Raw genomic sequence first — 54884 nt, forward strand, 5'->3', positions numbered from 1 at the left:
GCGCCTCCACGTCGAGCGAGCGGGACTCCTTCCGACGCCGCGCGCCACGCGGGGCGTCGGGGACGGAGACGATGTACGGCCTCGGCGCGAAGCGGTCCGACGACAACCGGCCGCAGGGGCAGGTGCTGCTGCCGACGCCAACCCGAGCGCGGTCACCCTGCTGCCCACGCCGTCGGTCGCCGACGTCGAGGGAGGACGCAAGGCGCGCTCGGGCGCACGGTCTGACGAGTTGCTGCTCAACGGGATCGCCTCGGAGCAGCGGTTCGGTGACTACTCCGCCGCCGTCGAGCGCTGGGAAGCCATCCTCGGACGGCCCGCCCCCTCGCCTACGGAGCCCACCGGGAAGGGTGGAGCGGAGCGGCTGTCGCCCCGGTTCGTCGAGTGGATGATGGGCCTCCCCGACGGCTGGGTCACCGACACAGACACGACCCGCAACGAGCAGTTGAAGGCGCTCGGAAACGGGGTCGTGCCACAGCAGGCAGAGGCCGCGCTGCGCCACCTGCTCACGGTCCGCGCGGAGGCTCTGGCGGTGGCCGCATGACCGGGCCCCTTCGCCACTTGCGTGCCCTCGAGGTGCTCGCCGCGACGGGCGGCTGCTGGCACGACGCGTGCGCCCTGATGGCCAACCTGGAGCGGCACGCCCGCCGGTACCTCGAGCGGCACGACCGACACGACATCGCGGTCCGGTTCGACCGCAACACCACCACCCCCTGCGACTGCCCCAAGGAGCCAGCATGACCACGAACCTTCGACCACAGACCCTGACCCGCCCGAGCTCCGCGTCGACGTCGACGGGGTTGGAGCCTGGGGAGCGGTGGGATGAGCGGGCCGCCTGCAAGGACTGGCCGACGGAGATGTTCTTCCCGGAGGGCCGGGTCCCGACCAGCTGGTACGACCCGGCGCGGGCCCTGTGCGACGCGTGCCCGGTGTGGGAGACGTGCCTGAACGCAGCGATGCGGGAGGAGACGGGGAACTACCGGTTCGGGATGCGGGGCGGCCTCACTCCCAAGCAGCGGCAGGCACTCGTCACCGGCACCATCACGTTCGGCGACGACGCAAGCGAGGTCGCGGCGTGAACGCGGACAACCTCATCGCCGGTGGCGAGAAGGGCCGGCGGACCCAGACCGCCCGAGCGACCGAACGCAAGGAAGCGCGCCTCGAGGACCTGGAGTTCATGGCGGCGACGGGTGAGACGTGGGAGGGCGCGATCCGACGTCAGGGCGTGAGCGAGACCGCGTTGGAGCGGTTCCTCGCCCGGTGTGATCGCTGGGACGTCCGCGCCCGCCTGGTCGCGAACGGGGAGCGGTCGCACCTGCGGACCTACCGACTGGTGGTGGCGGCATGAGCGCCCTCACGTTCACGGTCCGCGGGATCCCAGCCCCGAAGGGATCGCTTCGCCACGTCGGGCACGGTCGGATGATCGAGCAGATCACGGCCACGAAGCCGTGGATGGACAAGGTCCGTGACGCCGCCCTGGACTCCGCGCAGCTCGCGGGGTGGGTCGCGCCGGCCGCGGTGTCGGTCGACGTCCTGATCGTCGTGCCTCGTCCGAAGACGGTGCGCCGGTCGTACCCGATCACCCGGTCGTCGGGGGACCTGGACAAGCACTGCCGGGCCGTCCTGGACGCCCTGTCGGAGGACCGGCGCCACGGCCGCGCGGGCGTGCTCCCGGACGACTCGACGGTGATCGACCTGTCTGCGTCGAAGAGGTACCCCAGCGTCGGCCTTTCGGTGGGTGCCGTCATCACCATCCGGGAGGCGTCATGACCCCGCAGCGCATCCAGCTCCGCCGCACGAAGGGCTGGCGCAAGCCTGAGGGCGCGATCGTCGTCGCCCGGCCGTCGCGGTGGGGCAACCGGTTCGTCGTCGGTTCCGAGTACGAGGACAACTCTGGACGGCGGTTCGTCCGCACAGCCGAGGATGCCGTGCGCGACTACCGCAGGTGGCTCACGCGCTCGGGCATGGTCGACGCGATCCTCGCCCGGAAGCACCTGCCCGAGCTGCGCGGCCACGACCTTGCCTGCTGGTGCAAGCCCGGCGACCCGTGCCACGCCGACGTCCTGCTCGAGCTCGCGAACGGAGATCTGACATGACGGGCCTGTCGGCGGCGGCGCACGCCACGATCGCCAGCGACCTCGCCGCCTGGGAGACCACCCAGAACGACCCCGACGAGGGCTGGGACGTCCCAGACCCTGACCCCATCGACCACATCACCGACGAGGAGGACGCCTGATGGCGTGGGGCAAGATCGACGACAAGCTCCACTCGCACGTGAAGTGGCGGCGCGCCTCGAAGGGCGCCCGGGCGCTGTGGGCGACGGCCCTGTCGTGGTGCTGTGAGCACCCGACGGACGGGTTCGTGCCGGCCGACATGCTCCGTGCCCTGGACGGGACGAAGGGCGAGGCCGAGAGGCTCGTCGAGGTCGGCCTGTGGGAGAAGGCGGACGGCGGGTATCGGTTCCACCAGTGGTCGGAGCGCAACCCGGACTCGGCGTCGACGAAGGCGAAGCAGGCCGCGGAGTCTGAGGCCGGGTCGTTCGGGAACCACCGCCGTTGGCACGTGAAGCGGCGCTTCGTGGTCCCGGACTGCGAGTGGTGCCAGAAGGGCGACACCCCATCGGGTACCCGATCGGGTCACCCGATCGCTACCCGAATCGGGGGCGAATCCCCCGTACCCGTACCCGTACCCAATAGGGATAGAGAGACGGTTACCTCACCTCCCAGAGGCGACCGCGACGCCGCCCCGCCGCAGCTCGAGACGTCGATCCCGAGGCACGTCCTCCCGGCCTCGTGGGCCCCGACGACCTCGCACAAGGCTTACGCGCTCGAGAACGGGATCGACCTCAAGCACGAGGACCGGCAGTTCCGGGCGCACTGCAAGTCGAAGCGGGTCACGTCCCTGGACTGGGACGCCGAGTTCGACAAGTGGCTCGGGAACGCCGTCACCCGGCGCCGACCATCCGGGCCAGCCGACCGACCACGACCAGGCAGCAGCGTCTGGGACAAGCCAGCACGAGGAGACGAACCCGCATGACCGAGTACCTCAAGCTCGCGGAGGCCCCGCAGCTCGTCATCCACTACCCGACCTGCTCCACGTGCGACGTCGATCTCGAGACTGACGGTGACGGCTGGACGTGCCCGACCTGCGGCACCTCGTGGGACATGCGTGCCGACGACGGCGACACAGGTGAGCTCTACGAGTCCTGGTCCGGGGAGAAGCTCGACGGGCCCGCCGTGACCGAGGAGGAGGCGTCCGAGATCTCGCACCAGCGGCAACGCGAGGAGCGTGAGAAGTTCCTCGTGAGCCTCGGGATCCGGAAGCCTCGATGACCGACCACGAGCTCACCCCCGACGAGACCGCCACCGCGGAGACCGCCATCGTCGGCATCGCCATGCACGACCCCACCGTCATCGACGACACCCACCTGTCGGAACCCGACTTCCGCGACGCCCGCCTCGGCCACCTCTGGGACCTCATGCGCCACCTCCGCAAGGACCAGTCCCCCACCGACCCCGCCACCCTCCGCGCCCACCTCGGCCGACTCCCCGTCCGCATCGACCCCACCTGGATCGCCGACCTCTACGGCTCCGCCCCCACCACCGCCCTCGCCGACCACTACACCCGCATCGTCACCGACAAAGCCACCCTCCGACGCATCGACGCCGTCGCCACCCGCCTCCACCAACTCGTCCAAGCCGACACCCCCGCCGGCGAGCTCGTCGAGATCGCCCGCGCCGAGATCGACGCCACGTCGGTGGCCACTGCTGACACCGGGTTCCTCGCCGACGACATCGATACCACCATCGACAACCTCGACACCACCTCCACCCTCACCCCCACACCCTGGGCCGACCTCAACCACCTCATCGGCGGCTGGCGACCAGGCGGCCTCTACATCGTCGGAGCCCGACCAGGCGTCGGAAAATCCCTCGTCGCCCTCGGCGCAGCCATCGGCCTCGCCGGCCACGGCCAAGTCGCGTTCAACTCCCTCGAGATGACCCGCCAAGAAGTCCACGAACGCCTCTTCGCCGCCGTCGCACGCGTCGACATGGGACACCTCACCCGCCGCGAACTCACACCCACCGACTGGGACGCCATCGCCCGCCACCGCCAAGACATCGCCGACCTACCCATCAGCATCGACGACCGGTCCGCCGTCACCACCACCGACATCCGCTCCCACGCCCGCACCCTCACCCGCCGCGGACCCCTCGCCGCCATCATCGTCGACTACCTCCAGCTCATGACCACCGGCCGCGGCGACAAACGCCCCCGCCACGAAGTCGTCGCCGAAATGTCCCGCGACCTCAAGATCCTCGCCAAGGACCTCAACGTCCCGATCATCGCCCTCTCCCAACTCAACCGAGCATCCGAGGCCAGGACGGACCGGCGCCCCACCATGGCCGACCTCCGCGAATCCGGCTCCCTGGAACAGGACAGCGACGTCGTCCTCCTCCTCCACGTCGAAGAGAACGACCCCACCGAAATGCAGGTCGCCGTCGCGAAGAACCGGCAAGGCGCCACCGGTGCCCTCCAGCTCACCCGCCGCGGCCACTACGCGCGCCTCGACAACGCCACCTGGACACCCCATGCCGCCGCCTGACCCCATGCAAACGCATCAACCCACGTCACCCCACGGAGAACGCATGACCACGATCACGACCGCCGCCGAACTGGACGCGCTTCCCGTGGGGAGCGTGGTGCTGGACCGCAACGGTGTCGCCTGGCAGGACAACGGGCGCGCATGGGCGTCCGTCCTGCACCCAACGACGGACTGGCTGCTCGCGTACCTGCCCGCCACCCTCCTCACCCCCGACGAGCCGGTGGCGACGCGAGAGTGCCCGACGTGCCACGGGGACGGTGCGACCTACGAGCAGGTTCGCGTGGGCCGAGCTGCGACCCCGTTCGCCTGCTCGACGTGCGGAGGAGACGGCGAGGTGGCGACGACGGGATGCCGTCACGAGAAGTGTGCGGACCTCGCCGTGGACAAGTTCAGCCCGTGCAAGGTGGCGACGACGGTCGACCGGGAAGCGGCCAACAACGAGGCGCACCGCCGCTTCCCCGAGGGCACCGTGACGGACGCTCTAGAGCGCGCCCGGTTCATGTCCGGTGCCGAGTGGGTGCTCGCGTTGCTGCCCGCGACGGTCAAGCCCGACCGAGAAGCCCTCGCCCGCATCATCTGGGAGCGGCGCGGTGGCTGGCGGGCCTCGTGGGACGACCCGACGCTCTTCACCGAGGAGGTCAAGGAGACCTGGCGCGAGGAGGCCGACGCCATCCTTGCCGCGTGGGAGGGGAAGTCGGAGGCGGAGGTGCGTGAGGAGGTCGCGCGGGAGATCGAGTCATCCGTGGAGAACGTGGACCCGCGCTCGTCGCAGAGCATGGACATGCTCCGTGCCGCCCGCATCGCACGCGAGGGAGGGAGGATCGATGGCTGAGCCGTACACGCCCACCGAGGACGAGGTGCGCGCGACGTACGCCTACGACGAGAGCGCCCCGTACTTCCTCAACGCTGCCCTCGCTGCCGAGTTCGACCGCTTCCTCGCCCAGGTGCGGGCGGAGGCTCGGCGTGAGGGCGCGGTGGAGGCGCTGCGTGAGGCGGCTGACGAGACGCTCCGCATTGACCCGCACTGGGACTCGGCGCTCTGGCTCGCAGACAAGGTGTGGACCGACGGCGTCGGCGACCTGCGCACAGGCCAGTACGTCCCAGTTCCCGACTGGCTCCGTGACCGCGCCGACCGGATCGAGGCCGAGGGATGAGCTCCGCGGTCCCCGGTCGGCTAGGTCATCCTCTCGGACTACAGCGCCCCGGCGTGTCGGCCGAGTAGATCCTCCTCCACAGGCCCCAACGAACATCGATGCAGGTCAGGTGACCGCGCTCGTCACACCCCGGATGTTGTCCACCTCGCCGTGCACCGTTCGTCCACCGAAATCCCCCGTTCACCCCCACGTTTTCCACAGCCCCATCAACAGGGACGTTTGGCAGGGGAATGACACGCGCGTAGGTTCACGGACACCACGAACACCCGTTCGAGGGACGGGCTCTCACCAGCCCGGACACGCCGACGGCCCGCGCCTCATCCATCCGCCAAGAGGGAAAGCGCGGGCCGTCCGGAACCCCCAGAAGGAGGAGTGCCCATGTTCGCACACCACCCTCAGCCCGAGAAGCCTCCGACCAAGACCGAGCGCGCCCGCCGCGCCAACGGGACCGTCGCCTCGCTCCTCGGGCACCGCACCACCGAGGACCCGAAGCACCTGAACCGGCTGATCCGTCGGGCCGCCAAGGGTGCGAGCCTCGAGGAGTTGCTCGAGCTGGACCGTAACCGGTCGGCCTGACCAACACCCCCGTCTACCGTCCACCCGATCGGTAGCCACGACACAGGTTCGCCTCTACGCTTGTTCGCCCAGCACACGGAGGCGGACCTGTGTCGGAACCCTGCACCACCTGCGGTATCACCCACCCCGGGTGCCGAGCCCACAACCGGGCTGGCAACCCCTGCGGCAACCAACCCGTCGCCGGCGCCAACGTGTGCCGCATGCACGGCGCGGCATCACCGAGAGCCCGCGACGCCGCCCAGCGTCGCCTCGCCGAGCAAGAAGCAGCCCGACAGGTCGCCACCCTCGGGCTACCCGTCGACATCACCCCCACCGACGCCCTCCTCCAAGAAGTCCAGTGGACCGCCGGACACGTCCAGTGGCTCCGCGGCAAGGTCGCCGAACTCGAGGAACAGGACCTCGTGTGGGGGCAGACCAAGGTCAAGGAAGGCGGGGACGACCGCGGCACCACCGAGGAAGCCAAGCCCTCGATCTGGTACGTCCTCTACGAGGCGGAGCGCAAGCACCTCGTGACCGTGTGCACAGCAGCGTTGAAGGCCGGCGTCGAAGAGCGCAGGGTCCGTCTCGCCGAGCAGCAAGGCGACCTTGTCGCCCTCGCCATCACCCGGATCCTTGCCGCCCTCGACCTCACCCCCGACCAGCAAGCCAGGGTCCCCGAGGTCGTTCCGCGGGAGCTCCGCGTCATCGCCGGCGGTGCCGCATGACCGCGCCGACCATCACCAACGCCCGCGGGTCCCGCCTCATCGTCGTGTCCGACGCCTTCCCGCACGGGATCCACTGGTGCGCCGCCACCCTCGGCACACCACCCCTCGACGCTGCCGTCCTCGACCGGCCGGCAGCGACAGACCGCGAACAGGAGTGGCTCGACAGCGCGGTCATGACCCGGATCCGTCCCGGCGGCAGGATCTTCATTCCCCACCGTGCAACCGAACACGGGCCGCTCGACCGCAACGACCTCCTGTTCCTGTGTCAGCTGATCGGACGAGCCAGCGGGGACGACATCCGCGTCGTGCACATGCACGTCGCGGAACCTCCCGCCGCTCCGCCCATCGAGCCTCGCGTGTCCGTGGCGTCCCTGCGCCCTGCTAACCCGCACGCCCCGACGGCCGCGGAGCTCGCCGCCGCACGACCCGCCGACTTCATCACCGGCCCCGTCACGTTCACCCCCCGGAGGGGACCAGTGAGGTTCGAACGCGACCCGATCGGCAACCTCATCCTCATCCAAGACGGCGACCACACCCTCATCGCCGACGACTGCGGCGACCCCGTCTGCTCATGCGGGTACCGGCCCCGCGCCACCACCCAGCTACAGGCGGCTGGGCTCATCCGACAGCACATCCAAGAGCAGCCGACAACGGAGGTCAGGGGACTGTGAAGCACCGGCACACCAACCAGCAGTGCGGCCTCGACGACTGCGCCCGCGACATCCCCGACACCGCCTACGTCTGCGTCGAATGCGCCGAACGACTCCACCGGCTCCTGCTCCTCCTCCCCGACCAAGAGCGGCAGCGGGCCCGCGTCCTCACCTACCCGCACCTTCCCTTCGACGCGGATACCAACCCGTACCGGGAGACCGGCGACGTCCCCGTCCGTCACGGCCTCGCGGCCGACCTCGACGACGCCATCACCCGCCCCACCGTCGTCCACCCCGACCAGACCGACGCCACCTACGCCCAGACCGCCGCCACCACACCCCTCCCGTACGGGTACACGCCCTCCGAAGCGAAGTGGGTGCTCCTCGACACCCTCCGCAGGTGGGGCGACGACATCGCCCACCGGCGCGGCCTGTTCCGCCCCTTCGACACCCTCCAGGCTCTCGGGCCGTGGCTCGCCGCGCAGGTCGGGTGGCTCCGGCAGCAGCCCGACGGGCCCGCAGCCATCGACGAGATGACCGCCGGACTCCGCAACGCACTCCGCGTCATCGACCGGCCCGCAGACCGCAAGTACGCCGGCCCCTGCACCGCCACCATCACCGACCCCGACGGACTCGCGCGGGACTGCGACGGGGAGCTCTACGCCCGCCCAGGCGCCCACGCCATCCCCTGCCCCAGCTGTGGCGCCGAGTACGACGTAGCCGACCGGCGCGCCTGGCTCCTCGCACAGATCGACGACATGGCGTTCCCCGTGTCGGACCTCGCACGCGTCCTCAACGGGCTCGGTGTCCCAGTCACCTCGTCCCAGATCTACGGGCTCGTGCACCGCAAGACGCTGGTCCCCACGACGGAACGGGACGGCCGCAAGCTCTTCACCCCGCGTCACGTCATCGAACAGCTCCGACGCGTCAACGCCGCTCGTCGTTCCGTGAAGGTCCCCGCATGAGCCGGAACAGGTGCGCATGGTTCGGCTGCCAGCGCACACCTGACCCGCGGCTGGACATCCCGATGTGCATGGCGCACGCCGTCATCGCCGCCCAGTCCTTGAGCCGCTACGAGACCGCCCAGGACGATCGCACCCAGGCACGCGTGACCGCTGACGCCGAGGCTCTGGCGACCGCCACGGCGAAGGTGGAAGCCGGGGTGCGCCTCGACCCGGACGAGAGTGTCCCAGGCTGGGTGTACTACCTGCGGATCGACGACACCGTGAAGATCGGCTACGCCCGCGACGTCCGCCGGCGCATGTCCGACTACCCGCCCACGGCCGTCCTCCTCGCCGTCGAGCCGGGCACACGGAACACCGAGGCTGCACGGCACGAGCACTTCCGGGCGCACCTCGCGCACGGCCGCGAGTGGTTCACCCCGAACTCCGAGCTGGACGAGTGGATCGCGACGCTCTGCGCCGAGTACGGCGACCCCGCACGACACGCCTACCAGTACACCCAGCCGAACCGGCAGGTGGTCGCTGGGAAGCGCGCGCGACGCCGGGGCCGCGCCGTCGTCTGATCGGTGGCGGGACCGCTCCGCGAAGGATAGGTTGTGCTCAGATCGAACCGTTGTCGGAAGAGCCCGGTGAGCCACGCTCCTGGGCTCTTCCCATACCCAGACTCCGGTCTCCGCCGGCCGGACCCGAGGAAGGTGAGCGGCCCATGTCGCTCGCCTTCCTCGAACACGCAGCCCGCGCCTTCGAACCCAAGCCGCCCCCGAGGTGGCCGACACCAGCCGAGATGGCCGTCGACCTCGACCCGAAGTTCCACCGAACACCGGCCCTCGACGTCATCAACGCCGCGATCACCGAGGCGCTCACGACCCCGGACGCGCGGCTCATCATCTCGATGCCCCCGCAGGAGGGGAAGTCGACGCTGGCGACGAAGTGGGCGCCGACGTGGGTCCTCACCGACCGCCCCGATACCCGCATCATCATCGCGTCGTACGCCGCGACCGTGGCGCGGCGCATGGGGCGTCTGATCCGCGGCGAGATCGGCACCCACCAGGCCACCCTGGGCGTCGCCGTGGCGGACGATGTCGCCGCCCAGCACGAGTTCCAGATCGCCGACCACCTCGGCGGCGTCTACGCCGTCGGCATCGGCGGTGGTCTCACCTCCCGCCCCGCCGACGTCCTCATCATCGACGACCCCCTCAAGGACCGCATCGAAGCGGACTCCGAGGTGTACCGGGACCGCGCCTGGGACTGGTGGACCGACGTCGCGTCCGCCCGCCTCGCCCCCGGCGCGCCCGTCATCGTGATCCTCACGAGGTGGCACCACGACGACCTCGCTGGTCGCCTCCAGGCCGCCGAAGACGGGCACCTGTGGAAGGTCGTGAACATCCCCGCCCAGGCCGACCACCGGCCCGAGAACGGGGAGACCGACATCCTCGGCCGCCAGCCCGGCGAGTTCATGATCTCCGCCCGTGGCCGCACCACAGCACAGTGGGAACGCCGCAAGGTCCAGGCCGGGCCCCGCACCTGGGCAGCCCTCTACCAGGGGCACCCGTCACCTCTCGCCGGCGACCTGTTCCCCGAGACCTGGGCCCGATACGACCAGCCCCTCTGGATCGAGCGGCCCGACGGGGCACGGAGCGTCCCCGGTCTCGATACCCAGGACGCCGAGCTCGTCCAGTCGTGGGACTTCACGTTCAAGGACACGAAGTCCTCCGACTACGTCGTGGGGCAGGTGTGGCTCCGCATCGGCGTCAACGCGTACCTCCTCGACATGGTCCGCGCCCGACTCTCGTTCACCGCGTCGGTGGACGCGATGCTCGCCATGACCGCCCGGTGGCCCCAAGCCGTCGCGAAGCTCGTCGAGGACAAGGCCAACGGCCCGGCCATCATGTCGTCCCTCTCCTCACGCCTGGGCGGCATGATCCCCGTCGAACCACGCGGGTCGAAGTACGCCCGGGCCGCCGCGGTGTCCCCATTCGTCCACGCCCACAACGTCCACCTCCCCGAGCCGGCACTCCTCCCAAACGTCGACGAGCTCACCACCGAAGCCGCAGCGTTCCCCAACGGCGCCCACGACGACACCATCGACGCCATGTCTCAGGCCCTCGACCAGCTCCTCCTCGCCCCGCTGCTCGAGGACGACACGTGGACGTCAGACGACCTGGTGGACGACGACCCGCACTCCTACCTCGGCACCTACTGACACCGGACGGAGGTGACCCGTGGGTCGCATCCGCCAGTTCCTCGGCCTCGAAGAGTCCACCGTCGTTGCGTCCGCGGTCACCCGTGCCCAGGCCGCGGAGAACCAGCTCGAACTCCTCAACGAGTCCGTCGCCGACCTGGAGCTCATGCTCGAGGACCGCGGCTGGGAACGCCTCACCACGCAGGCCGACACGGAGTTCACGCGGGACGGTCTCGGCCGGGCCGCGAAGGTCGCCCGCGTCATGGCCGTCCAGAACCCCCTCATCAAGCGCGGCCTGGGGGTGCGGGCCGCGTACATCTGGGGGCAGGGCGTCCAGATCCAAGCCCGCGCCGGCCAGGACGACGGGCAGGACGTCAACGCCGTCGTGCAGGCGTTCCTCGACGACCCCGGCAACAAGGCCGCCCTGACCGGGGACCAAGCACACGAGACCCTTGAGCGGGCACTGGGCACGGACGGGAACGTGTTCCTCGCGTGCTTCACCTCGCCCCTCACCGGGCGCGTGCAGGTCCGCAGCATCCCGTTCGACGAGATCACCGACGTCATCGCGAACCCGGACGACAAGGACGACCCCTGGTACTACAAGCGGGTCTGGAACCAGACGACCGTCAGCCTCGACGGCCGCGTCACGACGTCGCAGCAGACCGCGTTCTACCCGTCGCTCCGGTACCGGCCCCTCGCCCGCCCGAAGACCGTCAACGGGGCACCCGTGTACTGGGACTCCCCCATCAAGCACGTGAAGGTCAACGAGCTCGACGGGTGGTCGTTCGGCATCGGCGACGCCTACGCGGCCCTCTCCTGGGCCCGCGCCTACCGTGACTTCCTCGCCGACTGGGCCACCCTCGTCAAGGCCCTGTCCCAGTTCGCGTGGAAGGCCACCTCGGCGAACGGGTCCAAGGCTGCCAGGCTCCGGCAGGCCATCGCACGGCGCCCCTCCACCGGTGGCCTGCCGGGCAACGACACCAACGCCGGCGCCACCGCCGTCATGGGCCCCGACGTCACCCTCGAAGCAATCCCGAAGACCGGCGCCACCATCGACTCCGAGTCGGGCCGCCCCCTCGCCGCGATGATCGCCGCCGCACTCGGCATCCCCGTCACCATGCTCCTCGCCGATCCCGGGCAGGTCGGGTCCCGCGCCACCGCGGAGACCCTCGACCGCCCGACACAGCTCGAGATGGGGATGCGGCGCGCCATGTGGGCGGACGTGTTCCGGCAGATCCTCGGATACGTGGTCGTGCAGGCGGTGAAGGCCCCCCGGGGGCCGCTCAGCGGCACGGTGACCCGTGACCCGGTGACCGGGCAGGAGACCGTGGCCCTGACGGGGGACGTGGACCAGACGATCGAGGTCGTGTGGCCGCCCCTGGACGAGACCCCGATGGTCACGATCGTGCAGGCGATCAAGACCGCGGACGACACGGGCAAGCTGCCGCCCATCGAGGTCACCAAGCTCCTGCTCCACGCCCTGGGTGTGGACGACGTCGACGAGATCATCGACGGGATGACCGACGCGGACGGGAACTGGATCGACCCCTACGCCACCGTCGGGCAAGCGGTCGGTAACGCGGCCACCGCGGCATTCCGGCGCGGCGAAGACCCCGCTGCTGCGGTGGCCTGACGTGGCCGTCAACGACAAGACCCTCCGCCTCATCCGCCGCATGCGCGCCAGCATCGACAAGCACGTCGACCAGGCCACCCGCGACCTCGTCGCCGCATGGGTCACCACCTGGGACGACCTCGTCGACCAGTGGCAGGTCGCCATCGACGACCTCCTCACCTACCAGGCCGCGAACGGTGCGTGGCCCCCGGCGTGGCGGATCGCGCGCCTCGACCGTGTCACCCGTGCCCTGCAGGCCACCCAGGCCGCGCTCGACGACCTGGCCGCCACGACCGGGACCACGATCCTCGGTGTCATCCCTGACCTCACCGCGGAGACGGTGGAGTGGGGGGACCGGATCCTCGACTCCCAGCTGCCTCCGGAGACGCAGCGGGGCGGGGTGTCCATCGAGTTCAACCGGGTAGACCCGGCGTCACTGCAGGCCATCGTGGAGCGCACCACCCAGCAGGTCACGGCCCTCACCCGGCCACTGTCCGCAGAGGCGACCGCGGCCATGAACCGGCACCTCGTTCGCGGTGTCGCACTCGGGGACAACCCGCGCACCGCCGCGGCCCACATGCTCCGCGACATCGAAGGCGGGTTCAACGGTGGCCTCACCCGGGCACTCACCATCGCCCGCACGGAGATGCTCGACGCCCACCGTGCCGCGGACCTCGCACACCGGAACGCGAACACCGACACCCTCACCGGGTGGACGTGGCTTGCGACTCTCGACCGCCGCACCTGCCCGTCGTGCCTGGCAATGAACGGGCAGACGTTCCCTCCCGGTACCCCAGGCCCGAACGACCACCAGAACGGCCGCTGCATCGCGGTCCCCACCGTGAAGTCGTGGCGGGACCTCGGGTTCCATGGCATCACCGAGCCGGAGGACACGTTCCCGGACGCCCGGACGTGGTTCGACGGACTGTCGGACGAGGATCAGCGGGCCGTCATGGGGCCGCAACGCCTCGAACTCCTCAAGTCCGGCGACGTGACCTGGGACGACCTGACCACCACGAAGAGCACGCCCGGGTGGAGGACGTCGCAGGTCGTCACCCCCGTTTCAGCCCTTCTGACCGCCGCCTGACGGCCGGTTCGCACGCTCCCACGACGTCGCACCACACCGGGTGCACTCGTACTCGAGCATCGACTCTCCGGGGATCAGGTCGTACGCGACGAGCTGCCACACGTGCTCCGGGCAGTCCCGGTCGTCGTCCTGCGTCACAACGGACCCTCGTCGACCAAGCGGGCGACGTTCGCAGGGCCGTCGCCCAGTTCCACGACCTCATCCGTGATCTCGTACCGCGCCCGTGGGCCACCCAGGAAGTGCTGCTCCTGGAACAGCAGGTGCCTCCCCACCGCCTCGCCGTTGGCAGGCCAGACCTTGCCATCTCGCGCGCCACCTCGGAGGACCACCCGGTCCACGCCGTTGTCAGCCATCCCACCAGCATCCCAGGAGGTCGCCGTGACGGTCACCCTCACCGAGTCCCGGCCCCTCACCGAGGCCGCAACCCCCGCCGACGGGCCCGCCCGGCTCCTCGTCAAGATCATCTCGCCCGGCTGGGGATCGTCCGGGTACTACTCCACCGAGGCGCTCCAGGCTGCCGCCGGTCCCGAGATCTTCCCGGCCGGGACGCAGATGTTCCTCGACCACCCCACCGCCACCGAGCAGTGGGAGCGCCCCGAGCGCACCGTCAAGGACCTCGCCGCAGTCACCACCGAGGACGCCCGCTGGGACCCCAGCATCGGTGCCCTCGTCGCCGAGGCTCGCGTGTTCGCGCCGTGGCGCCAGCCCATCGCCGACATGGCCGACGCGATCGGCGTCAGCATCCGGGCCGCCGCCGAGGTCGAACAGGGCGAAGCCGAAGGCCGGCGCGGAACGATCATCACCGCCCTCACCGAGGGCTACTCGATCGACTTCGTGACCAAGGCGGGACGTGGGGGCGCGATCCTCGCAGTCCGCGAAGCCGACGTCGCCGAGGCCCGGAACGTCGGGCAGTGGATGGAAGCCCGGATCCACCAGGGCTTCACGAACATCGCCGACGACATGTTCGCCGACGGGCGCCTCACCCGTGAAGAGCGCATCGCCCTGTCGTCCGCGATCGGGGACGCCCTGACCGCGTTCGTGCAGTCCGTCGACACCAACGCCCCGCAGCTGTACACGCGGGACCTGTGGGACGACCCCGACGACACCCCCCAGGTCGCAGAGACCAACCCGGCCACCGAGGCCGACCCCAGTGTCCCGACCAGTCCGGCCGGGCAGCCCACAGCCACCGAGTCCCTCAAGGAGGACACCATGGCACAGACCCAGATCGAGGAGAGCGAGCTCGCGACCCTCAGGACGGACGCCGGCCGGGCCACCGTGCTCGAGTCGGAGCGCGACGCGGCCATCCGTGAGCGTGACGAGGCCCGCACGGCTCTCGTCGAGGCCCAGGACGTCGCCGCCGCCCGCACGATCGTCGGCGAGGCCGACGTCGAGTTCGACGACCTGCAGACCGCGGGTCTCATCGCGGGTGCGCCCCGCATCGCCGAGTCGGGTCGCATCGACCTCGACGCGTTCCGCACCCAGGTGACCGAGCGGGCCGCGCGCCTCGCCGAGTCCCAGGGCGCCGGCCGCGTCCGCGGCGTCGGCCAGACCACCACCCCCGACACGGACGACCTGTCGGAGGCCGACCTGGACCGCGAGCTCGCGAAGCTCAACGGTCGCACCGTGAAGGAGGCCTGACATGGCCATCAACGAGGTCTTCCGCGACGCGGACCACCTGACCCTGCCCGTCGTCGCCAACACCATCTCGTCCGACCCGGTCCTTGTCGGCTCCCTCCCGGGTGTCGCCCAGACGGACCGCGACCCGGACGACGGCACCGCGACCGTGTGGCGCAAGGGCGCGTTCAACCTGCCCGTCGACGCCGCCGTCGCCATCGGTGACCCCGTGTACATCGACGCGGACGCCAAGACGACCCGCACCATGACGCTCACCGCGACCGCCACGGACAACGTGCTGTTCGGGTACGCGCTCACCGCCACCGCTGCCGCCGGTGTCGCCACCGTCGCGATCGCCCAGGTCTGAGAGGAGACCACGACATGAGCACCAGCACCCTCCCCCGCAACCGGCGGATCCTCGAGGCGCGCCGCCTGTTCGAGGCCGCGATGGCCGGTGACCTTCGGGCCCGCGCCGAGATCCAGGAGACCCTCACCACGTCCGACTTCCCGAACCTGCTCGGGTCGTCGTTCCAGCGCGAGCTCCTCACCGGCTACCAGGCCATCCAGCCGGTCTGGCAGCAGTTCGCCCGCCGGTCGACCGTCCGCGACTTCCGCAAGCAGACGCTCGTCGACATCCTCGGCGGCCGTGCGGGCCTCGACAAGGTCAAGCAGGCCACGGAGTACCCGGCCCGCAAGCTCACCGAGGGCAAGTACGACTTCCAGGTCGACAAGTACGGCGCCCGGATCCCGCTCACGTGGGAGATGCTCATCAACGACGACCTCGGCGCGTTCGAGGACCTCGCGGACCGTCTCGCCACCGCGGCGCGGGAGACGGAGGAGCGGCTCGCGGTCACGCCCCTGTTCAACGCGGCGAAGACCGGCCTTAACACGTCGTTCTTCACGGGCGTGGCAGCCCCGGGCACGGCCGCGCTCACCGCGGACTCGCTCGAGGCGGCGCTGCTGAACATCAGCACCCGCAAGGACTCCGACGGCCGCCCGGTCGTGATCCAGGGTGGCGTGCTCATGGTGCCCCCGGCGCTCGAGTTCACCGCCAAGCGGATCCTCAACGCGTCGGAGATCCGGACCACGACCGACAACACGACCTCGATCGAGCCGAACCTGCTCGCGGGGTCTCTGTCGCTGGTCGTGAACCCGTGGCTTCCGGTCGTCGCCGCGAGCGACACCCTCGTCAACAAGACGTGGTTCGTGCTCCCGAACCCGTCCGCGGCCCGCCCCGCCCTGACGGTCGGGTTCCTCCGCGGTCACGAGAACCCGGACCTCCGCGTGAAGGCGGACACCGGCAACTCTGTCGGCGGCGGCGCGATCTCGCCGGAGGACGGGTCGTTCGACGACGACACCATCCAGTACCGGGTCCGCCACGTCACCGGCGCCGCGGCGCTCATCAACACGGCCGCCTACGCGTCCGTGCCGGCGTCCTGACCCATCCCGAACGGTCCCGGCACCTGACCCCCAGGTGAACCCGGGCCACAACCCACGAGAGGAGGCGCACCATGGCCGTCGACTACACCACCGCCGCCGGACAGGTGCGCCTCCTCATCGCCGACGTCGGGGTCACCCAGATCCTCGACGACGCACAGATCACCGGGTACCTCGCGGCCTACGGCCTCACTCCGACGTCACCAGCGTCGGAGCGGGCCGGGATCCGGCGTGCCGCAGCGGACGCCCTCGACGCCATCGCGACCTCTGAGGCCCTGGTCTCGAAGGTCATCAAGACGCAGGACCTGTCCACGAATGGGGCGCAGGTCGCGGACGCCCTCCGCAACCACGCCGCCACCCTGCGAGACCAGGCCGCCACGGACGACGACGACGCGTCGTGGTTCGGGGTGGCGGAGTTCCAGCCCTACCCCGCAACAGGCGCGGAGGCCGCCGAGGCGCCCGTCTGGGGGTGGTGACCGTGCCGTTCGACACCACGACCGTCATCCCCCCCACATGGTCGGAGCACCACCGCCCCGTCACCGAGGGCGCCATGTCCGCGACCATCCGCCTCGAGAACCCCGGCGAGTCCGGATGGGACCCCGTGAACGGGTCCACACCCGGCACACCCACCGTCCTCTGGTCGGGTCTCGCAAGGGTGCAGCAGAACGACACCCAGTCCGGCCAGGCGGACGCCGTCGACCAGGACGTCGCGCTCACCACGTACCTCGTCGTCATCCCGAAGGACGCACCGCAGCCCACCGCGGACGTCACCTCCGTCGTTATCACCGGCAACGCCGAGAACGGTGACCCCGACCTCGTCGGCAAGAGGTTCACCGTCCGGTCCGTCGAAACCGGGTCCCTCACGTGGGAGCGGGACCTGACGTGCGAGCTCGACCAGACCAACCAGGAGGCGTCATGAGCGACCCCCTGATCACCTTCGACACCGCGGGGCTCACCGACCTCGCCGACCAGTACGGGAAGGCAGGCAAGGAGGCCACCCGCCTCGCGCGCCTCGTCGTCACCAAGACCGGCCAGGACGTGCAACGCGACGCCCGGATCGGGTGCCCCGTCGACACCGGGAACCTGCGAGCCTCCATCGGCATCGACCGGCCGACCCTGCTCGAGTCCGTGATCGGACCCACCGCGAACTACGGCCGGTTCGTCGAGTACGGGACCTCCCGCGCGGCACCCCAGCCGTACATGCGGCCCGCCCTTGAACGCAACACCGCGCCATTCGAACAGGCCATCGGGCAGATCCCACGGATGGTGCTCGGTGACTAGCCCAGCGGACCTCCACGACTCGCTCGTCGCGCTGCTCAAGACGATCGGCACGGTGAACGTGTTCGACGCGGACGTGCCCGACAAGCCGCCCGCGGACCCGTCGGGGAAGGTCTTCCCGTACGTCGTCGTGTGGCCGTCCGCTGGCTGGTACCCCGCCGACGAGGCCGACCCCCTGTGCGGGCAGCCGGACGGGTCCCTCGTGTGGCCGGTGCAGCTCACCGTGGCCGCCGGCAACCCCGCATGGGTGCTCCCTGCCGCCGTGGCCGTCCGCGCGAAGGTCGCGGGCGTCCACCTGACCAGCACCGCTGGCCCCCTCCGTGAGGACGCCGGGGCGGTCAACGTCCAGAAGGACACCGACACCAGCCCAACCCGCTGGTTCGTGCCGCTCCTGTACCGGGCCCAGACGGCCTGACCCACACCACCACCCAGCCCCCAGGCGTCGCCTGCGGGGCTCCTCGTCATGCCCAGGAGGCAGCCGTGCCGCTCATCGACGCGTACCGGAAGTCCGACGGCCGCAAGGTCCGGGTCCCCGCCCACTGGATCGGGCACCCCGACCCGGGCCTCGACCGGTTCTCCAAGACCCCCCGCCAGAAGGCGGCGGAGAAGGCCGCGAGCCAGAAGGCCCAGGCCCCCACCAACACCCCGGCTGCCGGGGACAAGAAGGAGTGATCCCCCATGCCGAAGACCCTCGCTGACGCCCGCATCCGCCTGTCCGTCATGACCGAGGCGCCCGCGAACCTCGAGGCGGCCACCGTCACCGAGCTCGCGGCCGGCGTCGACGTCAGCTGCCGCATCCTCAAGTCCGACTTCCGGCTCTCCGCGACCGCGTCCGACACGGTCCCGGACCAGGAGCTGTGCCAGGAGGGCAACGCCGTCACCTACGGCGCCTCCAACTACGAGGGGTCCGTGACCCCGTTCCGGTACCTCACCGAGGACGGGAAGGCGGACGCCACGAACGACGTCGCCTGGGACACGTTCAAGGAAAAGGGCACCGAGCTCTGGATCGCGAAGCGCGTCGGCCCCAAGTACGACGTCGCCTGGACCGCGGCCGACGAGTACGAGCTGTACCACGTCATCACCGACAACCCGCAGGACCCCTCGGACCTCACCGGGTACATCAAGAAGGTCGTGCCGCTCGGCGTCCAGGACGCCCACCTCAACGGTGTCGTGGCCGCCGGGGCCTGACCCCTCCTACCCCCGCCGGGCGCGTGAAGGTCACGGGTCCGCGCCCGGCGGGAACCACCCGTGACGACCCGTGACCACCAGAAGGAGAAGACCCGTGCCAAAGACCAACCCCGAAGCGTCCCTCGACGAGACCACCGCGCCCACGCCCACCTCGTTCGACGACACCCCCACCGACATCGAGGCGCCCGCGTTCGACCTCGACTCGTGGCTCTCCGGCGCCTCCGTCATGGCCGCGTCCGTCGACATCGTGCAGCAGGCGTCCCTCCTCGGCGAGTACGCCGCGTGGGAGCGGAAGTACGAGGCCGCGAAGGAGAACGGCGCAGCGGCGGGCGGAGAAGCGACGCTCGGCGACGAGTCGCCGCTCGCCGCGCTCGAGCGGGAGGGTGCCGCGCTGCGCCAGCGGATCGCCGCGTCCACGTCGACGTGGTTCGTGCGCGCCCTGTCCCTCGACGAGCAGCGCGGCATCATCGACGCGATCCCCGCTCCCGAAGAGCCGGCCACGTTCAGCGAGCCCACACCGCGCCTCGTCCCCCAGCCCACCGAGGCCCAGTCCAACGCCTACCTCAAGGCCACCGAGGCGTGGGAGCTCCGCCGGAACCGCTTCAACAAGGAGCACAAGGCGGAGCACGAGAAGTACGAAGAGGAGTCCTACGAGGCCGCGAAGGCGCGTCGCGCCGAGACGATCTCCCTTGCCGTCACCCGGATCGAGGTGAGCGGCCGCGTCATCGCGGAGGCCGGGGCGCACCGTGCGATCACCGCCGAACAGGCTGCCGCGCTCACCGCCCAGATCGGTGAGACCCAGGTCGGGCGCATCCAGGACGCCATCAACCTCGCGAACAGCACCGAGCCCGAGGTCCCCGCGGCTTTTTTGCCGACCAGCTCCAGCAACGACCGGAGCTGATCCGCGCACTCAAGACGGCCCGTGCGTGGGGTGCCCGCCCCACCGAGTTCCTCCACGAGTGGTCAGCGCGAGACCGGAACCTCGCGCTCGCGCTGACCCTCACCGAGGCCCTCACGGGGCCGAATGGGTTCCCCCTCGCCGAAGAGATGGACCCGAAGAACGACGGCTGGTTCGAACCCGTGGAAGCCGTGAACTACGCGACCGCCGCGAGGGACCGCTGGGTCAAGGACCACCCCGACGCAGAACCCGGGACCGTCGTGACGGTCGTCCTCACCCACCCTGACGACGACTGAGGAGGGCCCGTGGCCGACCAGACCGTGTCCGTCGCGCTCCAGGCGAACGTCGCCGGGTTCATCGCGTCCATGCACCAGGCGCAGCAGGCCGTCACCAGCCTCACCAACGCGGTCGCTGACGGCATGGGCGACAGTGCGTCCGCGTCCGACGAGGCTGCCGCCGCCGCCGCCCACGCGGCACAGCAGCACCAGGCCGCCATGGGGAAGATCACCAAGGCCGCCGGCATCGCTGGCGCGGCACTCGTCGGGTTCGCCGCCGTCTCCGTGAAGGCGTTCGCGGACTACGACGCGAAGATGACGCAGATCCAGTCCCTCACCAAGGCCCTCCCGGCCCAGATGAAGGCACTCGAGAAGTCGTCGATGTCGTTCGCGAAGGAGTTCGGCGTCTCCGCGTCTCAGGCTGCAGACGCGGAGACCGAGCTCGTCAAGGCTGGCGTGTCCGTCACGGACATCATCAACGGCGGGCTCAAGGGCGCCCTGACCCTGGCTTCGGCTGGGCAGCTGGACGTCGCGGACGCCACGGAGATCGCGGCGTCCACGATGACGCAGTTCGGCCTGGCTGGGTCCGACGTGTCCCACATCGCCGACCTCCTCGCCGCGGGGGCCGACAAGGCCCTCGGGTCAGTCGGCGACCTCGGCATGGCCCTCAAGCAGTCGGGCCTCGTCGCGTCTCAGACGGGCCTGACCCTCGAGGAGACGACCGGGGCCCTGTCCGCGTTCGCCTCTGCTGGCCTCATCGGGTCCGACGCCGGCACCAGCTTCAAGACGATGCTGCAGGCCCTCACCCCGCAGTCCACCCAGGCGGCCACCGCCATGGAGAAGATCGGGCTCAACGCCTACGACTCCCAGGGCAAGTTCATCGGCCTCGCCGCGGTCGCCGGGCAGCTGCAGGAGGGCCTCGGCAAGCTCACCCAGCAGCAGCAGGCCGCGACCCTGAAGGTCATCTTCGGGACCGACGCCGTCCGTGCCGCCGCCGTCCTCTACAAGAACGGCGCATCCGGCATCCAGCAGTGGACCGACGCCGTCGACGACCAGGGGTTCGCCGCCGAGCAGGCCTCCGGCAAGATGAACAACCTCAACGGGGACCTCACGACGCTGAAGGCGGCCGTGTCGAACGCGTTCGTCGGCATGGGGTCAGAAGCGGACGGGCCGCTGCGGACCGCGACCCAGCGGGTCACAGACCTGATCGACGCGTTCAACGACCTGTCCCCCGCAGTGAAGGGGTCCGTCACCCTCATCGCCGGGTCTGCCGGGTTCGCGCTACTCGCCGTCGCCGGCATCACGAAGGTCATCAAGACCGTCCGTGAGGCCCGGGCCGCGTTCCAGGCCCTCGCGCTCACCGGCCGCCAGACGGCCCTCGCGTTCGGCGCCATCGGCATCGTCATCACCGCCGCGACCGCTGGCCTCCTGTACTGGTCCAACCAGCAGGCGAAGGCCAAGCAGCAGGTCGACGACCTCACGGACTCCCTCGACCAGCAGACCGGCGCCTTCACCGCGAACACCCGGGCCGCGGTCTTCGACGCCCTCAAGAAGTCGGGCGCGATCGACGACGCGAAGAAGCTCAAGGTCAACCTCGACGACGTCACCGACGCCGCCCTCGGCCTTCCCGGGGCCATGCAGAAGGTCCAGGACAGCATCCAGATCGAACCTGGCGCGCAGGCCGGCAACCTCCTCAAGAGCGCAGGCGACCTCACGAAGGCCATCAGCGGCCAGAACAAGGACGTCGAGAAGGCCGTCCAGAACTGGAAGGACGCCGACGAAGCGCAGGGTGGCCTGAACCAGCAGACGAAGGACCTCGACACCCAGACGCAGGCCCTCACCCAGTCCATCCAGGCACAGTCCGCCGTCACGCAGGACGCGGACGCGGCCACCACCGACTGGGCGGACAACGTCGCGAAGTCGGGCCAGTCGTTCATCAACGTCGCGGACAACATCGACGACGCGAAGCTCTCCCTGCAGGGCTGGATCGACCAGATCAAGAAGCAGGGCAAGGACGAGGCCGAGTGGAACAAGAACCTCCTGAAGATCGCGACCGAGGGCGGTTCCCAGGAGCTCCTGACCCAGCTGTCGAAGCTGGGCCCCGAGGGCGCGTCGTACGTCAAGCAGCTCGCGGACGGGTCGAAGAAGAACATCACCGACCTGAACAAGACGTTCAAGGACGCGAACCAGTCGTCTGCGGATCTCACGGCCGGTCTCCGAGACCTGTACGCGACGAAGCCGGCGCCGATCAGCCTCACCGTCGACGACGACAACGCGCTCGCCACGATCAACGCCCTGTCGACGGCCGCGGCCACCGCTGACGCGACGATGACGGTTGACGCGGACGGCAAGCCGGCGACCAAGGAGCTCGACGGCATCACGACGAAGATCGACGAGTCCACGGGGACCATCACTCTCCTGGCCGGCGACGGCAAGGCCGTCACGACGCTGAACAACTACACGGCCAAGGTCGACCGGTCGACAGGCAAGGTCACGATCACGGGGACGGACGCAGAGGGCCGCAAGGTCGTCACGTCGTTCACGTCCTGGACAGACGCGCAGGGCGCGGCCGTGAAGGTCACCGCCGACACGTCGATGGCCGTCGGCGCCCTGAACACGCTGAAGGCTGCGTTCGGGCAGTCGACGTTCCACGTTGGGGTCAGCGCGATCCCCGGGAAGGCTGGCGGCGGAGACGTCACCGGGGGGACCCCCGGGAAGGACTCTGTCCTGTCGCTCCTCATGCCGGGCGAGCATGTCCTGACGACGTCCGACGTCGACAAGATGGGCGGACAGTCCGCCGTGTACCGGATGCGCGCCATGGCCCAGGCCGGGATGCTCCGGTTCGCGTCGGGCGGCGCCGTCCCGTCGAAGTGGCACGGGAAGTCGCTCGAGTACTGGGAGGACCGGTACGCGTCCGGGACGGACTACCTGCGGCTGAAGCAGGCGATCGCGAACGACAGGGCGTCCCTGCGGGAGAAGGAGAAGTACGGCCCGAAGGGCAAGGACGGCAAGCAGCACCAGGAGCGGTACGTCCTGCGCGGGATCGACCGCCGGGTCGCGAACTCTCAGCTGCGTGACGACGAGCAGGCCCTCCGCGACGCGGACACCGCCCGGGCGTTCGTGAAGCGGTACGGGTCGTTCGCCGCCGCGATCAAGAAGCGGGACACCGCCCAGGACAAGAAGGACGCCGCCTCCGAGGCCCAGAGGCAGGCGAAGGCGGACCTCGCGTCCGGGCGCACCGACACCATCCGTGACGCCCGCCGCGGCAACACCCAGGACGCGGTCACCGGGGGTCTCGACTCGGCCCTCGGTGTCGTCGACCAGCTCCGTGACCTCGCCAGCAACAAGTCGCTCACGGCGAAGCAGCGCAAGGCCATGAACGACGCCGCGGGGAACGCCGAGGCGCAGCTCACGTCCCTGTACAAGCAGGCCGACGGGATCGAGGCCAAGCTCGACAAGGCCAAGGACCACCTGGCCGACATGCAGCAGATCTCCGACGCTGCCGCGTCCACGCTCAAGGGGACGTTCAACCTGTCCGACGCCTACTCGGCGGCGGGCACGATGAAGACCGACAAGTACGGGAACACCTGGTACGACGAGTCGACGAAGGGCTACACGGGCGCCGCGATCAAGGCGACGGCCTCAGCTCAGGCTGCGACCGCTCAGCAGTTCGCGACGTCCCTGTCCAAGCTGCAGTCCAAGCTGGGCTCTTCGCCGGCGTCGTCCGCGATCGTCCAGCAGGCGCTGAGCATCTTCGCGTCCGACCCGGAGCAGGGTCTGCAGTTCGTGGACGCCCTGAACGGCATGTCGACGGCTGACCTGAACTCGGTGAAGGCGTCGTACAACACGATCGCCAGCGCCGGGGCGACGGCCGGCCAGGCGGCGTCTGCCGCGGACACCGCGGGCGGCCTGTCGGCGGCGAACAAGGCGGCGGACGACCTCGCGAAGTCGCTCGACGACGTGAACCAGCAGCTCGCCGGGATCGGGACGACGCTCACGAACGCGATGCTCAAGCCCTACGGCCTGAAGCTCGACGCCAAGGGCAACGTCGTGAAGCGTGCCCGGGGTGGCTGGGTCGGGGGATCCGGGGGCGAGGACAGCACCCACCTGCTGGCCGACCCGTCCGAGTTCGTCGTCAACAAGACCGCGGCGCGCGCGAACGCGCCGTGGCTCGAGGCGATCAACGCGGGCCGGACCCTCACGTCCGTCGGCGGCTTCGGTGGGGCCGGGCCCATCACGGTCACGCTCCCGGAGATCCGGGTGCAGAACCCGTTCACCGGGGAGTACCTCCTCGCGAAGGTCGAGACCGTCGCGGGTGGTGTCGTTCGCGCACACGAGGCCCGGCAGGACGCCGCGGCGCCCTACACGGGAGGCGGTGTCCGATGAGCCTCACGGCGACGTTCTACCCCGCGTCCAACCTCGTGCAGCTCGTCCTCGACGGCGCTGGGACCGGGTGGTCCACGGTCACGGCCGTGACGATCACCCGGTCCGTGGCCGGCGGGTCCCCGGTTCCCGTGCGTGGCGTCGAGCCACGCCCGGTCGTCGGCGGCGTGCTCGTGTGGTCCGACAACGAGGCACCCCAGGACGCCACCGTGACCTACGTCGCGACCGGCGTCGGGCCCGACAGCCCGGCCGCCCTGACGGCGACCGTCTCGACGACGGGAGCCGAGTGGGGGCTGTGGCTCAAGCCGCCCGGCCGCGCCGACCTCAACGCACGGCTGCACTTCCGCGACGCCGGGGACATGACCCAGGACGACGTCGGCGGGTCCTGGACCATCCCGGGCGGCGGCAGGGTCTCGGAGTCGTCCGGTCTCGCGCCGCTCACGACGACGATCACCGGCACCGTCCGGTCCGCCGGCGACCTTGCCGCGGTCCGGTCCGCGGTCGCCCAGACGCCCGGCCGGATCTTGCTCCTGCAGACCGGCAAGCCGGAGGAGCTTCCGTCGGGCTACTACCACGTGACCTCGATCTCGCAGTCGAACCCCGCGAACCTGCGCACGGACCTGTACCCGCGCCGGATCGTCACGCTGCAGGTCGAGGCCGTCGACATGCCCGCCGGTGACTCGACTGGGTTCGCGGGGACGACCTACGACGTCGTCGCGGCGTCGTTCGCGACGTACCAGGACCTGGCGAACCGGGTGCCGACGTACCTCGACCTGGCGATGGGGAGCTGGTAGACGTGTGGCCTGTCCCTGACGGGTACGACGAGGTCCTCACGAGCTCGCACGGGCTACAGGTGTTCGTGGACGTGTGGAAGGGCGGGCAGCGGGTCCGGTGGCCGAACGGTCAGGCGGTGTCGCTGCCGATCACGGGCGGCTCGATCACGGTGGACCGGACCCAGGCCACGCGCCGCGCCATCAACCTGACGGTGCCGCCGTTCCTGCGCGACAGCACATACACCAAGGTCCCCGCGCTCCCCCGCGTCCCGTCGGACGTCCTGGGTCACTACGGCACCGAGCTGCGGGTCACGCACGCGCTCGTCACCCCCGACGGCGCTCTCCTGCCGGTCCCGGTCGGGCGGTTCCGGATCGACGAGGCCGGCGGATCGGACCTGGGCCTCACCGAGGTCACCGTCACCGGGGTCTCCCGCGAGGCCTACGTCGTGGACGACATCTTCACGGCACCGCGGTCGTTCTCCGGCCCGTCGGCGATCGCGATCCTCCGGCAGCTCATCCTCGAGACGCTCCCGTCCGCGGAGGTCGCGGTGCTCACGCGCCGGGACCGTCGGGTCACGCCGACGACATGGGACGACCGGTGGACCGCGATCAGCGAGCTCGCCAAGTCGCTGTCCGTGCAGGTGTACGCGGACCCGATGGGCCGGTTCGTCATCACCGACCTGCCCACCCTGAGCACCGCGCCGGTGTGGCGGTTCCAGCCGCTGGCCGGCGGGTCCCTCCTCGACGCGTCCAGGACGTCGTCGCGCTCCGGGGTGTTCAACCGGGTCGCGGTGCAGGGCGCCACGCCCGATGGCGCGACGGCCGCGGTCGTCGGCGTCGCCCAGGACGACACGGTTGGGTCGCCGACCCGGTACGGGGACCCGGATGCCGGGCTCTACGGGAAGGCGCCGACGGTCATCTCGATGCCGTCGCTGACGACCCTGGCGGACTGCAAGCAGGCTGCGGCGACGCAGCTCGCGCTCTCCACGGGCGGCGCCGAGTCCCTGAACCTGTCCGCCCTGCCGCACGCGGGGCTCGAGGCGCTCGACGTCGTCGAGATTGTGACCGACCCGACATGGACCTACGCGACGGCAAGGAAGCACATGATCGACTCGTTCACCCTGCCGCTCACCGCGGCTGGGCAGTTCCCGGTCGCCACCCGGGACATCGGGGCGGTCTCGTGACCTCGCCGGCCGCGGTCCTGCGGCTCGCGAAGCGGGCCCAGCCGCCCCGGCCGCGGCTCGGGTTCGTGACGGCTGTCGACACGGGCGCGCAGCTCGTCACGGTCGCGTTCGAGGACGGCTCGACCACGAGCTCGCTGTCGTGGGCGAGCTCGGCCTACCCGGCCCCGGCCGTCGGGGACCGGGTCTCGGTCGTGCCGCACTCGACGGGCTGGGTCGTCATGTCGAAGGTCACCCCGCGCCCGCAGCTCATCGCCGACCAGCAGGTCGTCGTACCGATGGCCCACAACTGGCAGGGGTTCTACCACGAGTCCAACCCCGCGGCCGGGTGGAACTGGTACGACTACGCGAACATCACGGACAAGCACGAGGCCGCCGCGGCGTGGCAGGGCCGGGTGCCGCCCCAGCAGGGGGGCGCGGGGTACGTGCAGACCACCTGGGACGTGCGGGCGTCGATCCTGACCTGGGGCGCGCTCGCGTCCCTCGTGCCCTCGGGGGCGACGATCTCGCAGGTCCGCCTCACGCTCCGGGCCTCCTGGGTGCAGCAGGACGCCGCCCGGCCTGTCCTGTACGGGCACGCGTACACGCCCGCGTCCCCGCCGCGGGACGTCGTCTACGACACCAACAACAACGTGGTCACCCCGGGCGCACCACCGAGCTTCGTCGCCGGGTTCGGCCCGCTGCGGTTCCCCTCGATGGTCGCCGGCGACGCCCAGACCATCACGATCCCGTCGTCGTGGGTCACGGCACTGCTCGCGGGCACCATCACCGGTCTCGGCCTGTACTCGGCCACGAACGCCGACGGCGTGCTGTTCGCGAACGCGTCCCACCTGGCGAACGTCGTCGAGATCGACGGCGGGTACTCGGGCGACACCGTCTGGGACAGCGACGACAACCTGCAGATCACGATCACCTACTCGGGGGGCACCACATGACCGACCAGCCCGACGGCGCCGCGGCCGAGGCCGGCGAAGTCGTCCAGACCCCGACGGAGCCCACCCCCGTGGACAACACCACCCCGCCCGGCGACGTCCTGCGCGCGCTCGGGTTCGACCCGGCCGCCGTGCAGGCCGTGATCCTCACCCCCACGTCCGTCGTCGCGGTCGCGGCCGACTACCCGGACCCGCCCGAGGTGACCGACCCCACCCCGCCCGACGACAGCGGGACCCCGCCCGAGACCGAGGAGCCCACCGATGCCCCAGCCTGAGCCGATCCAGGGGTTCCCGAAGCCGCTGTTCACAGACTCTCCGAACGTCCCGACGAACCTCAGCGACATGTACGACTTCCTCCTGAGCCGCGCGATCCCGCGGTTCCCGCTCGGGACCTCCCAGCGCGACGCCGCGCTCCCCTCGCCCGTCGACGGCATGGAGTGCGTCACGGGCACCGGCACCGCGACCACCTTCTGGAAGCGGAAGAACGGCGCGTGGGTCGCGTCGACAGAGACGGTCACCGTGGCGGCCTCCGACTTCTTCGCCCCGGCCTCTGGCCTCACGATCGCTTCGGGGTCGGTAGAGGTCATCGGCGGGAAGTCGCTGTCGTGGCAGCTGCAGCTCACCAACTCCGGCGGACCGTCCCTGACCTCCGGGTCTCAGAGCGTCGTGCTCGGATCGGTCAAGGCGCCGTACATGCCGCGCACCTACTACGCCCCGTTCACAGGGTGGCCCGGCTCGGGGTTCGTCTCCGGGCTCGTGCAGGCCGGAACCGGCGAGACGCGGGCACGCTGGTCGGACGCTGCCCACTCGACGCCGACGTTCGTCATCGGCGGCGGGTGGCCGATCTGATGAGCCCAGAGACGGAGCCCGGCCCGTGGGAACTCATGCGGATGCTCCGCTCGATGGACGGCAAGCTCGACCGCCTCGTCACCCGCGAGTCGTTCGACGCAGAGACCCGCCGCGTCGACGACAAGTTCGCGGCGCAGGGCCAGGACATCGTCGACGAGCGCGTCGCCCGCGAGAAGGCGATCGCCGAGCTCACAGCCAGGCATGACCGGACCGCCGCGAACCTGCGATGGGTCGCTGCAGCCATCCTGCTACCGATCGCCCTGTTCATCGCGGGGCTCGTCTACGGCCGAGGGGCGTGACCATGCACCGGTTCACCCACTTCGTTCAGTGGTGCGTCATCGGCCTCCTCATGGCCGTGATCGGGGTCGGCCTCGCGATCCTCATCGGGGAGCAGCACGAGGCAACCGCCGCCCGCCAGGAGCAGGCTCAGCAGATCGCCGCCCTGCAGGACGCCGTCGGGCAGGCGAACGACAAGCTCGCCGCGAAGGGCGAGCAGCCCGTACCCGTGCCGACGGTGACGACGAACCCGAACACCGGGGCGACGACGGTCGTCCCGGGGCCTCCCGGAGCGATCGGCGCGACCGGAGCCACGGGTGCGCCGGGCCGGAACGCGACCGACGCCCAGGTGTCGGCCGCGGTCGTCCTGTACTGCTCGACGCACGCCGAGTGCCGCGGGGCCGACGGTGCACCTGGCGTGCCGGGACCCGCGGGCGCCGAGGGTCTCGCGGGCGCGACCGGGAGCGCGGGCGCCGACGGCGCCCCGGGCGCAGCCGGCGCCGACGGGAAGAACGCCACCGACACGCAGGTCGCCGCCGCCGTGGCCGCGTACTGCGACGCGCACGACCAGTGCCGCGGCCCCGCCGGCAAGGACGGGACGAACGGCAAGGACGGAGCGGACGGCGTCGACGGCGCGACCGGGCCGAAGGGCGACACCGGAGCAGCCGGCCCGGCCGGGCCCACCTGCCCCGACGGGTACGCCCCGACGTCGCTCTACGTCCAAACCCGCACCGACCCGATGCTGCCCACGACGCAGCACTGGGAGCAGTCGACCCTCTGCCTGCCCGCCGCAGGCTGACCCACCCCCACCCCACCACCCCGCCGTCGCCCGACGTCGGGGCCCTCGTCATACCCAGGAGGCACCCCGTGGTCGCCACGCAGAACGGCTACAAGTACATCGGCGGCACGTCGCAGCTCGCGACGATCAAGGCCGGCGCCCAGCACACTCAGGTCCGCAAGGGCGACACGGCGACCGTCCTCGGCTTCCTGGTCCGGGAGCTCAACGCCGCGTGCGAGCCCTGCAACACCCTGTTCGGGTGGCGCACCGCCGCCACGAACGCGAACGTCGGCGGCTCCCCCGACTCCAACCACATCTCCGGGACCGCGGTCGACTACAACGGCGGCCGGCACCCCAACGAGGCCGCGCACGGCGGCAAGCGGCTCGGCTCCGGCTGGTCGGCCTACGACACCAAGGCCATCCGCACACTCCTCGCCGCCCTCAACGGGGTCGTGCACTGGGGTGCGGACTACGCGCCCGGGTACCGGGACTACATGCACTTCGACGTCCGGGCCACGACGTCCGCGCTCGCCAAGGCCGCGAAGAAGATCCGCGGCGGCACCGTCCGCACCACCGCCGCCGTCAACGTCCGCAAGGGCGCGTCCACGTCCTCGAAGTCCGACCGGGTGATCCCCAAGGGCTACCGCTTCACCTACAACGGCGTCGTCTACCGGGGCGGGCGGCTGTGGCTGCACACCACCGCCGGGCACTACGTCGCCGCCGAGTACACCACCTTCTGAGAGGACCCTCCGTGAACCTGTCCGACATCGTGACCGCGCGCCTGCGCACCCTCGTCCCCGTCTGGTGGGGCCTCGCCGTGGCCTGGGTCCTCGCCCAGTGGCCCGCCGTCAAGGACCTGCTCGACTCGTGGGGCGTGGACCTCAACTCCACGGCGGTGCAGCTCGGCGTCGTCGGCGTCGTCATCGCCGCCTGGGACTACGTGTGGAAGCGCCTCGAGGACCACCTGCCCGCGTGGCTCACCCGGCTCGTGATCGGCTCGAACCAGACCCCCACCTACGCGCCCGTGGACGGCGCCGGCGTCGCGACGATCACCACCCTGCCGGCCGACCACCTGGACGTCGCGCCCGACGTCGCCCTCGACGCCGAGGCACCCGCACCCGCCGACGACACGACGGACGAGCCCACCGACGGCGCGGCGGGCTGACCGATGACCGAGCCGCGCGACGGCTACCTCCCCCAGGTCGTGCAGCAGCACACCCACCGCTGCGCGGCCTGCGGGAAGCCGTGGCCCACCGCGCTCGCCGCGCTCTACTGCGAGCGCACCGACGACGCCGACGACGGCTGACCACGTACACGACGACGCCCCCGCTCACCTCTCACGAGGTGGGCGGGGGCGCTTCGTGGTCGTTCAGACGGTGGCGGGTTCGAGCCGCACTGCAGTGATCTCCGCCGAGACGGAGAAGGTGAAGCGCTCCTCCGAACCGGCAAAGAAGTCGACGAGCATCCCGATCGTCGAACTGCCACCCGTCGGGAGATGTTCGCGTGATGGCTCGCTGGCAGGTCGGAGCTCGATGAACTCGAGATCAGCGGTCCGCGCGGGGAAGTGCACGCACACCAGCACCGGAATGTGGCCCGTCTTCTGCACGCGGGACATCACACTGGAGACCGCTTCGTCTTCGTGCGCGACGACCACCGGCGTCTCAGACACGTAGCCGTTGAGCTTCATGTGGTCGCGCCCCTCGCGCGAGCCGATGTAGCGAGAGAACGCCCTGAGCGCCACTGCGCGCTCAGCAGGGATCCTGCTCATCGCTTCCACCTCTCCACCTGGGTCTCCCAGCAATCGTCGCACATGTCGAGGGCCCGGTTGAACCACCTGTCAACCGTCGCCCAGCCATCTTCCGTCGGAATCGTCTCGATCACCTGTCGAATCTCCCTCTCCCCACTGGCGCTGAAGACGTGCTCGTGAACGGTGCCATGAGAGGTGTCGATCCGGTAGATGGTCTGCCAGTCCGCCAGCGCATGCCCGCGGCACTGAATCTCGATCGAGAAGTGGACCACGTACTGTCGGTAGATCTGCTGCGCGTAGACGAACTGCACGAGGCCCTCGTCGTCGAGCGGCACCGGAGTGACGACCGGCTCACACGCGTGCTTCGGCGGGGGCTCGTAACTGGCCGCCTCCGGAACGACGCTCAGATCGGCAGCCCGCAAGCGTGCCCGCCGCGCGTTGTTCTTCCGGTTGACCGTCACTACTACACCCCCCGTCGGGCTGAATCGTGGCAGACGTCACGTCGCGTGTCACGGGTGATCTCACGGGCTGGATGCTCGCTCGAGCCGGCACGCCCGGCACCGTCGCCGCCCGTCCGCGAACCGGTACGTGTTCTCGGGCGTGTACTCGTGGCCGTTCGGGCAGTGCGTCTTGGCTCGCTGCCAGTCCGAGCCGTCGCGCTTCTCGGTCGAGCCGTGCCGGGACACCCGCCGGTAGTGGGTGTTGCACATGCCCTTGAACCGGGCCGTCTGGTCGCACCCCTCGACCCTGCACGGGGTGCCGGTCATCGGGACGTGCTCGTCGTAGCTGCGGATGGTGCGGCGGATCTCGTCGGCCTGCTCGTCGGTGAACAGCCACTCGCCTTCGTGCCGCCGCCACCGTCGGCGCTGCGCGATCTTCGTGATGCGGCGCCGGTCGGCGCCGAGCTCGTTCGCGAGCTGCCGTGAGGTCCACACGCTGAGCATGCTGCCACACCTAGAATCGAACACATGTTCGACTGTGGGCAACCGTGAGCGGCCCCGCCTTCCATGAGCCCGCGCGCCACTCGTGGGACTCGGGCCGCGGGCAGTGGCAGGACGTGCTCAACGCTCTCCCGATCCCGCCCTACCGGCAGCAGCGGCACATGCCGCGCGTCGCCGTCCTCGCGCGAGTCGAGTGGGAGCGCGACGGCGTCGAGGTCATCGACGGCCACGCGGAGCACTGGGCCGGGCGCGCCGTGCTCGTGCACTGGCGCGACCTGCGCCTGCGCAACCTCGGAGTCTGGCTCGACGTCGCCGACGTCGAGCGGGTGAAGTGAGGTCATGTGTGCACCCCTGTGTGCACTTGGCCCCCGAGTTGGCCCCCAGCGGGCTCCGATCGCGCCAACGACGAAGGCCCGGAACCGTTGCGGTTCCGGGCCTTCCAGTGTGTGCGCCCGAAGGGATTCGAACCCCCAACCTTCTGATCCGTAGTCAGATGCTCTATCCGTTGAGCTACGGGCGCGTGGCTCTGTTCTCTCGAACGGGCCGACGGAAACACTACCGTGCCGTCCCCCGCTTCCCCAAACCGTAATCGCCCGAGGAGCCCTCGAACAGCCTCCACGAGACGGACGTCACACCCGCCGGCGGACGCGCAGGGGGGCCGCACCGTCCTCCCGCGGGCGCAGCGCGCGGTCGTCGGGGTCCGACCACGGTCGCACGTGTCCGCCCGGAGGTCCCGCCCGCCGCCCGACGCGCCGGGCCGCCCCGGCGCGCGACGCTGGCTGCATGACCCAGCCGACCGCTCCCCTCACGCCCCCGCCGCTCGCCGACCCGCACGCCGCCGCACCCGTCGCGGCGCCGAGCCTGCCGGCCGTCCCGCCGTCGCCGGGGCTGCCTATCGGCCAGCGCGCCACGCAGCCGACGCCGCTCGTCGCGTCCGGCCTCGCCAAGACGTACGGCACGGCGGGCGCGACGACGCACGCCCTCGCGGGCGTGGACCTCACCATCACGCCGGGCGAGTCGGTCGCGATCATGGGCCCGTCCGGATCGGGCAAGACGACGCTCCTGCACTGCCTCGCGGGGATCGTCACGCCCACGTCGGGCTCGGTGCTGTGGCGCGGCGAGGACCTCGCGTCGCTGTCGGAGGCGCGCCGGACGGCGCTGCGCCGCCAGGACTTCGGCTTCGTCTTCCAGTCGGGTCAGCTGCTGCCGGAGCTCCCGGCCGTCGAGAACGCCGCGATCCCGCTCATGCTGGGGGGCGTCCCGCGCGCCGAGGCGACGCGGGTCGCGGCGGGCTGGCTCGCGCACCTCGGGCTGGCGGGGATGGAGCAGCGCCGGCCGGGCGAGCTGTCGGGCGGACAGGCGCAGCGCGTCGCGATCGCGCGGGCCCTCGTGGGCTCGCCGGGGATCGTGTTCGCGGACGAGCCGACGGGTGCCCTCGACCAGACGACCGGTGCCGAGGTCCTCGCGGTCCTCACGTCGGCGGCGCGCGCGTCGGGGGCGGCGCTCGTCGTCGTGACGCACGATCCGGGCGTCGCGCGGCACTGCGGCCGGACGCTCGCGATGCGCGACGGCCGGGTCGTGCAGGAGTTCGTCGCCCCCGCGACGACGGCGGCCGCGGAGGGCGACCGGTGAACGGGCTCAAGGCGACCGTCGGGCTGTGGTGGCTGCTGCGTCGTCGGGGGCGGGGTGCGGACGGCGCAGGCGAGCCCCAGCGCCTCACCACCGCACTGGCGGTGGTCGCGTTCGCGACGACGACGGCGATCCTGCTCGTGGTGATCGGCGGGTTCATGGCGTTCGTCGCGCGGGCGGGCGGGTCGGACGCGATCGCCGCGGGCCTCGACGCCGACGTCACCCCGTACACGACGCAGTACCCGCTCTACGCGGGGATCGCGTCGTTGCTGCTGCTGGTCCCGCTCGCGACGCTCGGTGGGGCGGCGGCCCGGCTGGCCGCCTCTCGGCGTGACGCCCGGCTGGCCTCCCTCCGGCTGGCAGGCGCGACGACCGGTCAGGTCACCCTCCTGACGGCGCTCGACGCCGCCGCACAAGCGCTGGTGGGCGCCGTGATCGGCTTCGGGGGCTACCTCGCGCTCGTCCCGCTCGTCGCGCAGCTCCGCTTCCAGGGCCGGACGTTCGACCTCGGCGAGCTGTGGGTGGGTCCGTGGGTGGTCCTCGGTGCGGTGGCCGGCGTCGTGCTCGTGGCGCTGACGTCCGCGCTGGTGAGCCTGCGCCGGGTCGCGATCTCGCCGCTCGGCGTCGCCGCGCGCGTGACGCCGCCGGCGCTGCGCTGGACGCGGGTGCTGCCGTTCCTGCTCGCCGGCGTCGCGATGGTCGTCGCGATGAACACGCCATGGGCGTCCGCGGCGGTCGTCGTCGCGGTCCTGACGACGGTCCTCGTCGGCGGTTTCGCGACGCTCAACGTCGTGGGCCCGTTCGCGATGTCGCTGGCGGGCCGCGTGACGGCCGGGCGCGCGCGCCGTGTCCCGGGGCTCCTCGCGGGACGGCGCATCGTCGACTCCCCGAAGACGGCGTGGCGCTCCGTGGGCGGCGTCGCCCTCGCGACGTTCGTGGCTGGCCTGACCAGCATCTTCGCCCTCATCGACCCGTCCGACCAACCGCCCGCGGACCGTCTCCTGATGGCGGACCTCAAGACGGGAGGCTTCCTCACGCTCGCGATCGCGGGGATCCTGGCCGCGGTCTCGACGGGCGTCCTGCAGGCGGGCCGCGTGATCGACCAGCGCTCGGAGTACCGGGCTCTTCGCCTGGCCGGCACGGACGAGAAGACCCTCGACCGGGCCCGCCTGGACGAGACGCTGGTCCCGCTCCTGGTCGCCGTCGGCGTCGCCACCGTGGGCGCCCTCATGCTCATGCTCCCGGTGCTCGGCCTCACAGCACTGGCCAACGTCGCCGTCGTCGGCCAGTTCCTCGTGTGCGTCGTGGCAGCCTCGCTCCTGGTCCTGGCGGCAGCCTGGACGACCCGCGCGGTGGCCCACACCCTCGCGTGAACGGGACGAGGCGACCCGACGAGCGATCGAAGGCACCGCCCACAGAGACACAGGGACATCGGCGGCCCGCTCCTCGATGTACATGTGTCTATCCCGAGGTGGGACTCGGCACCCTGCGAGACCTAAGGCCGAAGCAGCACCTTGATCGCCCGCCGCTCGTCCATCGCGGCGTACGCCTCACCGACGTCGTCCAGCCCCAGCTCCAGGTCGAACACGCGCCCGGGCTCGATGGCGCGGGACAGCACGTCGGGCAGGAGCTCGGGGATGTAGGCGCGGGCGGGGGCCATCCCGCCGCCGACGGTGAGGTTGCGGGAGAACAGGTAGCCGATGGGCAGCTCGGACCCGCCGGCGGGGACGCCGACGTACCCGACGCGCCCGCCACCGTGGACGGACCCGAGCGCCTGGCGCATGGATTCCTTGGTGCCGACGCACTCGAGGGCGCTGTCGGCGAGGTCGCCGCCGAGGAGGTCACGGATGGCGGCGACGCCGTCGTCTCCGCGTTCGGCGACGACGTCGGTGGCACCGAACTCGCGCGCGAGCTCGGCGCGGTCGGCGTGGCGGCTCATGGCGATGACGCGTTCGGCGCCGAGCCGGGACGCGGCGAGGACGCCGGAGAGCCCGACGGCGCCGTCGCCGACCACGACGACGGTCGAGCCGGGGCCGACGCCGGCGCTGACGGCGGCGTGGTGCCCGGTGGACATGACGTCGGAGAGCGTGAGGAGGTCGGGGACGAGCGCGTCGTCGACGGGGCCGGGGACGCGCACGAGCGAACCCTCGGCGAGGGGGATGCGGACGTACTCGCCCTGGGCGCCGTCGACGGGGTGCCCGTCGCGGTCGGTGCTCCCGAACATCGTGACGTGGTCGCACGCGGACGTGAACCCGGCGCGGCACGACTGGCAGGTGCCGTCGGAGAGCGAGAAGGGCGCGATGACGAAGTCCCCGGCCGCGGCGACGGTGACGTCCGCGCCGACCTCCTCGACGACGCCGACGAGCTCGTGCCCGATCGGGTGCGGGGCCTTGGTCTCCCGCACGCCACGGTAGGGCCACAGGTCGGACCCGCAGACGCAGGCGGCGACGACGCGGATCACCGCGTCGGCGGGAGTGAGGATCGTCGGCTCGGGACGCTCTTCGATGCGGACGTCGCGGGGTCCGTGGATGACGGCAGCGCGCATGAGGTTGTCCTCCTGGGAGAGCGGTTCGGGGTGCGCCTCCCACGGTAGCGGAGCAGGCTTTTGAGCGATCGCTTGAAAACCCTGCTCCGGGAGGGCCCGTGACACCGACCGACCCGAGGACCGCCGCGACCCGGCGCTCCCTGCTCGACGCCGCGACCGACGCGCTGCGCGAGGTCGGCTACGCGGGCGCGAGCGCCCGTGAGATCGCACGCCGCGCCGGCTGCAACCAGGCGCTCGTCTTCTACCACTTCGAGTCCGTGAACGGGCTCCTCCTCGCCGCGCTCGACGACGTCAGCGAGCGCCGGCTCGCGGCCTACCGCGACACGCTGGCGGGGGCACGCACGCTGCGCGAGCTCGTCGACACGGCGGAGCGCGTCCTCGCCGAGGACCTCGACGCCGGCCACGTCGCCGTCCTCACCGAGCTGCTCGTTGCCGCGGCGTCGGTGCCCGGGCTCGGCGTGGAGGTCGAGTCGCGGTTGGCGCCCTGGCGCAGGCTCGCCCAGGACGCCGTCGTTCGCGCCTTCGAGCTCGTCCCGCTCGCGGCGGTCGTGCCGGCCGACGAGGCCGCGCACGTCGTCGTGGCCACGCTGCTCGGGCTGGAGCTGCTCGCCGGCGTCGGTGCCGGCCGGACGACGACCGACCGGCTCTTCACCCGCGCCCGGACGGTCGCGGCGCTCCTCGAGCCGGTCCCGGGTACCGGGGACGCAGCCGATCGGGCACCCCGGCCCCGGACCACCGAGGCCGACGCCGGAAGGGCCGCCCCGTGACGGCCGCCGCCGCCACACGGGGCGACGCCTGGCTCGCGGGCGCGCTGTGGCTCGTCGCCGGTGCGGGCTTCGGGTTCGTGATCTCCGTCCTCGGGCTCGCGACCGTCCCTGCGGCCATGGTCGTGGCCGCGCTGCTGCCGACGGTCGGCCCGCGCTGGGCCCTGGCGGGCCTCGTGGCGGTTGCCGCTGCCGCGGCGGGCGTCGTCGGCGTCGGCGAGCGCCTCAGCAGCGACGATGCGGGTTCGCACGCCGTCGCGACCGCTGCGTCCGGCGTCGCTGCGCTGCTCGCGGCGCTCGTCGCAGTCCTCGTGGTGGTGGCGGCACGCGGCGGCGCGCGGCGCCCGCGCGCCGAGCTCGCGTTCCTCGCGCTGAGCGGCGCCGGGGTCGTGCCGCTCGTCGTCGCGTGGCTCAACCGCGACGGGCCCGGCGACGTCTGCACCGCGTGGTCGGACGGCCAGTGCGCGGCGGGCACGGAGGAGTGGAGCCCCTGGCCTTGGCTCGCGGCGGGCGTCCTGCTGGTCGCGGCAGGCACCGTCCTGACCGTGGTCACGACGAGGCGACGGCCCGCCCGGCAACCGTTCGGCCCGACCGCCTGACCTCCCCTTCCTCGCGCGCCCGACGGTTGCCGGGAGCACAGTGGAACGGTGAGCGCGACGACGCAGCCCCCTGGACCTGCCGGATCCCCCGCCGCGGCGGAGGGGCCGCCGGACCACGCGAGCGCGAACGTCTGGGTCGTCTTCGGTGCGCTCATGCTCGCGATGTTCCTGGCGGCGCTCGACCAGACGATCGTGTCGACGGCGCTGCCGACGATCGTCTCGGACCTGGGCGGCCTCGAGCACCTGTCCTGGGTCGTGACGGCGTACCTGCTGGCGTCGACGGCGTCGACGCCGCTGTGGGGCAAGCTCGGCGACATGTACGGCCGGAAGGGCATCTTCCAGGCGTGCATCGTGATCTTCCTGGCGGGCTCCGCGCTCTGCGGCCTCGCCCAGAACATGCCCGAGCTCATCATGTTCCGCGCCCTCCAGGGCATCGGCGGCGGCGGGATGATGGTCCTCACCCAGGCGATCGTCGGCGACGTCGTCCCGCCCCGGGACCGTGGCCGCTACCAGGGGTTCTTCGGCGCGGTGTTCGGGGTGACGTCGGTGGGCGGACCGCTGCTGGGCGGCCTGTTCGTCGACCACCTGAGCTGGCGGTGGGTGTTCTACATCAACCTGCCGATCGGCATCGTGGCGCTGCTGGTGATCAGCTCGGTGCTGCACCTGCCGCGCAGTCACCTCCGCCACAAGATCGACTACCTCGGCACCCTGGTCCTGGCCGGGATCGCGACATCCCTCGTCCTCATGACGTCGCTGGGCGGCGTGAGCTACGCGTGGGGGTCGTGGCAGACGTACGCGCTCGCCGGGATCGCGGTCGTCCTGCTGATCGCGTTCGTGCCGATCGAACGCCGGGCCGCGGAGCCCGTCATGCCGCTCAAGCTCTTCCGGCTCCCCGTGTTCAACGTGACGTCGGGCATCGGGTTCATCGTCGGGTTCGCGATGTTCGGCGCACTGACCTTCATCCCGACCTTCCTCCAGGTGGTGCACGGGGTGTCGGCGACGACGTCCGGCGTGCGGATGCTGCCGATGGTCCTGGGGATGCTCCTGACGTCCATCGGGACGGGCCAGATCATCAGCCGGACGGGCCGCTACAAGATCTACCCGATCCTCGGCACCGCGATCACGGCCATCGCCCTGTGGCTCATGTCGAGGCTGGGTGTCGACAGCTCGATCCTCGAGATGAGCGCCGCGTTCCTCGTGCTCGGCCTCGGGCTGGGACTCGTCATGCAGGTGCTCGTCCTCATCGTGCAGAACGCGGTCCCCTACGAGGACCTCGGCGTCGCGACGGCGGGCGCCACGTTCTTCCGGTCGATCGGCGGGTCCTTCGGCGTCGCCGTGTTCGGCAGCATCTTCTCCAACCAGCTCGCGTCGAACGTGCGGGACGCCCTGTCTGGGACGACGCTGCCCCCGGGGTTCGACCCGTCCGTGATCCAGGGCGACCCGAAGGTCATCTCGCAGCTCCCCGCGGACGTCGGGCGCTCGATCATCGGCGCCTACTCCGACTCGATCTCGACGGTCTTCCTCTACGCGGCCCCGATCGCGGTCATCGCGTTCGTGCTCGCGTGGTTCGTCAAGGAGCAGCCGCTGCGCAAGACCGTCGCCGTCGCCGACATCGGGGAGGGTCTGGGCGGCTCGCCGACGGAGCGCTCGTCGCTCGAGGAGATCCAGCGGTCGCTGTCGGTGCTGAGCAGCCGGGACGCGCGTCACGACCTCTACCGGCGGCTCACCGCCAAGGCGGGCGTCCCAGTGAGCCCGTTGGGCGCCTGGTGCCTGCTCAAGCTGGACCACCTCGGGCCGCTCGAATGGTCCACCATCTCGGCCCGGACCGGCCGCGCCCTGCCGGCGATCAGCGAGACCTACGACCAGCTGCTCGAGCTCGGCTACGTGCACGACGACCCGCCCGGGACGGTGGCGCTCACCGACGCCGGCCAGGCCGCCGCGGACGCCCTGGACGCCGCGCGCCGCGACTCGCTCGCCGAGCTCCTCGACGGGTGGGAGCCCGAGCAGCACGCGGAGCTGGCCGCGATGCTCGGCACGTTGGCGCGTGCGCTCGGCGGGAGCGACCCGGAGGAACCGCGCGAGGAGACGGAGAAGGCCCCAGCGAGCGATGCTCGGCCGGAGCCTTCATGACGTTCTTTGCGAACCCGTGAGCGGAGACGGAGGGATTTGAACCCTCGAACGGGTTGCCCCGTTACCACCTTAGCAGGGTGGCGCACTAGACCTGACTATGCGACGTCTCCTCGCCGATCGCGGTTCCGGGCGACCCCGAGACGAAGCTCGAGAGCCGCACGGCTACGGACCAGGCGACGCTAGGTTACCCGTGCGGCACGCCCCGGAGCAAAACTCACCCCCGGCTCACCCGCTGACGCGGGCCGCGGCGCGTATCAGGTGACCCCGTCGTAGCGTCGTTCCCCGCGATGCCGGACGCAGCAAGCGCCCGACCCGTCAGCGGGGACCCGGCAGGCATCCCCGCGGAGGCACACCATGTCCGCGCTCATCGACTACAAGCTGGACCGCGCGGCGGTCCACAACCCCGACGGCTCGCGGGCCGTCACCTTCACCGGCGTCACGGTCGTCGCCGGGCCCGGGCACACCGCCCTGGGCAACTTCCCCAAGGCGCTCGACCTCGGCACGGCCGGGAAGGCGCACGTCGACCTCGCCGGCCTCCACCCCGACGCCGCCCGGTTCACCGTCCAGGTCGCGCTGCGGGTCGACGCGCTCCCCACGAGCGTGCAGACCGTCCTCGCGTCGACCCTCCTGCCCTTCTCGCTCACGGTCGAGCGGTCGGTCGGCACACCGGCGGGCGTGGCGATCGTCGGGCACGTGACCCCGGCAGCCGGAGCGAAGCACGGCGCGAGCACCACCTTCGCGACGGCGATCGCGCCCGGCACCTGGCACGTCGTCGCCCTCGTCTACGACACCGACACGATCGGCGTCTTCGTCGACGGCGCGCTGCAGGCCGTGCACGCGTTCCCGCGCGGGACCGTCACGGTGGCGTCGGCGGGGTCGTTGTTCCTCGGCACGGACGCGCAGGGCGGGTCCCACTTCGACGGTGCGCTCGCGGCCGTCCGCTGGTCCGACGACGTCCCCTCGGCCCTCGAGGCGCTGCTCGACGCGCACCGCACCGCGCCCGAGTGGTACCTGAGCTACAAGGAGGAGTCGCTCGTCCTAGCGGGGCTCGACCTCGGCGACCCGCGCTCGCCGGTCACCTGGTCCCCCGGCATCGGCGCGTCCACGCAGGCCTACCAGAACGGCCTCCTCATGTACGCGGAGGACGCGGGCGTCGCGTTCGAGATGCACGGCGCGATCTGGCAGCTCTACACCTCGCTCGCCGACCCGACGCCCCTCGGCGCGCTCGTCAGCGACGAGACGGACAGCCGCGCGTCGGGCGGGCGCAAGTCGCTGTTCACGGGCGGCGGCATCTACTGGTCGGCGGGGACGGGCGCGTTCCCCGTCGTCGGGCACCTCTACCTGTCCTACGAGCGGCTGAACGAGGCCGCCGGGCTGGGGTTCCCGACCGCCTTCGCGGGCGCGGTCCCCGGCGGCCTCGAGCAGGTCTTCCAGAACGCGCGGCTCTACCTCAAGTCGGGGGCGACCGTCGCGCACGAGCTGCACGGCGGGATCCTCGCCCACTTCCTGGCGACGGGCGCCACAGGCGCCTGGGGCTTCCCGCTCACCGACGAGAGCGACGTCGTGCGCGACGGCGCCGCGATCGGGCGGTACAACGAGCTCGAGAACTGCACGATCTACTGGTCGGGGGCGAGCGGCGCGTTCGAGGTGCACGGCGACATCCGGGCCAAGTACCGCTCGCTCGGCGGTCCGGGCGGGCAGCTCGGCTTCCCGACGTCGGACGAGGGCGACATCCCCGGCGCACCTGCGCCCGCACGGTTCAACACGTTCCAGAACGGCAGCCTGCTGTGGTTCGGGTCGTTCGACGGGATGATCGTCGCGACGTCGTTCTCGCTGTTCCTCAGCACCGTGAACACCGTCGAGTCCGAGGGCCTGTTCATGGGCGAGAACGACGTCTACCTGCGGGCCACGGTGACCGACGGCGGGGCGACCGTCGTCAACCAGCGCTGGCCCGCGTCGGGCGACGCCGGCGGGCACAACGTCGTCCAGCCCAACCTCCGGCTGCCCGCCCAGGGCGGCATCGTCACCAACCGCGCCGACCAGGTCCTCACCGTCACGGTCGACGTCTGGGACTCCGACGACGGCGCGCCGTTCGGCGGCGGCGACGATCACCTCGGCACGTGGACCACGCAGCTCACGATGGCGAACGGCTGGGGCCTGCGCGACTCCGGCGGGGTGCTCCACTCGGGGCGCTTCTCGAACATCAACGACATCGTCCTGTCCGTGCAGCCGACCCCGCCGCCCGGGGGCTTCTCAGCGAACGACCACTGGTGGGCCGTCACCAACACGGGCACGCAGGACATCGCGTACACCGACTACGCGACCGCGTTCAGCGACGTCGACTCCTCGCCCGAGTGGTGGGACCTCGACGACGACCTCGACCGCCTGTTCTACGCGCTCGTCGTCGACGGGCTCGCGCGCGGCGGCAACTGCTTCGGCATGAGCCTCGAGTCGATCTACGTCGACAAGGGCCAGAGTGCGTTCAGCCTCCCGCTGTCGCGCTTCCGTGACTGGAACCAGCTCCGCCAGACGTTCAACGTCAAGCACCAGTACCAGGTGGGGTCGGCGCCGATCTGGTGGTTCGTCGACCAGTTCCTGTCGGGCCACACCCACGACCCGAAGACCGTGTTCCTGGAGACGCAGGCCGCTGCCGCCCGCGGCGACGACCCCGTCCTCTGCATCGCCCAGAACACCGATTTCAGCGGGGCGCCGCACTGCATCCGACCCATCGGCTGGGACACCTCGACGAGCCCGTGGACGATCACCGTCCACGACCCGAACTTCCCCAGCACGAGCCGCACGCTCCAGGTCGACCCGAACGCCAACACGTTCCACTACGCGGGCGCGGGCGCCACGTACGACGGGACGTCGTCGAGCGGGGGACGGATGCACTACATGCCGTTCCACCTGCTCAGCTCGCGCGAGCACACACCCGTGTGGGACGCGATCCTGCTGATCCTCGCGGGCACCGTCCTGATCCTCGGCTCCGACACCGAGACCGTCTCCATCACCGACCTCCAGGGCAACGACCTCGACGGGTTCGGGGCGCGGGGGCGGCAGCTCGAGGCGTCCGGGGCGTCGCTCGAGGGGATGTTCGTGGGCGTCAACGGCTACAACGCGGGACGCACCACGGGCGCCGGCAGGACCGCGCAGCTCCGGCCCGGCGACGGACCCATCATCAGGGACCCCGGCGACGACGGACCCGTCCGCGTCCCGCCCGTCCGCGTCCCGCCGATCCACCCCGGACCGATCGTCACCGGACCTGCCGTGACCCCGCTGGGGCGGCCCGTCGCCGGGGAGGTCATGCTGCGCCGTCGGACGACGGTCCGGGACGTGACCCTCGGGCTCCGGCCGCCGGTCCGCGGCGTCCTCGGCTCGGTCACGCTCAAGCAGGTCGCGGCCGGCGGTGTGACCCGGTCCCGGGTCGCGGGCGCCCTCGCCCAGGACCCGGCGGTCAGCGGGTCGCTCGGCGACGCCACGGTCCACGAGGTCGCGGGCGACCCGAAGCTGGTGGCCCGGCTCACCCCCGCCGCGCAGGCGGCCATCGGCGCGCTCCAGGTCGCGGCCACCGCGTCCGACTACGTGCACCAGGTCAAGGCGGTCCGCGGCGGCAACCTCGACTACGCCGTCCGCGACGGCCTGTCGAAGCTGCACCTCACGGCGCCCGTCGCGTCGGGCGAGACGGCGTCGCTGGCGCTCAGCGGGCTGGGCACGGCCCGCACCGTCCTGGGCGTGACCGCCCAGCACGACAAGGCGGCGAGCGTCCGCATCGACCAGAAGCTCGGCGTCACGGGCGACTCGCTGAGGCTCACGCTCGACGGCGTCCCCCTGACCGGCGGCCAGCTCGCGCAGATCAACGCGAAGCCGGGCATCGGCGGCGTCGAGGTCGTGTCCGGCGGGGCGCACGTCGACGTGGCGGTCTCCGTGGACGCCGTCGTCGACGGTCGGACCACGAGCCACCGGTTCAGCGTGCCCCTGCAGGACGGCGTCCGGATCGACCCGGCGTCCGTGCTCTCCGCGGGTGGTCTGGGCGTCAGCGCGATCGGCCAGATGTTCGGGCCGTCGCTGTCGAAGTCGGTCCTGCCGTCGCAGTGAGCCCTCCACGACCCCGGTCGGGCTCCGGGGCCAGAGGTCGCACGACCTCTCAGCGTCGCCCGGTGGTGCGGTCCAGCACCGCCGGGCGACGCGCGTCGTCCACGTGCACGACGACGTCGGCCTCGTCCGACGGCTGCACCTCGCGCTCGTAGCGGTCGTAGGCAGGCAGGGTCCACCGCTCGTCGTCGGGGGTGCGCCGGCGCAGCGTCGCAGCCCTCGCCGCCAGGTGGACCGCGAGGTCGGCGGGCAGCCCCTGCCCCAGGAGGAGGGCACCGTCGAGCAGGAGGACGGACCCGGGCGGCGCCTGCCGGGCCGGCTCCCGGGTGGGCCGGTCGGTCGCGGGGTCGCGCAGGCTCGGCGTGAACCGTCCGGACCCGCCGGGAGCGAACGGTCGCAGCACCTCGCGCTCGAGCGCGGCGGCGTCGAGCCACGACTCGTACAAGGCGTCGGGGTCCTCGTGGCCGCGCTCGAGCCGCAGCGACGCGGCGCGCAGGAACGTCGTCGCGCTGACCCGGAACGCCTCGTGGCCCGCCGCCCGCAACGGCTCGACGAGGGCGTCCGCCCAGCCGGACGGATCCGTCGAGGGGTGCCCGTCGACCAGCACCCGCACCCGCCGTCCGGTCCCCGCGCCGCCCGGCCCGGTCAGCCCCACGACCCGCGCGACGACCAGCTCGACGACCCCGTCCCGACTCGTCGGCTGCACTCCCACTCCCCCAGCATGCCGGGTCGGGCACGTCGTGGCGCAGCCGGCTCCCGCCACTCCCCCGCCCCCGCCCCCGCGTCCCCCTCGCGCTGAGTGCGTACTTTTTGTGCGACACGCCGGGTGTGTCGCACAAAAGGTACGCACTCAGCGCGAGGAGGGAGGGTGCGGGTAGGTGCGACCGCGGCGTCCGAGGCCGTAGCGTCCGGCGACATGAGCTTCGACTACGACGTGGTGGTCGTCGGATCCGGGTTCGGCGGCAGCGTGGCCGCCCTCCGGCTGACGGAGAAGGGCTACCGGGTCCTCGTCCTGGAGGCGGGGCGCCGGTTCGCGGACGACGAGTTCGCGCGCACGTCCTGGCACCTGCGCGACTTCCTGTGGGCGCCGACGCTGGGGTGCTTCGGGGTCCAGCGGATCGCGCGGCTGCGGAACGTGCTGGTCCTCGCGGGTGCGGGCGTGGGCGGCGGCTCGCTCGTGTACGCGAACACGCTGTACCGGCCGATGGACGCGTTCTACGAGGACCCCGCGTGGGGCCACCTGACCGACTGGAAGGCAGAGCTCGCGCCCTACTACGACCAGGCGTCGCGCATGCTCGGCGTCACCGACCTCCCGCACGAGTCCCCCGCGGACGGCGTGATGCGCCGGGTCGCGGACGAGATGGGCGTCGGTTCCTCCTTCCGGACGGCCCCGGTGGGCGTGTTCTTCAACCCCGGGCCCGACGGCGCACCCCGCCCGGGCGAGGCGGCCGCGGACCCGTTCTTCGGCGGGGTCGGGCCGGAGCGCCGGGGCTGCCTGGAGTGCGGCGAGTGCATGACGGGCTGCCGGCACGGCGCCAAGAACACGCTGGTGAAGAACTACCTGCACCTCGCGGAGCGGGCCGGCGCCGAGGTCCGGGCGCTGACCACCGTGACGGATCTCGTCCCGTTGCCGGGCGGCGGCTACGAGGTCCGGACGCGACGCACCGGTGGCGTGCGCCCCCCGCGCGAGGCGACCCCCGCGGACGGCGACCGGACCGCCCAGGGTGAGGGACGTCGTCGGGGGCGGGTCACCGCCGCGCAGGTGGTGCTGGCCGCGGGCGCCCTGGGGACGCAGAAGCTGCTGCACGCGCAACGCGACCGCGGGAACCTCCCGCACCTCTCGCCACGTCTGGGTGCGCTCACCCGGACGAACTCGGAGGCGCTGCTCGGGGCGATAGCCGGGGACGACGGCGTCGACTACTCGCGGGGCGTCGCGATCACGTCGTCGTTCTACCCGGACGCGCACACCCACGTGGAGCCCGTCCGGTACGGGCGCGGGTCGAACGCGATGGGGCTGCTGCAGACGGTCCTCACGGACGGGCGGTCGGCGACCGGGCGCGCGCGGTGGCGCACCTGGCTCGCGGAGCTGTGGCGGCAGCGGCGCGACCTGCGGAAGCTCTACGACCTGCGGGGCTGGTCGCAGCGGACGGTGATCGCGCTCGTCATGCAGTCCGACGACAACTCGATCACCACGTACACGCGGCGCGGTCTGCTCGGGCGCCGCATGACGTCGCGGCAGGGGCACGGCGCCCCCAACCCGAGCTGGATCCCGGCCGCGAACGAGGCCGTGCGGCGCATGGCGAAGGTCATGCGCGGGACACCCGGCGGCACGATCGGCGAGCCGTTCGACGTGCCCATGACCGCGCACTTCATGGGCGGGTGCGCGATCGGGGCGTCGGCCGCCGAGGGCGTCGTCGACCCGTACCTGCGGGTGTTCGGGCACGAGGGGCTGCACGTCGTGGACGGGTCGGCGATCTCGGCGAACCTCGGCGTCAACCCGTCGCTCACCATCACCGCGCAGGCGGAGCGGGCGTTCGCGCTCTGGCCCAACCGCGGCGACGACGACGCCCGGCCCGCCCTCGGCGAGCCGTACGTGCCGCTGGCGCCGGTCGGGCCTCGGTCGCCGGTCGTGCCGGCGTCGGCGCCCGGCGCGCTCCGCCTGCCGACGCTCCCGGTCGTCGAGGTCCGCCACGGCCCCGCCGCCCACGTCCACCCCCCGACCCCGAAGTAGTACGGCATCCGGGGTACCTCGCGAAGTAGTACGGCATCCGGGGTACCTCGCGAAGTAGTACGGCGAGGTCACACGCCGGAGGCCGCGCCGATGACCGCGCGAGGGTCGGCGGCGCCCGCGCGCACGCCCTCGTCGGTCACGTCGACGAGGTGCGCGTGCCCGAACCCGACGCCCGGCGCGGCCTCGACGACGTCGTGCCCGCGCTCACGCAGGCCCGCGGACCAGGGGCTGCCGTGCTCGACCTCGACCCGGACGGCGTTCTCCCACGTGTCGAAGCCGGTGTCCCCGCTGTCGAGGCGCCACCGCGGCGCGCCGATGGCCTCGCCCGCGCTCACGCCGCCGACGAGCAGCCGGGCGAGGATCTGGAGCAGCAGCTGCGGCTGCGAGTCGCCGCCCATCGACCCGACGACGGCGCGCAGCGACCCGTCCGGCCGCGTCACCAGCGCCGGGGTGAGGGTGTGCGGCGGGCGACGCCCGGGCCCGTACTCGGCCGGGTGTCCCGGGCGCAGGTTGAAGCCGACGCCGCGGTTCTGCAGGTTGATCCCTGTGCTCGGCTCGAACAGCAGGCTCCCGAAGCCCGCCGCGTTCGACTGGATGAGCGACACCGCCAGCCCGTCGCCGTCGACGGCGCACAGGTAGGTGGTGTCCCCGTCGCGCTGCGGCGGGTCGAACCGGGCCGACCGGCGGTCCGGGTCGATGCCGGCGCGGCGCTCGGCGGCCGACTCGAGGGGCGGCGTCGCGTCCTCGTGCAGGACGTCGAGCCGGTCGTGCCCGGCCGCGCGAGCCGCCTCGACGAGGACGTGCGCCCACAGGGGGTCGTCGACGTCGGCGGGCAGGTCGAGGCCGTCGGCGATCTCCGCCGCGAGCGGCAGCAGGTAGCCCTGCGACACCGGCGGGGTGCTCCACAGCGTGTGCCCCCACGCACGGGCCGCGACCGGCGTGACCCAGTTCGCCTGGTGCCGGGCGAGGTCCGCGGCGTCGTACTCGGCGCGCACCCCGTCGCGCGCGGCAGCCGCGCCCAGCGCCAGCAGGCCCGCGCCGAACTCGCCCCCGTAGAACGCGGCGCGGCCGTCCGCGGCGATCGCCTTGAGCGTCCGCGCCACGCCCGGCCGGCGCACGACGGCGCCCGCGTGCGTCGCGGCCAGCAGGTCGCCCGCGCCGTCGACGCCCTCGAGCCGGGCGGCCGGCCGCACCATGATCGGCGACGCCGGGAAGCCGTCCTCCGCGAGCCGGACCGCCGGCGCGACGAGGTCCGCGAGCTCGCGCGTCGCGTACCGGGCGTGCAGGGCGAGGACGCCGTCGACGCAGCCCGGGATCGGCACGGACCGGATGTCCCCGTGGAACGGCATCGTGGTCCGGCCCTCGGCGCGCAGCCGCTCCGGGTCGGCGCCCGACCCCGCACGGCCCGACGCGTCGAGCGCCGCCGGTGCGCCCGCGCCGTCGTGCACGAGGGCGAACAGGTCACCGCCGAGCCCGCACAGGTGCGGGGCGGTGACCGCGAGCACGGCGTGGGCGGCGATCGCGGCGTCGACGGCGTTGCCGCCGTCCGCGAGGACCTCGACGCCGGCGGCGGTGGCGAGGTGGTCGACCGTGCACACCATCCCGCGCGGGGCGTACCGGGTGGCGTCGGAGAAAGCGCTGGTCACGGGACGACAGTAGCCCCGCAGCCGCCCGCGGCGGCGACCGAGACGGGCCGCCGTCCACGGATAGCCTGGCCCGATGCACCTGCAGGAGATCTTCGGGCTCGACGGCCGCACCGCACTCGTGACGGGAGGAAGCTCGGGGATCGGGCGGGCGATCGCGAGCGCGCTCGCCGCGGCCGGGGCGCACGTGCTCGTCGCGGCCCGCACGCGCGCGACGATCGACGCGACCGTCGCCGCGATCCGGGCGGACGGCGGGTCGGCGGACGGCGTCGTCGCCGACCTCGCGACGCGGTCCGGTGCCCATGCCCTCGCCGACGCCGTCGGAGACGTGGACGTGCTGGTCAGCTCAGCCGGCATCAACCTCCGCCCACTCATGGCCGAACTGGACGACGCCACCTGGGACGCGACGATGGCCGTCAACCTCGACGCGCCGTTCGTCCTCGGGCAGCGGCTCGCACCCGGGATGGCGCGCCGGGGCTACGGGAGGCTGATCCACATCAGCTCGCAGCAGGCGCACCGGGCGTTCGCGTCGAGCGGGGCCTACGGCGCCTCGAAGGCGGGCCTCGAGGGGCTGACACGGTCGCAGGCCGAGGCGTGGTCCAGCCGCGGCGTGACGGCCAACGTGCTGGTCCCCGGGTTCGTGCCGACGCCGCTCAACGAGCGGCTCAGCTCCGACCCCGCGACCGTCGAGGCGCTCGCCGCCCGCACGCTCGTCGGCAGGAACGGGCGGCCCGAGGACTTCGCCGGCCCCGCCGTGTTCCTGGCGAGCCCCGCGTCCGCGTACGTCACGGGCCAGTCGATCGCCGTCGACGGCGGGTTCTCGGTGCACTGAGCGCGGGAGGCGCGGACGCGCCGCGCGCGGGGCGCACGAGACGAGGACTCAGCGTGCGAGGTCTGCCCGACGGTCGTAGTCGCCGCGGGCCGCGATCACGTCCTCGACGTGCTGCACCGACCACTCCGTGAGCGCCTTCAGCGGTTCGCGGAGCGTCTGGCCGAGCGCGGTCAGCTCGTACTCGACGTGGGGCGGGACCTCCGGGTAGACGGTCCGGCGGACCAGCCCGTCCCGTTCGAGACCGCGCAGGGTCTGGGTGAGCATCTTCTCGCTCACGCCCGCGAGGACGCGCCGGAGCACGCTGAACCTCGCGCTCCCGTTCCTGCCGAGCTCGCCCAGCACGAGTACCGCCCACTTGCTGCCGATGTGGTCGAGCAGGTCGCGCGACGGGCAGCCGCGCTCGTACGGATCGAACGACCGCGTGCGCTCGACCACGTTCTCCACCGTCATGGGGGTCTCACCTCGTCACTTTCGCCGGGGTTCGTACCGTACCAAAAGGTGGCTACTTCCCAACGGTGAGCATCGACGTCAGGCTGCTTCTGCTCGCCCACGGCGGGCACGTCAGTCGTACGCGAGAACGGAAGGACCACCATCATGTCGATCGTCGTCACCGGAGCCACCGGTCACCTCGGCAGGCTCACCGTCGAGGCGCTGCTCCGCCGCGGCGTCCCCGCCACGGACGTCGTCGCGACGGGCCGCGACACCACCACGATCACCGATCTGGCGGATCGCGGTGTCGTCGTGCGCCGAGCCGACTTCGGGGACGCCGACAGTCTCGCCGAGGCGTTCCGGGGTGCCGACAAGTTGTTGCTCGTGTCGGCCTCCGTTCCCGTGGAAGATCGGGTCGCCCACCACCGCAGGGCGATCGACGCCGCGGTGGCGGCAGGCGTCTCGCTCGTCGCCTACACGAGCACGACGCACGCCGACCGCGCGACCACCGTCATCGGCGCCACGCACGGCGAGACCGAACGCTACCTGCGGGACCGGGCGGTCCCTCGTGTGCTGCTCCGGAACGGGTGGTACCTGGAGAACTACGTCGAGCAGCTCCCGCAGATCCTCGCGCACGGCACGCTCGTCGGCGCCGCCGGCGACGGGAGGATCAGCCTGGGCTCCCGTGCGGACTACGCGGAGGCGGCCGCCGTCGTCCTCACGACCGAGGGCCACGCCGGAGCCGTCTACGAGCTCGGCGGGGACACGTCGTTCACGCTGGCGGAGGTCGCCCAGGCCATCTCCTCCGCGTCCGGGGAGCACGTCTCCTACGTCGACCTTCCCGTGAGCGAGCTGGCGGGCAGGCTCGCCGCCGCGGGCCTGCCGGTCCCGCTCGCCGAGGTCCTCGCGGACGCCGACCTGGGGATGAGCCGCGGCGAGATGGAGACCGACTCCGGCGACCTGTGCCGGTTGATCGGCCGGGCGCCCGTCTCGCTCGCCGACGCCCTCGCAGCAGCCGTGCGCGAGGTGCGGCGACCGGGTTCGGCGGTCGAGCGGGTCTGAGGCGGAGGGTGAGGGATTCGAACCCCCGGTCCCTTGCGGGACAACGGTTTTCAAGACCGTCACATTAGGCCGCTCTGTCAACCCTCCTCGCGCCGAGGCGCGCGCCGCCATTCTTCCATGCGCCGGGCACCGGTCCGCACCGCGCGGCAGCGGGTCGTGCGACCCCGGGGCGGCCCGCCACCGGCGCCCGGCCGGGAACGAGGACGGCCCCCGCCTCCCAGCGGGAGGCGAGGGCCGTCGTCGGACGCCGAACCTACTGCGCGGCGCCCTGCTGGGCGCGGAGCTGCTGCATGGCGAGCTGCACGAGCGCGACGAGCGTCTGCTTGGTCGCGGCACGCGAGCGGGCGTCCGTGTAGAGCATCGGGACGTGGCCGCCGATCTGCAGCGCCTCGCGGACGTCCTCGAGGCGGTGCTTGGCGACGCCGTCGAAGCAGTTCACGCCCACGACGAACGGGATGCCGCGCGACTCGAAGTAGTCGATCGCCGGGAAGCACTGGTCGAGGCGCTCGGTGTCGACGAGGACGACGGCGCCGATCGCGCCGCGCACCAGGTCGTCCCACATGAAGAGGAAGCGGTCCTGACCCGGCGTGCCGAACAGGTACAGCCACAGGTTGCCCGGGAGGGCGACGCGGCCGAAGTCCATGGCGACGGTCGTGGTGGTCTTGCGGTCGCTCACGCCACCGGCGTCGTCGACGCCCACCGAGTGCTCCGTCATCGCGGCCTCGGTGTTGAGGGGCTCGACGTCGGAGATCGACCCGATGAACGTCGTCTTGCCGACGGCGAAGCCACCGGCGACGACGATCTTCACGACGGTCGGCGCGGCGCGGCCGACCTCGGCCGCGGTGCCCTGCGACCCGTCGTGGGCGGTCTGCTGCACCGGTGCAGCGGGACCGCCGTCGGTCGGGACACCACGGAGCACGGGCGGCGCGGGCTGCGTCGCCACGGGCTGCGGGGCGGCCGGCGCTCCGGCCGGGCCCCCGACGCCGACCGAGGTGCGCACGGGCGCGCCCGGTGCGGACTCAGAGGGAGGAAATGCCATTGAGAACACTCTCCAGGACGCTCAGCGACAGGCCCGGGTTGTGACCGTGGCCGGTGTGCACGTTGACAGGGGTGGACGTGTGGACGGTGACGTAGCCCTCGTCGGACAGGTCCGCGACGAGGATGCGGACGACACCGAGGGGCAGGCGCAGGAGTGCGGAGAGCTCCGCGACCGAGACGTAGTTGTGAGCGGCGTGCTGGAGGATCGCACGCTTCTCGGGCGGCAGGCCGTACCCGTTCACCGCGCCCGGCATCACCTCGACGAGCGCTTCGAGCGGAAGGTCCGACGTCGCGGAGCGCACGCGGCCGCCCGTCACCGCGTACGGGCGCACCGTGGCGGCCTCGTACACCTCGCCGGGGGGCACGGGTACGGCTGGGATGCCGCCCGGGACCGTGTTCGTCACCGACCTCACCTCGTCCTGGTGGTCAGCCCTGCGACGCGCGCGTGGCGCCGTCGACGGGCAGGTTGCCCCGCATCTCGGAGATGAGCTGCGGTGTCAGCGTGGCCTCGGTCCGCGAGACGAGCATCGCCATCTCGTAGCCGATCAGGCCGACGTCACAGTTTGACTCAGCGACGACGGAGAGAACAGACCCGTTCGAGATGTTCATCAGGAACAGGAAGCCGTTGTCCATCTCGATGATGGCCTGGCGCACGTTGCCACCACCGAGCTGGCGGGCTGCGCCGCGCGTGAGGCTCGACATGCCGGAGACGATCGCCGCCAGCTGGTCGCCGCTCGTGCGGTCCAGCTTCTCCGACATCGCCATGAGGAGACCGTCGGCGGACACGACGAGCGTGTGACGGCTCCCGGGCACCGTGCGCACGAAGTTGTCGAGGAGCCACCCGAACGTGGTTGCCTCGGTGCTGAGTGCGTTCACTCTTCCTCCAGGTCAGGTGCTGCGTTCTGCAGCACGTCTTCGTTCGCCCGTCTCGCGACTCCACGGCCGGGCCGGGGCTGTGCTAGGCGCGGGACCCGTCCCCTGCGGTTCCCGGTCCGTCGGTGCGGCCGTACGGTCCACCGAACGCGGCCTCGAACTCGGCGTCGAGATCCACGGAAGGCTGGCCGACCGCATCCTCGCGCGCCCGGCGGGTCGCGCTCTGGAACGCCCGGAGCCGTTCGCGCAGCACCTCGGCGTCGCGGTCGATCCGGTCGTTCGCGCTCTGCTGACCCGTCGACTCCTGCTGGCGGCGCGCGCGCCGCGTGAGGGTCGGTCCGGTCGTCAGCTCGACGACCGGCTGGTAGGTCGCGCCCGTGGGCGCCGGGTCGAACGAGTTCGTGCGCAGCAGCGTCGTCATCTCCTCGTACAGGACCGAGGAGGCGAGCCACTCGGACTTCGCGGTCACCGGGTCGACGACGTACTCCGGGTCCAGGGGGTCGAGCGAGCGCGGGCGCAGCGTGCGGCCCGTGAGCTCGGGGCCGGCGAGCGTCGGCGGCGCCGCGGCGGGCGGTGCCGGCACGGGCTCGTACGCGGGCGCCGGCTCGTACGCCGGGGTGGGCTCGTACGCGGCCGCGGGAGCGGCGGGAGCGGGCTCGGCGGGAGCCGGCTCGGCGGGCGCGTACGGGGCCGACGGCTCGGACGACGACGCCACGGCCGGACCCTGGTATGCCTCGAAGGCCGCAGGCTCGGGCTCCGCGCCGGGCAGCGCGGACGTCCGGGTCACGCCCGTCAGCCCGAGCGCCTCGGCGGAGTGGATGGACGACGCCGGCACGACGGGGGTCGGCTGCGTGAGCGTGCGGAGCGCGTCCGTGTACGCCTGCTGGGAGTAGCCGCGGCGGAACCAGCCCCGGTTGCGCTTGGCGGCCTCGCGCACGTCGCGCCGCGTCGGCAGGTTCGTGAGCAGGTCGTCGAACGCGGGCAGCGCCTGCTCGAACATCGTCGCGTCGTCACCCTGCGGCTCGACGTCGGCGACCGGGGTCGCGTCGGCCGGTGCGGCCGCGGCGAAGGCGTCGGGCGCATAGGCGGGTGCCGCGTCGTCGAGCGCGGGCTCGGCGGCCGCGAGGGCCTCCGCCTGCTGACGGCCGAAGTAGCCCCCGAGGTCCGAGTAGGGCGACGACGGCGTGCCCTCGGCTGCCGGCTCCCACAGCGCCGAGGCGGCCTCCGCCTCGGACAGCGCGGCGGGTGCCTGCTCGCCGCGGGACGGCAGGGCGGGCTCGCCCTGGACGAACTGCGGCTCCCAGGACGTCGAGGTGTCCTCGAGCTGCTGGAACGCGCTCGTGTCGACCTCGGGGACCGAGGGCGCGTACGAGTACGGCGCGGGCGGTGCCGGCGGGACGTCGGTGACGAGAGCCGGGGGCGTCCACGACGACGCGGGCGCAGGCTCGACGGCCGGGGGCTCCGCGACGGTCGGCTCCTCGGGGGCGACCAGCGACTCGTACGACGGCGCGTCGTCCGCCGGGGCGACCGGGGCCACGCCCGGGACGGCCGCGGTGGCGGACGTCGGCTCGCCCGTCTCGACCTGCTGGTTCAGCTGCGTCATCGACCGGAAGCCCGAGAACATCGAGGTCCGGACGACGTCGTCGGGCACGGCCACGAGGTCGACCGACGTCTCGTCGGGGAGCTGGTGCGGCTCGGCGGCGGACGGCTCGAGCGAGAGGGACGGCTCGGGAGCGAGCAGCGGCGTGGGCTCCGGGAGCGCGGGCGTCTCGCGGCGGCGGCTCGGCAGCGACCCGCCGGACGAGGACGACGCCTGCGTCGGGGGCGTCCAGCCGGACGACTCGGCGCCGAGGTCCGCGGAGAGCTCCGGCGTGTTGAGCGGCGGGAGGACGAGGTTCGCGGCGCTCGACGTGGGCGCGGACGGGGCCGCGCCACGGACCGGGAGCCCGCTGCCGACGGTGTCGGGCGCACCCTCGGGGGTCCCCGTGCGGCGCTTGGGCATGCCCGTCGCCGTCGTGCCGTCGGTGAGCGCCGCCAGGTCGACCGGGACCGCCACCTCGGGCTCGGGCTGCGGGAGCGGCAGCGGACCCGACGGGTGGCTCGACGACGCGGGCGTGCGCGCCGGAAGGCTGTCCGGGGCGGAGCCGCGCCCGAGCTGCCCGACGGCCGCCTGCGTCTCCGCGGCGAGCGGGTCGGTCGGCTCCGGCAGGGGCACGTTCGAGTCGGCGACGAAGAGGACCGTGGGGAACGACACGACGGCCGTGGTGCCCTGGCCGTTGTCGCCCGACGACGTGAACTCGACGGTGGCGCCGAGGCGCTGCGCGAGCCGGCCGACCACGTAGAGGCCGAGCCGCTGCGCACCGAGCACCTCGGAGGCGCCCGACGACGTGACGCGCGACCGCGCCTCCGCGAGCTCCTCCGGGCCCATGCCCAGGCC

Annotated in this window: 64 protein-coding genes, 3 tRNA genes and 1 pseudogene (1 of these 68 running past the window's edge); 52 read left to right on the forward strand and 16 right to left on the reverse strand. The window is 72.0% G+C overall.

Going from position 1 to position 54884, the window contains the following annotated elements; all coding sequences use genetic code 11:
- From ACFT5B_RS06815 to ACFT5B_RS06910, 20 genes and pseudogenes are all read left to right on the forward strand, one after another.
- Positions 1-541, forward strand: a pseudogene (locus ACFT5B_RS06815) (hypothetical protein); the annotation flags it as partial.
- Complete coding sequence (locus tag ACFT5B_RS06820; protein WP_386797235.1) at positions 538-738, forward strand: hypothetical protein; 201 nt, start codon at positions 538-540, stop codon at positions 736-738. The pseudogene ACFT5B_RS06815 and the gene ACFT5B_RS06820, both read left to right, overlap by 4 nt.
- Positions 735-1076, forward strand: a complete 342-nt coding sequence (locus ACFT5B_RS06825) for a WhiB family transcriptional regulator (RefSeq protein ID WP_386797236.1) — start codon at positions 735-737, stop codon at positions 1074-1076. The genes ACFT5B_RS06820 and ACFT5B_RS06825 overlap by 4 nt, the downstream gene beginning before the upstream one ends.
- Positions 1073-1345, forward strand: a complete 273-nt coding sequence (locus tag ACFT5B_RS06830; protein ID WP_386797237.1) for a hypothetical protein — start codon at positions 1073-1075, stop codon at positions 1343-1345. The genes ACFT5B_RS06825 and ACFT5B_RS06830 overlap by 4 nt, the downstream gene beginning before the upstream one ends.
- Positions 1342-1767: a hypothetical protein gene (locus tag ACFT5B_RS06835; protein ID WP_386797238.1), complete on the forward strand. Its 426-nt coding sequence runs from the start codon at positions 1342-1344 to the stop codon at positions 1765-1767. The genes ACFT5B_RS06830 and ACFT5B_RS06835 overlap by 4 nt, the downstream gene beginning before the upstream one ends.
- On the forward strand, positions 1764-2093 hold the full coding sequence (locus tag ACFT5B_RS06840; RefSeq protein WP_386797239.1) for a DUF4326 domain-containing protein: 330 nt from the start codon (positions 1764-1766) through the stop codon (positions 2091-2093). The genes ACFT5B_RS06835 and ACFT5B_RS06840 overlap by 4 nt, the downstream gene beginning before the upstream one ends.
- A complete protein-coding gene (locus tag ACFT5B_RS06845) occupies positions 2090-2233 on the forward strand; it encodes a hypothetical protein (protein WP_386797240.1) in 144 nt (47 codons plus the stop codon). Before ACFT5B_RS06840 ends, ACFT5B_RS06845 begins: the two co-directional genes overlap by 4 nt.
- Positions 2233-3033 carry a hypothetical protein gene (locus tag ACFT5B_RS06850; protein WP_386797241.1) on the forward strand — a complete coding sequence of 267 codons (801 nt, stop codon included), beginning with the start codon at positions 2233-2235 and terminating at the stop codon, positions 3031-3033. Before ACFT5B_RS06845 ends, ACFT5B_RS06850 begins: the two co-directional genes overlap by 1 nt.
- Positions 3030-3329 carry a hypothetical protein gene (locus ACFT5B_RS06855; RefSeq protein ID WP_386797242.1) on the forward strand — a complete coding sequence of 100 codons (300 nt, stop codon included), beginning with the start codon at positions 3030-3032 and terminating at the stop codon, positions 3327-3329. Before ACFT5B_RS06850 ends, ACFT5B_RS06855 begins: the two co-directional genes overlap by 4 nt.
- Positions 3326-4603 carry a replicative DNA helicase gene (locus tag ACFT5B_RS06860; RefSeq protein ID WP_386797243.1) on the forward strand — a complete coding sequence of 426 codons (1278 nt, stop codon included), beginning with the start codon at positions 3326-3328 and terminating at the stop codon, positions 4601-4603. Before ACFT5B_RS06855 ends, ACFT5B_RS06860 begins: the two co-directional genes overlap by 4 nt.
- 43 nt (positions 4604-4646) lie before the next feature.
- Entirely contained in the window at positions 4647-5435 is a 789-nt protein-coding gene (locus ACFT5B_RS06865) for a hypothetical protein (protein ID WP_386797244.1), read from the forward strand.
- Positions 5428-5757 carry a hypothetical protein gene (locus tag ACFT5B_RS06870; RefSeq protein WP_386797245.1) on the forward strand — a complete coding sequence of 110 codons (330 nt, stop codon included), beginning with the start codon at positions 5428-5430 and terminating at the stop codon, positions 5755-5757. Before ACFT5B_RS06865 ends, ACFT5B_RS06870 begins: the two co-directional genes overlap by 8 nt.
- Before the next feature lie 378 nt (positions 5758-6135).
- On the forward strand, positions 6136-6333 hold the full coding sequence (locus ACFT5B_RS06875; RefSeq protein ID WP_386797246.1) for a hypothetical protein: 198 nt from the start codon (positions 6136-6138) through the stop codon (positions 6331-6333).
- Positions 6334-6533: 200 nt separating this feature from the next.
- Positions 6534-7037 carry a hypothetical protein gene (locus tag ACFT5B_RS06880; protein ID WP_386797247.1) on the forward strand — a complete coding sequence of 168 codons (504 nt, stop codon included), beginning with the start codon at positions 6534-6536 and terminating at the stop codon, positions 7035-7037.
- Positions 7034-7708, forward strand: coding sequence for a hypothetical protein (locus ACFT5B_RS06885; protein ID WP_386797248.1), 675 nt, complete (start codon positions 7034-7036; stop codon positions 7706-7708). The genes ACFT5B_RS06880 and ACFT5B_RS06885 overlap by 4 nt, the downstream gene beginning before the upstream one ends.
- Positions 7705-8652: a hypothetical protein gene (locus ACFT5B_RS06890; RefSeq protein WP_386797249.1), complete on the forward strand. Its 948-nt coding sequence runs from the start codon at positions 7705-7707 to the stop codon at positions 8650-8652. Before ACFT5B_RS06885 ends, ACFT5B_RS06890 begins: the two co-directional genes overlap by 4 nt.
- Positions 8649-9212 carry a GIY-YIG nuclease family protein gene (locus ACFT5B_RS06895; RefSeq protein WP_386797250.1) on the forward strand — a complete coding sequence of 188 codons (564 nt, stop codon included), beginning with the start codon at positions 8649-8651 and terminating at the stop codon, positions 9210-9212. Before ACFT5B_RS06890 ends, ACFT5B_RS06895 begins: the two co-directional genes overlap by 4 nt.
- A gap of 221 nt (positions 9213-9433) precedes the next feature.
- Entirely contained in the window at positions 9434-10852 is a 1419-nt protein-coding gene (gene terL / locus ACFT5B_RS06900) for a phage terminase large subunit (RefSeq protein WP_386797251.1), read from the forward strand.
- A gap of 19 nt (positions 10853-10871) precedes the next feature.
- Positions 10872-12464 carry a hypothetical protein gene (locus tag ACFT5B_RS06905; RefSeq protein WP_386797252.1) on the forward strand — a complete coding sequence of 531 codons (1593 nt, stop codon included), beginning with the start codon at positions 10872-10874 and terminating at the stop codon, positions 12462-12464.
- A 1-nt stretch (position 12465) separates the two neighbouring features.
- Positions 12466-13530 (forward strand): phage minor head protein, encoded by a 1065-nt coding sequence (locus ACFT5B_RS06910; protein ID WP_386797253.1) that lies wholly within the window; start codon positions 12466-12468, stop codon positions 13528-13530.
- Here ACFT5B_RS06910 and ACFT5B_RS06915 read toward each other — a convergent pair.
- Positions 13507-13668: a hypothetical protein gene (locus tag ACFT5B_RS06915; RefSeq protein ID WP_386797254.1), complete on the reverse strand. Its 162-nt coding sequence runs from the start codon at positions 13666-13668 to the stop codon at positions 13507-13509. The genes ACFT5B_RS06910 and ACFT5B_RS06915 overlap by 24 nt on opposite strands.
- Entirely contained in the window at positions 13665-13883 is a 219-nt protein-coding gene (locus ACFT5B_RS06920) for a hypothetical protein (protein WP_386797255.1), read from the reverse strand. Before ACFT5B_RS06920 ends, ACFT5B_RS06915 begins: the two co-directional genes overlap by 4 nt.
- Before the next feature lie 25 nt (positions 13884-13908).
- Between ACFT5B_RS06920 and ACFT5B_RS06925 the strand changes: the two genes are divergently transcribed.
- The 22 genes from ACFT5B_RS06925 (at position 13909) to ACFT5B_RS07030 (ending at position 30698) form a co-directional block, all read left to right on the forward strand.
- Entirely contained in the window at positions 13909-15168 is a 1260-nt protein-coding gene (locus ACFT5B_RS06925) for a hypothetical protein (RefSeq protein ID WP_386797256.1), read from the forward strand.
- Position 15169: 1 nt separating this feature from the next.
- Complete coding sequence (locus ACFT5B_RS06930; protein ID WP_386797257.1) at positions 15170-15511, forward strand: DUF2190 family protein; 342 nt, start codon at positions 15170-15172, stop codon at positions 15509-15511.
- Positions 15512-15525: 14 nt separating this feature from the next.
- Positions 15526-16584: a Mu-like prophage major head subunit gpT family protein gene (locus tag ACFT5B_RS06935; protein WP_386797258.1), complete on the forward strand. Its 1059-nt coding sequence runs from the start codon at positions 15526-15528 to the stop codon at positions 16582-16584.
- Positions 16585-16655: 71 nt separating this feature from the next.
- Positions 16656-17057 (forward strand): hypothetical protein, encoded by a 402-nt coding sequence (locus ACFT5B_RS06940; protein ID WP_386797259.1) that lies wholly within the window; start codon positions 16656-16658, stop codon positions 17055-17057.
- 2 nt (positions 17058-17059) lie between these two features.
- Positions 17060-17500 (forward strand): DUF6093 family protein, encoded by a 441-nt coding sequence (locus tag ACFT5B_RS06945; RefSeq protein WP_386797260.1) that lies wholly within the window; start codon positions 17060-17062, stop codon positions 17498-17500.
- On the forward strand, positions 17497-17862 hold the full coding sequence (locus ACFT5B_RS06950) for an HK97-gp10 family putative phage morphogenesis protein (protein WP_386797261.1): 366 nt from the start codon (positions 17497-17499) through the stop codon (positions 17860-17862). Before ACFT5B_RS06945 ends, ACFT5B_RS06950 begins: the two co-directional genes overlap by 4 nt.
- A complete protein-coding gene (locus ACFT5B_RS06955) occupies positions 17855-18274 on the forward strand; it encodes a hypothetical protein (RefSeq protein WP_386797262.1) in 420 nt (139 codons plus the stop codon). The genes ACFT5B_RS06950 and ACFT5B_RS06955 overlap by 8 nt, the downstream gene beginning before the upstream one ends.
- 65 nt (positions 18275-18339) lie before the next feature.
- Complete coding sequence (locus tag ACFT5B_RS06960; protein ID WP_386797263.1) at positions 18340-18531, forward strand: hypothetical protein; 192 nt, start codon at positions 18340-18342, stop codon at positions 18529-18531.
- Between the two features lie 6 nt (positions 18532-18537).
- Complete coding sequence (locus tag ACFT5B_RS06965; protein ID WP_386797264.1) at positions 18538-19047, forward strand: hypothetical protein; 510 nt, start codon at positions 18538-18540, stop codon at positions 19045-19047.
- A 94-nt stretch (positions 19048-19141) separates the two neighbouring features.
- Entirely contained in the window at positions 19142-19948 is an 807-nt protein-coding gene (locus ACFT5B_RS06970; protein ID WP_386797265.1) for a hypothetical protein, read from the forward strand.
- A 146-nt stretch (positions 19949-20094) separates the two neighbouring features.
- Positions 20095-20241 (forward strand): hypothetical protein, encoded by a 147-nt coding sequence (locus ACFT5B_RS06975; protein ID WP_386797266.1) that lies wholly within the window; start codon positions 20095-20097, stop codon positions 20239-20241.
- A 9-nt stretch (positions 20242-20250) separates the two neighbouring features.
- Positions 20251-24606: a phage tail tape measure protein gene (locus tag ACFT5B_RS06980; protein WP_386797267.1), complete on the forward strand. Its 4356-nt coding sequence runs from the start codon at positions 20251-20253 to the stop codon at positions 24604-24606.
- Positions 24603-25397 (forward strand): hypothetical protein, encoded by a 795-nt coding sequence (locus ACFT5B_RS06985; protein ID WP_386797268.1) that lies wholly within the window; start codon positions 24603-24605, stop codon positions 25395-25397. Before ACFT5B_RS06980 ends, ACFT5B_RS06985 begins: the two co-directional genes overlap by 4 nt.
- Before the next feature lie 2 nt (positions 25398-25399).
- Positions 25400-26560: a DUF5047 domain-containing protein gene (locus ACFT5B_RS06990; protein WP_386797269.1), complete on the forward strand. Its 1161-nt coding sequence runs from the start codon at positions 25400-25402 to the stop codon at positions 26558-26560.
- Entirely contained in the window at positions 26557-27492 is a 936-nt protein-coding gene (locus tag ACFT5B_RS06995) for a hypothetical protein (RefSeq protein WP_386797270.1), read from the forward strand. Before ACFT5B_RS06990 ends, ACFT5B_RS06995 begins: the two co-directional genes overlap by 4 nt.
- The gene (locus ACFT5B_RS07000; protein WP_386797271.1) at positions 27489-27764 is read left to right on the forward strand and encodes a hypothetical protein; all 276 of its coding nucleotides are present in this window, start codon (positions 27489-27491) and stop codon (positions 27762-27764) included. Before ACFT5B_RS06995 ends, ACFT5B_RS07000 begins: the two co-directional genes overlap by 4 nt.
- Complete coding sequence (locus ACFT5B_RS07005; protein ID WP_386797272.1) at positions 27751-28338, forward strand: hypothetical protein; 588 nt, start codon at positions 27751-27753, stop codon at positions 28336-28338. Before ACFT5B_RS07000 ends, ACFT5B_RS07005 begins: the two co-directional genes overlap by 14 nt.
- Entirely contained in the window at positions 28338-28637 is a 300-nt protein-coding gene (locus tag ACFT5B_RS07010) for a hypothetical protein (RefSeq protein ID WP_386797273.1), read from the forward strand. The genes ACFT5B_RS07005 and ACFT5B_RS07010 overlap by 1 nt, the downstream gene beginning before the upstream one ends.
- A gap of 2 nt (positions 28638-28639) precedes the next feature.
- Positions 28640-29413 carry a hypothetical protein gene (locus ACFT5B_RS07015; RefSeq protein WP_386797274.1) on the forward strand — a complete coding sequence of 258 codons (774 nt, stop codon included), beginning with the start codon at positions 28640-28642 and terminating at the stop codon, positions 29411-29413.
- Between the two features lie 68 nt (positions 29414-29481).
- Positions 29482-30132: a M15 family metallopeptidase gene (locus ACFT5B_RS07020; RefSeq protein WP_386797275.1), complete on the forward strand. Its 651-nt coding sequence runs from the start codon at positions 29482-29484 to the stop codon at positions 30130-30132.
- Positions 30133-30143: 11 nt separating this feature from the next.
- Positions 30144-30557, forward strand: a complete 414-nt coding sequence (locus tag ACFT5B_RS07025) for a hypothetical protein (RefSeq protein ID WP_386797276.1) — start codon at positions 30144-30146, stop codon at positions 30555-30557.
- Between the two features lie 3 nt (positions 30558-30560).
- Positions 30561-30698 carry a hypothetical protein gene (locus ACFT5B_RS07030; RefSeq protein WP_386797277.1) on the forward strand — a complete coding sequence of 46 codons (138 nt, stop codon included), beginning with the start codon at positions 30561-30563 and terminating at the stop codon, positions 30696-30698.
- 63 nt (positions 30699-30761) lie between these two features.
- Here the strand turns inward: ACFT5B_RS07030 and ACFT5B_RS07035 are convergent, their stop codons facing one another.
- Genes ACFT5B_RS07035 through ACFT5B_RS07045 form a run of 3 tightly spaced genes read right to left on the reverse strand, consistent with a single transcriptional unit; the run spans position 30762 to position 32074 of the window.
- Positions 30762-31160: a hypothetical protein gene (locus ACFT5B_RS07035; protein WP_386797278.1), complete on the reverse strand. Its 399-nt coding sequence runs from the start codon at positions 31158-31160 to the stop codon at positions 30762-30764.
- The gene (locus ACFT5B_RS07040; protein WP_386797279.1) at positions 31157-31600 is read right to left on the reverse strand and encodes a hypothetical protein; all 444 of its coding nucleotides are present in this window, start codon (positions 31598-31600) and stop codon (positions 31157-31159) included. Before ACFT5B_RS07040 ends, ACFT5B_RS07035 begins: the two co-directional genes overlap by 4 nt.
- 60 nt (positions 31601-31660) lie before the next feature.
- A complete protein-coding gene (locus ACFT5B_RS07045; RefSeq protein ID WP_386797280.1) occupies positions 31661-32074 on the reverse strand; it encodes a hypothetical protein in 414 nt (137 codons plus the stop codon).
- A 53-nt stretch (positions 32075-32127) separates the two neighbouring features.
- Between ACFT5B_RS07045 and ACFT5B_RS07050 the strand changes: the two genes are divergently transcribed.
- Positions 32128-32415 carry a hypothetical protein gene (locus ACFT5B_RS07050; protein WP_386797281.1) on the forward strand — a complete coding sequence of 96 codons (288 nt, stop codon included), beginning with the start codon at positions 32128-32130 and terminating at the stop codon, positions 32413-32415.
- A gap of 112 nt (positions 32416-32527) precedes the next feature.
- Here ACFT5B_RS07050 and ACFT5B_RS07055 read toward each other — a convergent pair.
- A tRNA-Arg gene (locus tag ACFT5B_RS07055) sits at positions 32528-32600 on the reverse strand.
- A 263-nt stretch (positions 32601-32863) separates the two neighbouring features.
- On the opposite strand from ACFT5B_RS07055, the gene ACFT5B_RS07060 reads away from it, so the two are divergent.
- Positions 32864-33712: an ABC transporter ATP-binding protein gene (locus ACFT5B_RS07060; RefSeq protein WP_386797282.1), complete on the forward strand. Its 849-nt coding sequence runs from the start codon at positions 32864-32866 to the stop codon at positions 33710-33712.
- Complete coding sequence (locus ACFT5B_RS07065) at positions 33709-35082, forward strand: FtsX-like permease family protein (protein ID WP_386797283.1); 1374 nt, start codon at positions 33709-33711, stop codon at positions 35080-35082. The genes ACFT5B_RS07060 and ACFT5B_RS07065 overlap by 4 nt, the downstream gene beginning before the upstream one ends.
- Positions 35083-35204: 122 nt before the next feature.
- On the opposite strand, the gene ACFT5B_RS07070 is transcribed toward ACFT5B_RS07065, so the two are convergent.
- A complete protein-coding gene (locus tag ACFT5B_RS07070) occupies positions 35205-36254 on the reverse strand; it encodes a zinc-dependent alcohol dehydrogenase family protein (RefSeq protein WP_386797284.1) in 1050 nt (349 codons plus the stop codon).
- 98 nt (positions 36255-36352) lie between these two features.
- Between ACFT5B_RS07070 and ACFT5B_RS07075 the strand changes: the two genes are divergently transcribed.
- The 3 genes from ACFT5B_RS07075 to ACFT5B_RS07085 are packed head-to-tail and all read left to right on the forward strand — an operon-like array spanning position 36353 to position 39747.
- On the forward strand, positions 36353-37021 hold the full coding sequence (locus tag ACFT5B_RS07075; RefSeq protein ID WP_386797285.1) for a TetR/AcrR family transcriptional regulator: 669 nt from the start codon (positions 36353-36355) through the stop codon (positions 37019-37021).
- Entirely contained in the window at positions 37018-37617 is a 600-nt protein-coding gene (locus ACFT5B_RS07080; protein WP_386797286.1) for a hypothetical protein, read from the forward strand. Before ACFT5B_RS07075 ends, ACFT5B_RS07080 begins: the two co-directional genes overlap by 4 nt.
- Before the next feature lie 48 nt (positions 37618-37665).
- Entirely contained in the window at positions 37666-39747 is a 2082-nt protein-coding gene (locus tag ACFT5B_RS07085; protein ID WP_386797287.1) for a DHA2 family efflux MFS transporter permease subunit, read from the forward strand.
- Between the two features lie 21 nt (positions 39748-39768).
- Here the strand turns inward: ACFT5B_RS07085 and ACFT5B_RS07090 are convergent.
- Positions 39769-39857, reverse strand: a tRNA-Ser gene (locus tag ACFT5B_RS07090).
- Positions 39858-40101: 244 nt separating this feature from the next.
- On the opposite strand from ACFT5B_RS07090, the gene ACFT5B_RS07095 reads away from it, so the two are divergent.
- Complete coding sequence (locus ACFT5B_RS07095; RefSeq protein WP_386797288.1) at positions 40102-43842, forward strand: LamG-like jellyroll fold domain-containing protein; 3741 nt, start codon at positions 40102-40104, stop codon at positions 43840-43842.
- A gap of 49 nt (positions 43843-43891) precedes the next feature.
- Here ACFT5B_RS07095 and ACFT5B_RS07100 read toward each other — a convergent pair whose 3' ends face one another.
- Positions 43892-44551 (reverse strand): uridine kinase, encoded by a 660-nt coding sequence (locus ACFT5B_RS07100; protein ID WP_386797289.1) that lies wholly within the window; start codon positions 44549-44551, stop codon positions 43892-43894.
- Positions 44552-44755: 204 nt separating this feature from the next.
- Between ACFT5B_RS07100 and ACFT5B_RS07105 the strand changes: the two genes are divergently transcribed.
- On the forward strand, positions 44756-46570 hold the full coding sequence (locus ACFT5B_RS07105; protein ID WP_386797290.1) for a GMC oxidoreductase: 1815 nt from the start codon (positions 44756-44758) through the stop codon (positions 46568-46570).
- 68 nt (positions 46571-46638) lie between these two features.
- On the opposite strand, the gene ACFT5B_RS07110 is transcribed toward ACFT5B_RS07105, so the two are convergent.
- A complete protein-coding gene (locus tag ACFT5B_RS07110) occupies positions 46639-48216 on the reverse strand; it encodes a gamma-glutamyltransferase family protein (protein WP_386797291.1) in 1578 nt (525 codons plus the stop codon).
- Positions 48217-48289: 73 nt separating this feature from the next.
- Between ACFT5B_RS07110 and ACFT5B_RS07115 the strand changes: the two genes are divergently transcribed.
- Entirely contained in the window at positions 48290-49045 is a 756-nt protein-coding gene (locus ACFT5B_RS07115) for an SDR family NAD(P)-dependent oxidoreductase (protein WP_386797292.1), read from the forward strand.
- A gap of 48 nt (positions 49046-49093) precedes the next feature.
- Here ACFT5B_RS07115 and ACFT5B_RS07120 read toward each other — a convergent pair whose 3' ends face one another.
- The gene (locus ACFT5B_RS07120) at positions 49094-49495 is read right to left on the reverse strand and encodes a winged helix-turn-helix transcriptional regulator (RefSeq protein ID WP_386797293.1); all 402 of its coding nucleotides are present in this window, start codon (positions 49493-49495) and stop codon (positions 49094-49096) included.
- 144 nt (positions 49496-49639) lie between these two features.
- Between ACFT5B_RS07120 and ACFT5B_RS07125 the strand changes: the two genes are divergently transcribed.
- Positions 49640-50536 (forward strand): SDR family oxidoreductase, encoded by an 897-nt coding sequence (locus tag ACFT5B_RS07125; RefSeq protein ID WP_386797294.1) that lies wholly within the window; start codon positions 49640-49642, stop codon positions 50534-50536.
- A gap of 2 nt (positions 50537-50538) precedes the next feature.
- Here the strand turns inward: ACFT5B_RS07125 and ACFT5B_RS07130 are convergent.
- The 5 genes from ACFT5B_RS07130 to ACFT5B_RS07150 all read right to left on the reverse strand — a co-directional run.
- Positions 50539-50623, reverse strand: a tRNA-Ser gene (locus ACFT5B_RS07130).
- Positions 50624-50789: 166 nt separating this feature from the next.
- Entirely contained in the window at positions 50790-51338 is a 549-nt protein-coding gene (locus tag ACFT5B_RS07135; protein WP_386797329.1) for an ATP/GTP-binding protein, read from the reverse strand.
- A 217-nt stretch (positions 51339-51555) separates the two neighbouring features.
- Positions 51556-51978 carry a DUF742 domain-containing protein gene (locus ACFT5B_RS07140; RefSeq protein ID WP_227994460.1) on the reverse strand — a complete coding sequence of 141 codons (423 nt, stop codon included), beginning with the start codon at positions 51976-51978 and terminating at the stop codon, positions 51556-51558.
- A gap of 22 nt (positions 51979-52000) precedes the next feature.
- Positions 52001-52450 carry a roadblock/LC7 domain-containing protein gene (locus ACFT5B_RS07145; RefSeq protein WP_036954345.1) on the reverse strand — a complete coding sequence of 150 codons (450 nt, stop codon included), beginning with the start codon at positions 52448-52450 and terminating at the stop codon, positions 52001-52003.
- An 82-nt stretch (positions 52451-52532) separates the two neighbouring features.
- Positions 52533-54884, reverse strand: the 3' portion of a protein-coding gene (locus ACFT5B_RS07150) for an ATP-binding protein (protein ID WP_386797295.1). It continues 1752 nt past the right edge of the window; only the last 2352 of its 4104 coding nucleotides appear in the window; its start codon lies off the right edge, out of view; the stop codon is at positions 52533-52535.

The sequence above is a fragment of the Luteimicrobium sp. NPDC057192 genome (assembly GCF_042670205.1).
Taxonomy (GTDB): domain Bacteria; phylum Actinomycetota; class Actinomycetes; order Actinomycetales; family Cellulomonadaceae; genus Luteimicrobium.

Excerpts from the sequence above, each read along its gene's own strand:
- ACFT5B_RS06860 (WP_386797243.1), top strand. The coding sequence starts at position 3,326 with ATGACCGACCACGAGCTCACCCCCGACGAGACCGCCACCGCGGAGACC.
- ACFT5B_RS06880 (WP_386797247.1), top strand. The coding sequence starts at position 6,534 with ATGCACGGCGCGGCATCACCGAGAGCCCGCGACGCCGCCCAGCGTCGC.
- ACFT5B_RS06895 (WP_386797250.1), top strand. The coding sequence starts at position 8,649 with ATGAGCCGGAACAGGTGCGCATGGTTCGGCTGCCAGCGCACACCTGAC.
- ACFT5B_RS07120 (WP_386797293.1), bottom strand. The coding sequence starts at position 49,495 with ATGACGGTGGAGAACGTGGTCGAGCGCACGCGGTCGTTCGATCCGTAC.
- ACFT5B_RS06820 (WP_386797235.1), top strand. The coding sequence starts at position 538 with ATGACCGGGCCCCTTCGCCACTTGCGTGCCCTCGAGGTGCTCGCCGCG.
- ACFT5B_RS07015 (WP_386797274.1), top strand. The coding sequence starts at position 28,640 with ATGCACCGGTTCACCCACTTCGTTCAGTGGTGCGTCATCGGCCTCCTC.
- ACFT5B_RS06975 (WP_386797266.1), top strand. The coding sequence starts at position 20,095 with ATGGACCCGAAGAACGACGGCTGGTTCGAACCCGTGGAAGCCGTGAAC.
- ACFT5B_RS06935 (WP_386797258.1), top strand. The coding sequence starts at position 15,526 with ATGAGCACCAGCACCCTCCCCCGCAACCGGCGGATCCTCGAGGCGCGC.
- ACFT5B_RS07105 (WP_386797290.1), top strand. The coding sequence starts at position 44,756 with ATGAGCTTCGACTACGACGTGGTGGTCGTCGGATCCGGGTTCGGCGGC.
- ACFT5B_RS06870 (WP_386797245.1), top strand. The coding sequence starts at position 5,428 with ATGGCTGAGCCGTACACGCCCACCGAGGACGAGGTGCGCGCGACGTAC.
- ACFT5B_RS07010 (WP_386797273.1), top strand. The coding sequence starts at position 28,338 with ATGAGCCCAGAGACGGAGCCCGGCCCGTGGGAACTCATGCGGATGCTC.
- ACFT5B_RS06930 (WP_386797257.1), top strand. The coding sequence starts at position 15,170 with ATGGCCATCAACGAGGTCTTCCGCGACGCGGACCACCTGACCCTGCCC.
- ACFT5B_RS07000 (WP_386797271.1), top strand. The coding sequence starts at position 27,489 with ATGACCGACCAGCCCGACGGCGCCGCGGCCGAGGCCGGCGAAGTCGTC.
- ACFT5B_RS06920 (WP_386797255.1), bottom strand. The coding sequence starts at position 13,883 with ATGGCTGACAACGGCGTGGACCGGGTGGTCCTCCGAGGTGGCGCGCGA.
- ACFT5B_RS07115 (WP_386797292.1), top strand. The coding sequence starts at position 48,290 with ATGCACCTGCAGGAGATCTTCGGGCTCGACGGCCGCACCGCACTCGTG.
- ACFT5B_RS06865 (WP_386797244.1), top strand. The coding sequence starts at position 4,647 with ATGACCACGATCACGACCGCCGCCGAACTGGACGCGCTTCCCGTGGGG.
- ACFT5B_RS06950 (WP_386797261.1), top strand. The coding sequence starts at position 17,497 with ATGAGCGACCCCCTGATCACCTTCGACACCGCGGGGCTCACCGACCTC.
- ACFT5B_RS06850 (WP_386797241.1), top strand. The coding sequence starts at position 2,233 with ATGGCGTGGGGCAAGATCGACGACAAGCTCCACTCGCACGTGAAGTGG.
- ACFT5B_RS07060 (WP_386797282.1), top strand. The coding sequence starts at position 32,864 with ATGACCCAGCCGACCGCTCCCCTCACGCCCCCGCCGCTCGCCGACCCG.
- ACFT5B_RS06835 (WP_386797238.1), top strand. The coding sequence starts at position 1,342 with ATGAGCGCCCTCACGTTCACGGTCCGCGGGATCCCAGCCCCGAAGGGA.
- ACFT5B_RS06985 (WP_386797268.1), top strand. The coding sequence starts at position 24,603 with ATGAGCCTCACGGCGACGTTCTACCCCGCGTCCAACCTCGTGCAGCTC.
- ACFT5B_RS07035 (WP_386797278.1), bottom strand. The coding sequence starts at position 31,160 with ATGAGCAGGATCCCTGCTGAGCGCGCAGTGGCGCTCAGGGCGTTCTCT.
- ACFT5B_RS06855 (WP_386797242.1), top strand. The coding sequence starts at position 3,030 with ATGACCGAGTACCTCAAGCTCGCGGAGGCCCCGCAGCTCGTCATCCAC.
- ACFT5B_RS06825 (WP_386797236.1), top strand. The coding sequence starts at position 735 with ATGACCACGAACCTTCGACCACAGACCCTGACCCGCCCGAGCTCCGCG.
- ACFT5B_RS06875 (WP_386797246.1), top strand. The coding sequence starts at position 6,136 with ATGTTCGCACACCACCCTCAGCCCGAGAAGCCTCCGACCAAGACCGAG.
- ACFT5B_RS07005 (WP_386797272.1), top strand. The coding sequence starts at position 27,751 with ATGCCCCAGCCTGAGCCGATCCAGGGGTTCCCGAAGCCGCTGTTCACA.
- ACFT5B_RS06885 (WP_386797248.1), top strand. The coding sequence starts at position 7,034 with ATGACCGCGCCGACCATCACCAACGCCCGCGGGTCCCGCCTCATCGTC.
- ACFT5B_RS07125 (WP_386797294.1), top strand. The coding sequence starts at position 49,640 with ATGTCGATCGTCGTCACCGGAGCCACCGGTCACCTCGGCAGGCTCACC.
- ACFT5B_RS07030 (WP_386797277.1), top strand. The coding sequence starts at position 30,561 with ATGACCGAGCCGCGCGACGGCTACCTCCCCCAGGTCGTGCAGCAGCAC.
- ACFT5B_RS06965 (WP_386797264.1), top strand. The coding sequence starts at position 18,538 with ATGCCGAAGACCCTCGCTGACGCCCGCATCCGCCTGTCCGTCATGACC.
- ACFT5B_RS06940 (WP_386797259.1), top strand. The coding sequence starts at position 16,656 with ATGGCCGTCGACTACACCACCGCCGCCGGACAGGTGCGCCTCCTCATC.
- ACFT5B_RS06840 (WP_386797239.1), top strand. The coding sequence starts at position 1,764 with ATGACCCCGCAGCGCATCCAGCTCCGCCGCACGAAGGGCTGGCGCAAG.
- terL (WP_386797251.1), top strand. The coding sequence starts at position 9,434 with ATGGCCGTCGACCTCGACCCGAAGTTCCACCGAACACCGGCCCTCGAC.
- ACFT5B_RS06845 (WP_386797240.1), top strand. The coding sequence starts at position 2,090 with ATGACGGGCCTGTCGGCGGCGGCGCACGCCACGATCGCCAGCGACCTC.
- ACFT5B_RS07070 (WP_386797284.1), bottom strand. The coding sequence starts at position 36,254 with ATGCGCGCTGCCGTCATCCACGGACCCCGCGACGTCCGCATCGAAGAG.
- ACFT5B_RS07095 (WP_386797288.1), top strand. The coding sequence starts at position 40,102 with ATGTCCGCGCTCATCGACTACAAGCTGGACCGCGCGGCGGTCCACAAC.